Annotated in this window: 55 protein-coding genes, 1 tRNA gene and 1 pseudogene (2 of these 57 running past the window's edge); 43 read left to right on the forward strand and 14 right to left on the reverse strand. The window is 71.8% G+C overall.

Features of this window, described 5'->3' with window-relative positions:
• Positions 1-265, reverse strand: partial view of a TetR/AcrR family transcriptional regulator gene (locus HG542_RS04295; RefSeq protein ID WP_171078655.1) — the 5' portion only. It extends 356 nt beyond the left edge of the window; 265 of the gene's 621 nt are visible here — the first part of the coding sequence; the start codon lies at positions 263-265; the stop codon falls past the left edge of the window.
• 259 nt (positions 266-524) lie between these two features.
• Here HG542_RS04295 and HG542_RS04300 point away from each other — a divergent pair, with 259 nt between their 5' ends.
• The 3 genes and pseudogenes from HG542_RS04300 to HG542_RS04310 all read left to right on the forward strand — a co-directional run.
• Positions 525-836: a helix-turn-helix domain-containing protein gene (locus HG542_RS04300; RefSeq protein ID WP_171078656.1), complete on the forward strand. Its 312-nt coding sequence runs from the start codon at positions 525-527 to the stop codon at positions 834-836.
• A 146-nt stretch (positions 837-982) separates the two neighbouring features.
• A complete protein-coding gene (locus HG542_RS04305) occupies positions 983-1,378 on the forward strand; it encodes a rodlin (protein ID WP_171078657.1) in 396 nt (131 codons plus the stop codon).
• 208 nt (positions 1,379-1,586) lie between these two features.
• Positions 1,587-1,973, forward strand: a pseudogene (locus HG542_RS04310) (rodlin); the annotation flags it as partial.
• 150 nt (positions 1,974-2,123) lie between these two features.
• Here HG542_RS04310 and HG542_RS04315 read toward each other — a convergent pair.
• Positions 2,124-2,402, reverse strand: a complete 279-nt coding sequence (locus HG542_RS04315) for a hypothetical protein (RefSeq protein WP_229922645.1) — start codon at positions 2,400-2,402, stop codon at positions 2,124-2,126.
• Positions 2,403-2,604: 202 nt separating this feature from the next.
• Positions 2,605-2,991: a helix-turn-helix domain-containing protein gene (locus tag HG542_RS04320; RefSeq protein ID WP_171078658.1), complete on the reverse strand. Its 387-nt coding sequence runs from the start codon at positions 2,989-2,991 to the stop codon at positions 2,605-2,607.
• 237 nt (positions 2,992-3,228) lie between these two features.
• On the opposite strand from HG542_RS04320, the gene HG542_RS04325 reads away from it, so the two are divergent.
• From HG542_RS04325 to HG542_RS04360, 8 genes are all read left to right on the forward strand, one after another.
• Positions 3,229-3,444, forward strand: a complete 216-nt coding sequence (locus tag HG542_RS04325; RefSeq protein WP_171078659.1) for a hypothetical protein — start codon at positions 3,229-3,231, stop codon at positions 3,442-3,444.
• Between the two features lie 78 nt (positions 3,445-3,522).
• Positions 3,523-3,741 (forward strand): hypothetical protein, encoded by a 219-nt coding sequence (locus HG542_RS04330; RefSeq protein ID WP_171078660.1) that lies wholly within the window; start codon positions 3,523-3,525, stop codon positions 3,739-3,741.
• A gap of 96 nt (positions 3,742-3,837) precedes the next feature.
• Complete coding sequence (locus tag HG542_RS04335; RefSeq protein ID WP_229922644.1) at positions 3,838-5,907, forward strand: zinc metalloprotease; 2,070 nt, start codon at positions 3,838-3,840, stop codon at positions 5,905-5,907.
• A gap of 75 nt (positions 5,908-5,982) precedes the next feature.
• Positions 5,983-6,615 (forward strand): hypothetical protein, encoded by a 633-nt coding sequence (locus HG542_RS04340; RefSeq protein ID WP_171078661.1) that lies wholly within the window; start codon positions 5,983-5,985, stop codon positions 6,613-6,615.
• Between the two features lie 44 nt (positions 6,616-6,659).
• Positions 6,660-7,358 (forward strand): nucleotidyl transferase AbiEii/AbiGii toxin family protein, encoded by a 699-nt coding sequence (locus tag HG542_RS04345; protein WP_171078662.1) that lies wholly within the window; start codon positions 6,660-6,662, stop codon positions 7,356-7,358.
• 148 nt (positions 7,359-7,506) lie between these two features.
• Complete coding sequence (gene qcrB, locus HG542_RS04350; RefSeq protein WP_171078663.1) at positions 7,507-9,165, forward strand: cytochrome bc1 complex cytochrome b subunit; 1,659 nt, start codon at positions 7,507-7,509, stop codon at positions 9,163-9,165.
• A gap of 21 nt (positions 9,166-9,186) precedes the next feature.
• Positions 9,187-9,435, forward strand: coding sequence for a hypothetical protein (locus HG542_RS04355; RefSeq protein WP_171078664.1), 249 nt, complete (start codon positions 9,187-9,189; stop codon positions 9,433-9,435).
• Between the two features lie 140 nt (positions 9,436-9,575).
• On the forward strand, positions 9,576-10,217 hold the full coding sequence (locus tag HG542_RS04360) for a CatB-related O-acetyltransferase (RefSeq protein WP_373313154.1): 642 nt from the start codon (positions 9,576-9,578) through the stop codon (positions 10,215-10,217).
• An 18-nt stretch (positions 10,218-10,235) separates the two neighbouring features.
• On the opposite strand, the gene HG542_RS04365 is transcribed toward HG542_RS04360, so the two are convergent.
• Positions 10,236-10,457 carry a hypothetical protein gene (locus HG542_RS04365; protein ID WP_171078665.1) on the reverse strand — a complete coding sequence of 74 codons (222 nt, stop codon included), beginning with the start codon at positions 10,455-10,457 and terminating at the stop codon, positions 10,236-10,238.
• A gap of 141 nt (positions 10,458-10,598) precedes the next feature.
• Positions 10,599-10,672: transfer RNA gene (locus HG542_RS04370), tRNA-Gly, on the reverse strand.
• 259 nt (positions 10,673-10,931) lie between these two features.
• Between HG542_RS04370 and HG542_RS04375 the strand changes: the two genes are divergently transcribed.
• The 3 genes from HG542_RS04375 to HG542_RS04385 all read left to right on the forward strand — a co-directional run bounded on the left by HG542_RS04375 (position 10,932) and on the right by HG542_RS04385 (position 12,265).
• Positions 10,932-11,096 (forward strand): hypothetical protein, encoded by a 165-nt coding sequence (locus HG542_RS04375; RefSeq protein WP_171078666.1) that lies wholly within the window; start codon positions 10,932-10,934, stop codon positions 11,094-11,096.
• Positions 11,097-11,177: 81 nt separating this feature from the next.
• Positions 11,178-11,753 carry a dCTP deaminase gene (gene dcd, locus HG542_RS04380; protein ID WP_171078667.1) on the forward strand — a complete coding sequence of 192 codons (576 nt, stop codon included), beginning with the start codon at positions 11,178-11,180 and terminating at the stop codon, positions 11,751-11,753.
• Between the two features lie 14 nt (positions 11,754-11,767).
• Positions 11,768-12,265, forward strand: coding sequence for a phosphoribosyltransferase (locus HG542_RS04385; protein WP_171078668.1), 498 nt, complete (start codon positions 11,768-11,770; stop codon positions 12,263-12,265).
• Positions 12,266-12,353: 88 nt separating this feature from the next.
• Here the strand turns inward: HG542_RS04385 and HG542_RS04390 are convergent, their stop codons facing one another.
• Both HG542_RS04390 and HG542_RS04395 read right to left on the reverse strand, forming a co-directional pair.
• The gene (locus tag HG542_RS04390; RefSeq protein ID WP_171078727.1) at positions 12,354-13,271 is read right to left on the reverse strand and encodes a Yip1 family protein; all 918 of its coding nucleotides are present in this window, start codon (positions 13,269-13,271) and stop codon (positions 12,354-12,356) included.
• Positions 13,272-13,488: 217 nt separating this feature from the next.
• On the reverse strand, positions 13,489-15,753 hold the full coding sequence (locus HG542_RS04395; RefSeq protein ID WP_171078669.1) for a (Fe-S)-binding protein: 2,265 nt from the start codon (positions 15,751-15,753) through the stop codon (positions 13,489-13,491).
• A gap of 276 nt (positions 15,754-16,029) precedes the next feature.
• Between HG542_RS04395 and dnaK the strand changes: the two genes are divergently transcribed.
• The 4 genes from dnaK to HG542_RS04415 are packed head-to-tail and all read left to right on the forward strand — an operon-like array spanning position 16,030 to position 20,215.
• Complete coding sequence (dnaK, locus tag HG542_RS04400; protein WP_171078670.1) at positions 16,030-17,886, forward strand: molecular chaperone DnaK; 1,857 nt, start codon at positions 16,030-16,032, stop codon at positions 17,884-17,886.
• Entirely contained in the window at positions 17,883-18,557 is a 675-nt protein-coding gene (gene grpE / locus HG542_RS04405; RefSeq protein ID WP_171078671.1) for a nucleotide exchange factor GrpE, read from the forward strand. Before dnaK ends, grpE begins: the two co-directional genes overlap by 4 nt.
• Before the next feature lie 36 nt (positions 18,558-18,593).
• Complete coding sequence (gene dnaJ, locus HG542_RS04410; RefSeq protein WP_171078672.1) at positions 18,594-19,766, forward strand: molecular chaperone DnaJ; 1,173 nt, start codon at positions 18,594-18,596, stop codon at positions 19,764-19,766.
• A 2-nt stretch (positions 19,767-19,768) separates the two neighbouring features.
• Positions 19,769-20,215 (forward strand): heat shock protein transcriptional repressor HspR, encoded by a 447-nt coding sequence (locus tag HG542_RS04415; protein WP_171078673.1) that lies wholly within the window; start codon positions 19,769-19,771, stop codon positions 20,213-20,215.
• 61 nt (positions 20,216-20,276) lie between these two features.
• Here HG542_RS04415 and HG542_RS04420 read toward each other — a convergent pair whose 3' ends face one another.
• The gene (locus tag HG542_RS04420; RefSeq protein WP_171078674.1) at positions 20,277-20,681 is read right to left on the reverse strand and encodes a pyridoxamine 5'-phosphate oxidase family protein; all 405 of its coding nucleotides are present in this window, start codon (positions 20,679-20,681) and stop codon (positions 20,277-20,279) included.
• A gap of 166 nt (positions 20,682-20,847) precedes the next feature.
• Here HG542_RS04420 and clpB point away from each other — a divergent pair, with 166 nt between their 5' ends.
• Both clpB and HG542_RS04430 read left to right on the forward strand, forming a co-directional pair.
• Entirely contained in the window at positions 20,848-23,505 is a 2,658-nt protein-coding gene (gene clpB / locus HG542_RS04425) for an ATP-dependent chaperone ClpB (protein ID WP_171078675.1), read from the forward strand.
• A gap of 84 nt (positions 23,506-23,589) precedes the next feature.
• Complete coding sequence (locus tag HG542_RS04430; protein ID WP_171078676.1) at positions 23,590-24,120, forward strand: YbjN domain-containing protein; 531 nt, start codon at positions 23,590-23,592, stop codon at positions 24,118-24,120.
• 29 nt (positions 24,121-24,149) lie between these two features.
• Here HG542_RS04430 and HG542_RS04435 read toward each other — a convergent pair whose 3' ends face one another.
• A complete protein-coding gene (locus HG542_RS04435) occupies positions 24,150-25,358 on the reverse strand; it encodes a putative hexosyltransferase (RefSeq protein WP_171078677.1) in 1,209 nt (402 codons plus the stop codon).
• 230 nt (positions 25,359-25,588) lie between these two features.
• Here HG542_RS04435 and HG542_RS04440 point away from each other — a divergent pair, with 230 nt between their 5' ends.
• The 3 genes from HG542_RS04440 to HG542_RS04450 all read left to right on the forward strand — a co-directional run bounded on the left by HG542_RS04440 (position 25,589) and on the right by HG542_RS04450 (position 29,301).
• Complete coding sequence (locus HG542_RS04440; RefSeq protein WP_171078678.1) at positions 25,589-26,758, forward strand: aminotransferase class I/II-fold pyridoxal phosphate-dependent enzyme; 1,170 nt, start codon at positions 25,589-25,591, stop codon at positions 26,756-26,758.
• Between the two features lie 341 nt (positions 26,759-27,099).
• Entirely contained in the window at positions 27,100-27,618 is a 519-nt protein-coding gene (locus tag HG542_RS04445) for a DUF2617 family protein (protein WP_171078679.1), read from the forward strand.
• 159 nt (positions 27,619-27,777) lie between these two features.
• The gene (locus HG542_RS04450) at positions 27,778-29,301 is read left to right on the forward strand and encodes a polyamine aminopropyltransferase (protein ID WP_171078680.1); all 1,524 of its coding nucleotides are present in this window, start codon (positions 27,778-27,780) and stop codon (positions 29,299-29,301) included.
• On the opposite strand, the gene HG542_RS04455 is transcribed toward HG542_RS04450, so the two are convergent.
• Complete coding sequence (locus HG542_RS04455) at positions 29,213-30,184, reverse strand: helix-turn-helix domain-containing protein (RefSeq protein ID WP_171078681.1); 972 nt, start codon at positions 30,182-30,184, stop codon at positions 29,213-29,215. The two genes, HG542_RS04450 and HG542_RS04455, sit on opposite strands and share 89 nt — an antisense overlap.
• Before the next feature lie 91 nt (positions 30,185-30,275).
• Here HG542_RS04455 and HG542_RS04460 point away from each other — a divergent pair, with 91 nt between their 5' ends.
• From HG542_RS04460 to HG542_RS04515, 12 genes are all read left to right on the forward strand, one after another.
• Positions 30,276-30,926 (forward strand): NAD(P)-dependent oxidoreductase, encoded by a 651-nt coding sequence (locus HG542_RS04460; RefSeq protein WP_171078682.1) that lies wholly within the window; start codon positions 30,276-30,278, stop codon positions 30,924-30,926.
• Between the two features lie 99 nt (positions 30,927-31,025).
• Entirely contained in the window at positions 31,026-31,814 is a 789-nt protein-coding gene (locus HG542_RS04465; RefSeq protein ID WP_171078683.1) for an SRPBCC domain-containing protein, read from the forward strand.
• Between the two features lie 218 nt (positions 31,815-32,032).
• The gene (locus HG542_RS04470; RefSeq protein ID WP_171078684.1) at positions 32,033-32,833 is read left to right on the forward strand and encodes an aldose epimerase family protein; all 801 of its coding nucleotides are present in this window, start codon (positions 32,033-32,035) and stop codon (positions 32,831-32,833) included.
• A gap of 4 nt (positions 32,834-32,837) precedes the next feature.
• Positions 32,838-33,383, forward strand: a complete 546-nt coding sequence (gene pyrE / locus HG542_RS04475; protein ID WP_171078685.1) for an orotate phosphoribosyltransferase — start codon at positions 32,838-32,840, stop codon at positions 33,381-33,383.
• 105 nt (positions 33,384-33,488) lie between these two features.
• Entirely contained in the window at positions 33,489-34,511 is a 1,023-nt protein-coding gene (gene fbaA, locus HG542_RS04480; RefSeq protein WP_171078686.1) for a class II fructose-bisphosphate aldolase, read from the forward strand.
• A gap of 92 nt (positions 34,512-34,603) precedes the next feature.
• Positions 34,604-36,091: an MFS transporter gene (locus HG542_RS04485; protein ID WP_171078687.1), complete on the forward strand. Its 1,488-nt coding sequence runs from the start codon at positions 34,604-34,606 to the stop codon at positions 36,089-36,091.
• A 108-nt stretch (positions 36,092-36,199) separates the two neighbouring features.
• Complete coding sequence (locus HG542_RS04490) at positions 36,200-36,613, forward strand: DUF3151 domain-containing protein (RefSeq protein ID WP_171078688.1); 414 nt, start codon at positions 36,200-36,202, stop codon at positions 36,611-36,613.
• Between the two features lie 109 nt (positions 36,614-36,722).
• Positions 36,723-37,541, forward strand: a complete 819-nt coding sequence (locus tag HG542_RS04495) for a tryptophan 2,3-dioxygenase family protein (RefSeq protein ID WP_171078689.1) — start codon at positions 36,723-36,725, stop codon at positions 37,539-37,541.
• Entirely contained in the window at positions 37,534-38,727 is a 1,194-nt protein-coding gene (gene kynU / locus HG542_RS04500; RefSeq protein WP_171078690.1) for a kynureninase, read from the forward strand. The genes HG542_RS04495 and kynU overlap by 8 nt, the downstream gene beginning before the upstream one ends.
• Entirely contained in the window at positions 38,724-39,377 is a 654-nt protein-coding gene (locus tag HG542_RS04505) for an alpha/beta fold hydrolase (RefSeq protein WP_171078691.1), read from the forward strand. Before kynU ends, HG542_RS04505 begins: the two co-directional genes overlap by 4 nt.
• Before the next feature lie 87 nt (positions 39,378-39,464).
• Positions 39,465-40,772, forward strand: a complete 1,308-nt coding sequence (locus HG542_RS04510) for a sensor histidine kinase (RefSeq protein ID WP_171078692.1) — start codon at positions 39,465-39,467, stop codon at positions 40,770-40,772.
• Positions 40,769-41,431 (forward strand): response regulator, encoded by a 663-nt coding sequence (locus HG542_RS04515; RefSeq protein WP_171078693.1) that lies wholly within the window; start codon positions 40,769-40,771, stop codon positions 41,429-41,431. Before HG542_RS04510 ends, HG542_RS04515 begins: the two co-directional genes overlap by 4 nt.
• 81 nt (positions 41,432-41,512) lie before the next feature.
• Here HG542_RS04515 and HG542_RS04520 read toward each other — a convergent pair whose 3' ends face one another.
• The gene (locus tag HG542_RS04520) at positions 41,513-42,346 is read right to left on the reverse strand and encodes a diacylglycerol kinase (protein WP_171078694.1); all 834 of its coding nucleotides are present in this window, start codon (positions 42,344-42,346) and stop codon (positions 41,513-41,515) included.
• A gap of 178 nt (positions 42,347-42,524) precedes the next feature.
• Here HG542_RS04520 and HG542_RS04525 point away from each other — a divergent pair, with 178 nt between their 5' ends.
• Complete coding sequence (locus HG542_RS04525; protein WP_171078695.1) at positions 42,525-43,811, forward strand: adenylosuccinate synthase; 1,287 nt, start codon at positions 42,525-42,527, stop codon at positions 43,809-43,811.
• Positions 43,812-43,879: 68 nt separating this feature from the next.
• Here HG542_RS04525 and HG542_RS04530 read toward each other — a convergent pair whose 3' ends face one another.
• Positions 43,880-45,532: a serine/threonine-protein kinase gene (locus HG542_RS04530; RefSeq protein ID WP_171078696.1), complete on the reverse strand. Its 1,653-nt coding sequence runs from the start codon at positions 45,530-45,532 to the stop codon at positions 43,880-43,882.
• A gap of 117 nt (positions 45,533-45,649) precedes the next feature.
• The gene (locus HG542_RS04535; RefSeq protein WP_171078697.1) at positions 45,650-45,853 is read right to left on the reverse strand and encodes a cold-shock protein; all 204 of its coding nucleotides are present in this window, start codon (positions 45,851-45,853) and stop codon (positions 45,650-45,652) included.
• Positions 45,854-46,071: 218 nt separating this feature from the next.
• On the opposite strand from HG542_RS04535, the gene HG542_RS04540 reads away from it, so the two are divergent.
• From HG542_RS04540 to HG542_RS04555, 4 genes are all read left to right on the forward strand, one after another.
• Positions 46,072-47,433: an aspartate aminotransferase family protein gene (locus tag HG542_RS04540; protein ID WP_171078698.1), complete on the forward strand. Its 1,362-nt coding sequence runs from the start codon at positions 46,072-46,074 to the stop codon at positions 47,431-47,433.
• 93 nt (positions 47,434-47,526) lie between these two features.
• A complete protein-coding gene (locus HG542_RS04545) occupies positions 47,527-48,222 on the forward strand; it encodes a GntR family transcriptional regulator (RefSeq protein ID WP_171078699.1) in 696 nt (231 codons plus the stop codon).
• Positions 48,223-48,279: 57 nt separating this feature from the next.
• Positions 48,280-50,784 (forward strand): dolichyl-phosphate beta-glucosyltransferase, encoded by a 2,505-nt coding sequence (locus HG542_RS04550; protein ID WP_171078700.1) that lies wholly within the window; start codon positions 48,280-48,282, stop codon positions 50,782-50,784.
• 49 nt (positions 50,785-50,833) lie between these two features.
• Entirely contained in the window at positions 50,834-51,484 is a 651-nt protein-coding gene (locus HG542_RS04555; RefSeq protein WP_171078701.1) for a putative DNA-mimic protein, read from the forward strand.
• 84 nt (positions 51,485-51,568) lie between these two features.
• On the opposite strand, the gene HG542_RS04560 is transcribed toward HG542_RS04555, so the two are convergent.
• Complete coding sequence (locus HG542_RS04560; RefSeq protein WP_227723442.1) at positions 51,569-52,309, reverse strand: SLATT domain-containing protein; 741 nt, start codon at positions 52,307-52,309, stop codon at positions 51,569-51,571.
• A gap of 299 nt (positions 52,310-52,608) precedes the next feature.
• On the opposite strand from HG542_RS04560, the gene purD reads away from it, so the two are divergent.
• From purD to HG542_RS04575, 3 genes are all read left to right on the forward strand, one after another.
• The gene (gene purD / locus HG542_RS04565) at positions 52,609-53,856 is read left to right on the forward strand and encodes a phosphoribosylamine--glycine ligase (protein WP_171078702.1); all 1,248 of its coding nucleotides are present in this window, start codon (positions 52,609-52,611) and stop codon (positions 53,854-53,856) included.
• Positions 53,857-54,150: 294 nt separating this feature from the next.
• A complete protein-coding gene (locus HG542_RS04570) occupies positions 54,151-55,806 on the forward strand; it encodes a hypothetical protein (protein ID WP_171078703.1) in 1,656 nt (551 codons plus the stop codon).
• A 175-nt stretch (positions 55,807-55,981) separates the two neighbouring features.
• On the forward strand, positions 55,982-56,636 hold the beginning of the coding sequence (locus HG542_RS04575) for a N,N-dimethylformamidase beta subunit family domain-containing protein (protein ID WP_171078704.1). The gene runs 824 nt beyond the window's last position; only the first 655 of its 1,479 coding nucleotides appear in the window; the start codon lies at positions 55,982-55,984; its stop codon lies off the right edge, out of view.

A 56,636-nucleotide genomic window follows, 5' to 3' on the forward strand; every position in this document is an offset into this window, starting at 1 on the left:
CCTGTTTGACGGCCAGTTCGCGCGGCTGCCGTTTTCCCCAGGCGATGAGTTCGTCCATGTGCCTCCCGAGATCCCGGAAGAGGCTGACGAGGATGTCCTCCTTGGTCTTGAAGTGGTAGTAGAGCGCGGCCTTGGTGACGCCGAGCTCGTCCGAGATCTCCCGGAGGGCGGTCTTCTCGTAGCCCTGCTCGAGGAATAACTTCAGTGCGACGTCCTGAATGCGCTGCCGGGTGTTGCTACGGCGGGGTGTCGTTGTACTCCCCATCGGCTGTTCCCTTCGCTCGGGAGGGCCGGGGACCGGCCGCTCTTGCCGCTCAGCAGGCAGGCAGCCTAGCCTACTTGACGACCGGCAAGTCGGTTTCTAGTCTTTCGGTGGACGCTAGCCCGACGGCAGGTAAGGAAGTTGAACGGCCGTCAGAAGCAGCCGGTGAGCTGACCGGAATGCCTGGTTCCGTTTTGCTGGGCACAGCACCCGCACAACATCTGAGAACAACACTCCGGACCGAGGGGACGGTGCGCGTCACATGGGACGACACCTTGCTGCCGCAGCCGCACACGACATGTATGCGACGGGCCACTACGTGATGGACCCCGGCGTGGTGGCCCCGCAGGTGACGGACGAGGCCCTTCCGGGCGGCTCCTTCCCGGAAGGCCCCCTCCCCGCCGTCTTCGAGGGGCTGAGCGTCCCCATCCGCACGGCCGCCTCGCTGCTGGGCCTCTCCCCCTGGACGGTGGCCCACCTGATAGAGCGCGGCGAACTCGTCAGCGAGCGCGGCGGGCAATACCGCTACGTCACCCTGACCAGCATTTTTTCCTATCGACGACGCACCCGATAAAAGCCGTCGAACGCCTTCCGCCGACAACTCCCCTATTTCTTGGGCGCGCTGGCTCGAATGAGTGAAAGCCCGGAACTTCTCAATTGGGCCGGAGTTAGGCAGAGCGCTTTCTCAATGGGGGCGCTACTCGATCGAAAGGCATAGACGTGCTCAAGAAGGTTCTCGCGACGGCCGCTCTGACGGCGACCGCGGTCGGTACCATGGCCGGCCCCGCCATGGCCGTCGGCAACGACACCGACGTCGCCAACGCGAACGGTGCCAAGACCGGTTACGGCAACACTGCCACGGGCGGCAAGGAAAGCCCGCAGATGAGCCTGATCCAGGGCACGCTGAACAAGCTGTGCATCGGTATCGGCAAGGCGGAGATCCAGTCGCTCATCGGCCTGCTCAACATCGGCGTCCAGGACGTTCCGATCCTCACGTCGCAGCAGCAGCAGCAGTGCACCGACAACTCCACGATCAACGACGGGGACGACGCGCTGTCGCACCTGGTCGACGAGATCCCGGTTCTCTCGGGCAACGGCTCGGCGAACGGGCACTGACCTTCCGGTCAACGGAACAGTCCCCCTGCGGCAGGTGTGCGGGACCTGCCACAGGGGGATTTCCGTGTGCCCGTTCCCATGAATTCCGCCGAATTGATGCTCATCGTGCCGCGGCCTGGGCCGAACGACTGATGCGGGATAACCTCCGCTGCCGCCGCAAGTTAGGCAAGGAGTCACAGGATTTCGTCGACGGAGCGAAGGTAATTACGTGATCAAGAAGGTTGTGGCCACGGCCGCTCTGGCGGCATCCGCAGTCGGCGTCGGGGCGGCTCCTGCGCTGGCGATCGGCAACGACAGCGATGTCGCCAACGCCAACGGCGCGTACCAGTCCTACGGGAACACCTACACGGGCGGCTATATGAGCCCGCAGATGGGCCTCATCAACGGCTCGTTCAACAAGCCCTGCATCGCCATCGGCAAGCTGGGCGCCCAGTCGGTCCTCGGACTCGTCAACATCGGCCTCCAGGACATTCCGATCCTGTCGTCGCAGCAGCAGCAGATGTGCACCGAGAACTCGACGATCAACGACGGCGACGACCCGCTGTCGCACATCCTGGACGACATCCCGATCCTGTCCGGCAACGGTTCCGCCAACGAGGAGGACCACGAGTTCGGGCACGACTTCGGAGGCGGTCGCCGCCACCACGAAGGACGGCACGGCCACTAGCCGGCCGACGCGCTGCCGCAGTGCAGCACGGAAGCCGCCCCCGGGGACCCCGGGGGCGGCTTTGTGCGGTACGCGCGATCAGACCTCGTGCGGGCTCTCGTGATAGACGGTGAGCACCGCGCCGCCCACCTCGATGCGCCGGCGGTCGCCGACCTCGCCCTTGCGCAGGGCGTCGAGGCACTTGCGGAACATCTCCATCTCCTCGCCGGTCAGCACCGCGGCCGCCAGGTCCAGGAGTTCGGCGATGCTGCGATCGGTGAGCACATCGGGCAGTTCGCCGGAGAGCAGCACCACGGATTCCCCGGAGCGGCCCCGGACGACGGCATGGGACGTCGAACCACCACTGACAACGAGCACACGTTCCCCCATCCACCAGAGGGCTCGTGCCACTCACTCGCCTCGGGCAGGTGGAGACGATATCCGGGCGGCCGCTTGATCCTCGGGCGCTCCGGAATATTCACCGGATTCAGTCGTACCGGGAACCGGAACGGACGCCCCGGGCGTCCGGAACGTCAAGTGCCGCGCGGATATGCGCTGTTGCGCGAATGCGCCCGTACGGCTATTCGTCCTTGGGCTCGCGTTCGAGGAGGGATTCGACGAGCGCGGTCACATGCCGGCGGTCGTCGGCGGAGAGCCGCTGGACACTGGCGATCAGCAGGTCCACCTCGGGGTCGGGCCGGGACGCGGGGGCCTGCTCCTCCTCGGAGGTGTACAGGTGGATGCCGCAGGCCTCGGCGGCCGCACGGCGCAGCGTCTCCAGGGGGAGTTCGAGTCCGCGGGCGAGGCCTTCGAGGGTGGCCGGCTGCGGCATGCGCGCCAGGCGCTCGGCCGTGGCCAGATGGTGCACCGTCGAGCGGGGGATCCCGCCCCGCCGTGCGACCTCCCCGTAGGACCAGCTCTGCCGGTCGAGTCGCTGTCGGATCATCTGCTGCAGTGCGTTGGCCACTGACGGTCGCTTCCTGCTCTCGGCTGGCTCTGGCCCGCTCGGGTGGAACCGATTCTACGGGCGGGGGCCGGCCGCGCCATGGGGGAGGTCTGCCGAACCGCTTGCGCGGAGCCGTGCCGCGCCACTAGTGTCCAATCTCGTTGGACAGCTCGTCCGATCACATCGGACGCAGGCTGGGGGGTCCTGCCTGCGTCCCGGTCGTAACGCCGTGCACCACCATCCCGGAGGGGGACAACCATGCTGGATGTCAACGAGCTCGAGGCCGAGTCCGCCGAACTGCTTCCCGGCCGCGAGGCCCTGGGCAAGCTGAAGTTCGACTTTTTCCGCCAGGACAACTTCACCACGCACATGGCCAACGTCGACGCGCACAACCAGTCGGACGCGGTCAACATCTGCTCGCCGGACGCGATCGCCCAGTCCGAGGCGATGCAGGGCATCTCCATCTCGCAGTAGCAACACCCCCAGCCGCACCGGCAGTTCGTTCCGCCACACCAGTTGTAGCACTTCGCACCGACAGAGAGAGGCAAGACCATGAGCATGAACCCGCAGGAGCTCGAGGCCGAGTCCGCCGAACTGCTTCCCGGCCGCGAGGCCCTGGGCAAGCTGAAGTTCAGCTTCCACCGCACCACGCACGTCACCAAGCACATCGCGAACGTCCACGCGCACAACGAGTCGCTCGCGCTCAACAACGACTCCCCGTTCGCCACGGCCCAGTCCGAGGCGGCGCAGTCGATCAACATCCACCAGTAGTTCCACCCGCAGCACACCCACGCAGGCGGACCGCGTCCGGGGGAGGGCGCGGTCCGCGAGGGGGGAACAGCGGTTTCGCCGAGGGGGAGAACACAGATGACGGTGGTCGGAGACCACGACGCCGGCCGCAGCCGCCATCGCACGGGCGACACCGCGACCTTGGGGTTCGGCACCAGATGGCCGGACGTCCTGACAGGGGACGAATCCGGGGCCCCGGTGCCGGGGCCCGGCGGCTTTCCGTACTCCCGGTTGTGGGAGGACGGGGCGGGGGAGACCGCCACCGCGCCGCTGCCCGTACCGCAGCGGCCGCCGCAGACGCAGTCCGCCGGCCCGCCGCCCGGAACACGGGCCGTCGTCCCGCGGCTCAGCGCGGGGCTGCGTCTGCACGGTGAGTACCAGGGGTCGGGGTTCACCGAGCCCAAGTACATCGCCCGCCGCGGCGACGGCCAGGTCGTGCAGCTGACCAGGCTGCTGCACCTGACCGCGTCCGCCGTCGACGGCGAACGGGACGTCCACGCCATCGCCCGGCTGGTCAGCGCGGAGTTCGGGCGGGAGGTCAGCGCCGAGAACATCGCCTACCTGGTGGAGAACAAGCTCGACCCGATGGGCATCACCGTGCCCGAGGGACAGGAGGACGACCGGGCCGGCGGCCCGCGTTCGGACCTGCTGCTCAGTCTCAAGGGCCACACGGTCCTCTTCACCGAACGCCGGGTCGCCGCGATCTCCCGCGCCCTGGCCTGGCTGCACCGGCCGCCCGTGGTGGTGCTGGTGCTGCTGGCCGCCGTCGCCATGGACACCTGGCTGTTCGGCTTCTACGGCGCCATGACGCCCGTGCTGCACGTCCTGGACCAACCGCTGCTGCTGCTCGCCGTGTTCGGGCTGATCGTGGCGTCGCTCGTGTTCCACGAGTTCGGCCACGCGTCGGCGTGCAGATACGGAGGCGCGGACCCCGGCTGCATCGGCTGCGGGCTCTTCCTGATCTGGCCGTCGATGTACACCGACGTCACCGACGTCTACCGGATCGGCCGAGCCGGGCGGATCCGCACCGACCTCGGCGGCGTCTACTTCAACGTCGTCTTCATGCTGGGCCTGACGGTCCTCTACTTCCTGACCGGACAGCCCTTCCTGCTGAGCGCCGTCTACCTCGGCCACTTCGAGGTGCTGGAGCAACTCATGCCCGCCGTCCGGCTGGACGGCTACTTCATCCTCGGCGACCTCGCCGGAGTGCCCGACCTCTACGGCAAGATCAAGCCGATCCTGCTGAGCATGGTGCCGGGCCGTCCGGTCGAGCCGGCCGTGGCCGACCTCAAGCGCAGCACCCGCGTCATCGTGACCGCATGGGTCGTCACGATGGTGCCGCTGCTGCTGGGCGACCTCTGCTACGCGCTGTGGAACCTGCCCCGCCTCATCGACACCGGAATCCGCTCGCTCACACAGCAACTCACCGGCACCTACGAAGCGTTCGCCGACGGGCAGGTGGCGAGCGGGCTGGCCGGTGTGCTCGGCAGCCTCATGCTGATCTGTCCGCTGGCCGGCATGACGTACCTGTCCGTCCGGCTCACCGGGCGGCTGGCACGCAACGCCCTGCGCGCCACCGCCGAGCGGCTGTGGCTGCGCTTCGTCCTCGCGGCGGCCGTCGCCGGGGTGGCCACGTCGCTGGGGTTCGCGTGGTTCAGCGGCGTCACGCCCAAGCCGCTGCCGCCCGCGCCGCCCATCGCCCCCATCCTCCAGCCCCATGTGCCCACCGCTCCGGCGGCCGTGGGGACCCTCCCGTCCGGCCACACCCCCGCCAAGGGGCACACCGGCCCCGGCGCGGCAGGCGGCCAGGGCGGTACGGGACCGGCGGTCATGCCGCTGCCGTGGCGCACGCCGCAGCCGAGCAACCCGGCGGTCGTGCTGCCGCCCCCGAACCCGGGGACGACGCCCGCGCCCCCCGCCGCGAAGCCGGCCCCGACCGGCCCGGCACCGCGGCCGCCCGTTCCCTCGCCCGCCGCCCCGTCGAAGCCGGCCCCCGCGGTCGGACCGAGCGTTGCCCCGTCGCCCGTGCCGCACCCCGGCGCCTCCGCGTCCCCGTCGGCCGGCGCGACCCCGTCGCCCGTGGCCTCGAAGCCGCAGGCGAGCCCGCCGGCAGTGTCGCCGCCCGCGTCACCGAAGCCCGGCCACTGAGCGCCCGTCACACGGGTCACCGAAACAGTTCACGAAACAGCTCACCCGGACAGCTTGCTGCAAAGGAACACGCCCATGTCCCAGTCCACACCCCTGTCCCGTTCCGTCCTCCGCCTCGGCCTGCTGGCGGCAGGCGTCGCGGCCGCCGCCACCGCCGTGCCCGCCCAGGCGGCCGAGATCACCCTGGACAACGTCCGCACCACGGCGAACCACCACCACCATGTGCAGTTCCGCGACAGCTTCGCGGTCCACCAGCTCGGCCGGGTGGACACCGCGGCCGTCCGCAACCAGGCCACCGCCACCGGCGCCGGCTGCACCGCCGACGACGCCTGCCGCTCGGTGGCGCTGTCCTTCCAGATCGTCACCCTCGCAGGGCAGCACGTCCACCTCAACGCCGTGAACGACGGCACGGCGGTCAACGACCACTGCACCGGCTGCCAGACCTTGGCGGGCGCCTACCAGTTCGTCGTCTCCACGCCCTCGCCGCTCCGCCTGAGCACCGCCACCCGCGCCCGCCTGGCCGACGTCCACCGCAGGCTCGACGCCCTCGGCCGCTCCCGGCTGCCGGCCACCGAGCTGAAGCAGCAGACCGACGCCCTGGCCGCCGAGGTCACCGGGATCCTCAAGGACGCCGTCGCCGCGGCGGACCACCCGGCCGAGCGGGCCGTCACCGTGCACCGCCACCTGGAGGGCTGGCCCGGCCACTGAGCGGTTGCGGGCCCGGCCGGGGACCGTGCGCCATAATCCCGGCCATGGAAGCGGACCGCCGAGTGCAGCTCCCTCCCGAGCTGCACCGGCGGTTGCTCGCCGATGCGGTCGCCGTGGGGGCGTCCTTCCCGCTGGTGCTCACCGGCGGCTACGCGCTGCGCGCCCACGGCCTGGTGGAACGGCCGGTCCACGGCCCGGCCCTGGCCACGGGGTCCCCGGAGCCGATGCAGCAGATCGCCGCCGTGCTGCGCGGCGGGCTGCTGGAACGCGGCTGGCGGGTGCGGGACGTGGAGTCCGACCCGCTCTCGGCACGCTTCACCGCGGGGGACCCGGTGACGGGCGCGGAGTGCCAGGTGCACGTCCTCAAGGAGACGATGTGGCGCCCGCCGGTCCCCACCGGCCTGGGCCTGGCCCTCGCCGTCGAGGACGCCGTCGGCACCAAGGTGCGCGCCCTCGCCGACCGGGGCTTCGCGCGGGACCTCGTCGACGTGCACGCCGCCGCGGCCCGCTGGTCCCGGACCGAGCTGGAGGAGTTCGGCCGGCGGCACGCGCGGGACGCCTTCGACCTCGCCGATCTGCGGGACCGGCTCGACCGGGCCGACTGGTACGGGGATGCCGAGTTCGCCGCGTACGGACTGGACGGCGAGGAGAGCGCGGCGCTGCGGCGCTGGGCGCAGGAGTGGTCCGACGACATCGGCGAACGCCTCGTCGAGGAGGCCCCCTTCGAGGACCCGGAAGGGTGACATCAGGCCGCCGACCTGGGGGTTCGGCAGGTCCGCCCGACACTCCAGGGCAAATCCCGTCTTCCTCGGCAAATGCATGGAAGATGGACGGAACTGTGGTCACAGGTGTGGCGAAGACGACCACCACCAGGTTCCGGGAGCGCGGCGCATGGCCAATACGCAACAGACCCCTGCCCAGGCATCGAAGGGGGAGCGGTTCGCGGACTGGTTCGACGGCCGCGTCGGGCTGTATTCCCTCGCCAAGGCCAATCTGCGGAAGATCTTCCCGGACCACTGGTCGTTCATGCTGGGCGAGGTCGCGCTCTACTCGTTCGTCATCATCATCGTCACCGGCGTCTACCTGACGATGTTCTTCAAACCCAGCATGACCGAGGTCGTCTACCACGGCCGGTACGCGCCGCTGAACGGCATTCTGATGTCGGACGCGTACAAGTCGACGCTCGACATCAGCTTCGACGTCCGCGGCGGACTGCTGCTCCGTCAGCTGCACCACTGGGCCGCGCTGGTGTTCATCATGGCGATGCTCGTCCACATGATGCGCGTCTTCTTCACCGGCGCGTTCCGCAAGCCCCGCGAGCTCAACTGGCTTTTCGGGGCGAGCCTGTTGATCCTCGGCATGTTCGACGGCTTCATGGGCTATTCGCTGCCGGACGACCTGCTCTCCGGCACGGGTGTCCGGTTCATGGAGGGCGCGATTCTCTCCCTGCCGATCGTCGGCACCTATCTGGTGTTCTTCATCTTCGGCGGGCAGTACCCGGGCCACATCTGGGTGCCGCGGATGTACACCGTCCACGTGCTGCTGATCCCCGGCATCATGGCGGCCGCCCTGGCGGCCCACCTGATCCTGGTCTTCTACCACAAGCACACGCAGGGAATTCATGCCGGACGGAAGAACGACAACGTCGTGGGCATGCCGCTGATGCCGGTCTACATGGCCAAGGCGGGCGGCTTCTTCTTCCTGGTCAGCGGCATCATCTCGGTCTTCGCGGGCTTCGCGCAGATCAACCCGATCTGGGCGTACGGGCCGTACCGGCCGGACATGGTGACCACCGACGCCCAGCCCGACTGGTACATGGGCTTCTCCGAGGGCCTGATCCGCGTCATGCCCGGCTGGGAAATCAATTTCCTGGGCCACACGCTCGTCCTCGGCGTCTTCATCCCGCTGGTCGTCTTCCCGCTGGTCTTCCTCGCGATCTGGTGCTACCCCTTCTTCGAGGCCTGGGTCACCGGGGACCGGCGCGAGCACCACATCGCCGAACGGCCCCGCAACAACCCGGTGCGCACCGCATTCGGCGCGGCCTGGATCGCCGAATACGTCATCCTGCTGGTGGGCGGCGGCAACGACATCATCGCGGTGCATTTCCACCTGTCGATCAACGCCATCACCTGGCTCGTCCGCGTCGGTTTCTTCGTGATTCCGGCCCTGGTCTTCGTCGTCACCCACCGGTGGTGCCTCGGCCTGCAGCGCCGCGACCGCGAAAAGGTGCTGCACGGAAGGGAGTCGGGCGTCATCGCGCGCTACCCGCACGGTGAATACGTCGAGATCCACGAGCCGTTGTCGCAGGAAGCGCTCTACACGCTCACCGCCCACGAGCAGTACACGCCCTGGCAACTGCCGCCGGCGGTCGACGAGAACGGCAACCCGCGCAAGATCTCCTGGCTCCAGCGCGTGCGAGCCCGGCTGTCCGAGGCCTACTTCGGCGAGGGGGCCCAGATCCCCAAGGCGACGGTGGAGGAGTTCCGGGAGATCCAGGCGGCCCACCACGAGCACCACGAGGTCGCCAGGGTCGGCGAGGGCAGTCACTGACCCGGCGCCCGCGACCCTCCCGTGAGACGCCCGGTCCGCCGCGGCTCCTACCCCTACGGCCTGTTGGTCCCCGTGGCGCGCGTCGCCACGGGGACGGCGGCCGAGGAGGTCCGCTCCTTCCTCGACCTGTGCGGGATCCGCTCCACCACGGCCCCCTGCCCCCGCCGCCGGCGCTCCCCCTGGCGGCTGCAGGTGCTGGTCTTCGCCAAGGACGCGGGCCGGGCCCGTCGGCTCGTCAACGAGTGGACGCTGCCGGCCGGGCCGGGGTGACGGGGCGCGGCGAAAACCGGTGTCTTCGGATGCCCGGCGCAGCGATCATGGACTGACCCATGGACTGACCGCGGAGCCGCCACCGAGGAGGAACCCCCTTGCCCCTGCCTGTGCCCGCCGACCCCACGGCCCTCCATCCGATGCCCGGGCAGCCGCGGGTGGTGCTGCTCAAGCCGCTGGTCACGTCCCCGCTGATCGAGGTCGGGGAGTACTCCTACTACGACGACCCGGACGACCCGACGGCGTTCGAGACACGCAACGTGCTCTACCACTACGGGCCGGAGAAGCTGGTCATCGGCAAGTTCTGCGCGCTGGGCACGGGCGTGCGCTTCCTCATGAACGGCGCCAACCACCGCATGGACGGCCCCTCGACGTTCCCCTTCCCGACCATGGGCGGCTCCTGGGCCGAGCACTTCGACCTGCTCACCGGCCTGCCCAACCGGGGGGACACGGTCGTCGGCAACGACGTCTGGTTCGGCCACGGCACGACGGTCATGCCCGGCGTACGCATCGGGCACGGGGCGATCATCGCCTCCGGCGCCGTGGTGACGGGCGACGTGCCCGACTACGGCATCGTCGGCGGCAACCCGGCCCGCCTCATCCGCACCCGCTACGACGCCGGGGACGTCGCCCGGCTGCTGGCGGTGGCCTGGTGGGACTGGCCCGCGGAGCACATCACGCAGCACGTGCGGACGATCATGTCGGGCAGCATCGCCGACCTGGAGGCCGCGGCGCCGTCGGACGGGACGCCCACCGGGACAGGGCCGGGCCACTCACTGTGACGACCGGGCGCAGCGGTCCTACAGCTTGGTCATCTTGGTGTACGGGCTCAGGATGCGCATTTGCGCGGAGCCGAAGTCCACGAGCGCCGCGATTCCGTCCTCGATGCCGATTATCCGGCCGAGGCCGTACACGTCGTGTGTGACCTGGTCGCCCACGGCGAAGTGCTTGGGAGCCGGTGTGACCGGGGCCTTGAAGGGGCTGGTGGGCAAATGGCGCTTCGGTGCAGCAGGCTTTGTCATTGAGCCCAGTATGCGCCCTGCGAGCTGCGCTGGTGGCCGACTCTCAGGCAGGAGTTGTTGATTGCTGGATCCAGGGTGCGCGACGCCTGGCGCGGCCCGGACAACAAACAACCCCCAGGTTGATCACCTGGGGGTTTGTCGTGGAGCGGGCGACGAGAATCGAACTCGCGCTCTGAGCTTGGGAAGCTCATGTTCTACCATTAAACTACGCCCGCGTGAGGACGCCTTCAGGGCGTCGCATCGTCGCACACTCTACCCCATCGAAGGCCCCCGGTGCACTGGTCCGGGTGGCCTTCTTGTCGTGTGAGGGGGCTGTGCGGGGAGTGGGGACGCGGGCGTGGGGTGCGGGAGTTGGGGCGTACCGTGGGGGCGCGGAAGCCGGTCGGGGGGTGCCGGGAGTGCCGTATGCAGGCGCGTCGGAGAGATCCCCTAATGTGGCTTTTGTCTTTCACAACATTGGGGAAAGGGAGCTCGATGGAGCGCACCATCGTCCGTTGTGCCGAAGGGCACGTTTTCAGCACCGCTTCGTTCCCGATGCAGAACCTCGGAGCCGGCCGGATCGGCCCGGGACGGCTGCTGCGCTGTCCCCGCTGCGCCCGGCTGCGGCACTCCGTACCGGTGGCGCCCGAGAAGGGCTGAGGGGAACGAGGGCCCGGTCCGATCGAGGACCGGGCCCTCTCGCATTCTCCGGTTGTCCGGCTTCTTGCGTATCCTCGACCCGTGCTTCTCTCAGACAAGGACATCCGGACCGAGATCGACGCTGGCCGGGTGCGGATCGACCCGTACGACGAATCGATGGTGCAGCCGTCGAGCATCGACGTGCGCCTCGACCGCTACTTCCGGGTGTTCGAGAACCACCGGTACCCCCACATCGACCCCGCCGTCGAGCAGGCGGACCTCACCCGCGAGGTCGTGCCAGACGGTGACGAGGCCTTCATCCTGCACCCCGGTGAGTTCGTGCTCGCCTCGACGTACGAGGTCATCACGCTCCCCGGCGACATCGCCTCCCGCCTGGAGGGCAAGTCCAGCCTCGGCCGGCTCGGCCTGCTGACCCACTCCACGGCCGGCTTCATCGACCCGGGCTTCTCCGGGCACGTGACGCTGGAGCTGTCGAACATGGCCACCCTGCCGATCAAGCTGTGGCCGGGGATGAAGATCGGGCAGCTGTGCATGTTCCGGCTGAGCTCCCCCGTCGAGCACCCGTACGGGTCCGCGAAGCACGGTTCCCGCTACCAGGGTCAGCGCGGGCCGACGCCCTCGCGCTCCTTCCAGAATTTCCACCGCACGCAGGTCTGAGAGCAGCAACAACAGTGAGTGACAACCGCGAAAACCTGACCTACCCGCTCTTCGGGCAGGCCATCCGTGAACTGGCCCAGACGATCGCGGACGACGGCTACGAGCCGGACATCGTCCTCTCCATCGCGCGCGGCGGCGTCTTCGTCGCCGGTGGCCTGGCCTACGCCCTGGACTGCAAGAACATCCACCTGGTCAACGTGGAGTTCTACACCGGCGTCGGCTCGACGCTGGAGATGCCGGTCATGCTGGCGCCCGTGCCGAACGCGATCGACTTCTCCAACAAGAAGGTCCTGATCGCGGACGATGTCGCCGACACCGGCAAGACGCTCAAGCTCGTGCACGACTTCTGCCTCGACCATGTCGCCGAGGTGCGCAGCGCGGTCATCTACGAGAAGCCGCAGTCGCTGGTGAAGTGCGAGTACGTGTGGAAGCGCACGGACGACTGGATCAACTTCCCGTGGAGCGTCGAGCCGCCGGTCGTGCGGCGCGAGGGCCAGGTCCTCGACGCGTGAGCGCGTAGCGCAGTGAACGGCCGGAAGCCCGGGCCCCGCAGCGGCGGGGACCCGGGCTTCCGTGTGGCCGGGGTGCGGTTCCGGCGGACTACAGCGTACCCAGCTTGATCAGGGACAGCAGGGCCACCAGCTGGATCGCCGAGGCCCCGAGCGCCTTGGGCCAGGGCAGGTCGTGGGACTTGCTCACCATCGACGTCAGCAGCACACCGCCGGCCAGCCAGGTCGCCCAGCCGAGGACCTGGACGAGGGGGCTGTCGCCGCCGAGGAACATCGCGAACAGCAGCCGCGGGGCGTCCGTGACCGACATGATCAGCATCGACAGGCCGACCGTCGGCTGCCACATGCCGTCGCCGCCGAGCTGGCGGGCGAGGGTGTGCGTGACGGCACCGAGTATCAGCCCGGCCAGCAGCACGATGACACCGGCGGCCAGCACCCACGGGATGCTGTCGGCGAGGGTGGCGTGCAGCACGTCCTGGCGGGCCTTGTCGAAGCCGAAGACCGCCAGCAGGCCGTAGACGAACGTCACGATCAGGGCCGGGCCCCACATCGCGTGGTCGCGCATCTGCCAGAAGGTGGCCGACGGGCGCAGCACGATGCCCCTCAGCAGATCCTTCCAGTGCAGCCGCGGCCCGGGGGGCGGGGCGGGGGCCGCGGACTGCCCGGGGCCGTAGGTGCTGCCGGCACCGTAATCCGCGTACGGGTCCGGTCCGCCCGGGCCGGGGCCCTGAGGGGCGTAGGCGTCAGGGGCCTCGCCGAAGGCGAACTGCTGGGTGCGCCCGGGGTCGCCGGCGGGCGGGCCGCCGTAGTACGGGTCCTGGTACGGACCGCCGCCCTGCGCGCCCCGGGCATAGCCGTGCTGCACCGGGGGCTGTTGCTGCCCGTAGCCCGGCTGCGGCGCCGTCGTACCGCCGAAGTACTCCGGCTCGTCGTACCCGGCGGGCTGCTGCCACTGCTGTTGTCCTTGCGGTGCGGGGTTCGGGTGCCGGTCGTCCCGTCCGCGTCCCATCCTGAATCCAGCCACGCCTTCGAACGTACCCGGTCCGGAGAGCCCCCGGACCCGGGCAAAGGGGAACGGGCCCGGCTTTGCGGCCGAGCTGTGACATCCCCTAGGGGAAAGCTCCGGGAACCGGCCATGCCATGTGAGGTTTCGCGCCGGAAACGGCAACGGCCGGTGCCTCGCGACGGATCGCGGGGCACCGGCCGCAGGAGGCCGTTCCGAGCGGCTACTTCACCGGCTCGGGCTGGGGTTCGTCCGCCGTCTCGCCGTCGCCCTCAGGCTCGGCGGGCGTCTTGACGGACTCCAGCAGCAACTGGGCCACGTCCACGACCTGGATGGACTCCTTCGCCTGGCCGTCGTTCTTCTTGCCGTTGACCGAGTCCGTCAGCATGACGAGGCAGAACGGGCAGGCCGTCGAGACGATGTCGGGGTTGAGCGACAGGGCCTCGTCCACGCGCTCGTTGTTGATGCGCTTGCCGATGCGCTCCTCCATCCACATGCGCGCACCGCCGGCGCCGCAGCAGAAGCCGCGCTCCTTGTGCCGGTGCATCTCCTCGTTGCGCAGGCCCGGCACCTTGGCGATGATCTCGCGCGGCGGCGTGTAGACCTTGTTGTGGCGGCCGAGGTAGCAGGGGTCGTGATAGGTGATCAGACCCTCGACGGGGGTGACCGGGACCAGCTTCCCCTCGTCGATCAGATGCTGCAGCAACTGCGTGTGGTGGATGACCTCGTACTCGCCGCCGAGCTGCGGGTACTCGTTGGCGATGGTGTTGAAGCAGTGCGGGCAGGTCGCGACGATCTTCTTCTTCGCCTTCTCGACCTTGACGCCTTCCTCCGCATCCTCACCGAACGCCATGTTGAGCATCTCGACGTTCTGCTGGCCCAGTTGCTGGAAGAGGAACTCGTTGCCCAGCCGGCGGGCCGAGTCGCCGGTGCAGTTCTCCTCGCCGCCCATGATGGCGAACTTGACGCCCGCGATGTGCAGCAGCTCCGCGAAGGCCTTGGTGGTCTTCTTGGCCCGGTCCTCCAACGCGCCTGCGCAGCCGACCCAGTAGAGGTAGTCGACCTCGGTCAGGTCCTCGACGTCCTTGCCGACGACCGGGACCTCGAAGTCGACCTCCTTGGTCCACTGCAGACGCTGCTTCTTGGCGAGCCCCCAGGGATTGCCCTTCTTCTCCAGGTTCTTGAGCATCGTGCCCGCCTCGGACGGGAAGGAGCTCTCGATCATCACCTGGTAGCGGCGCATGTCGACGATGTGGTCGACGTGCTCGATGTCGACCGGGCACTGCTCGACGCAGGCACCGCAGGTGGTGCAGGACCAGAGGACGTCCGGGTCGATGACGCCGTTCTCCTCCAGGGTGCCGATCAGCGGGCGCTCGGCCTCCGCCAGGGCGGCCGCGGGGACGTCCTTCAGCTGCTCCTCGGTCGCCTTCTCCTCGCCCTCCATGTCCTTGCCGCCGCCTGCGAGCAGGTACGGGGCCTTGGCGTGCGAGTGGTCGCGCAGTGCCAGGATCAGCATCTTCGGCGACAGCGGCTTGCCGGTGTTCCAGGCGGGGCACTGCGACTGGCAGCGGCCGCACTCGGTGCAGGTGGAGAAGTCGAGCAGGCCCTTCCAGGAGAAGTGCTCGATCTGCGAGACGCCGAACTGGGCGTCCTCCGCCGGGTCCTCGAAGTCGATCGGCTCGCCGCCGCTCGTCATCGGCTGCAGCGCGCCGAGCGCCACGTCACCGCTGGACTCGCGCTTGAACCAGATGTTGGGGAAGGCGAGGAAGCGGTGCCAGGCGACGCTCATGTCGATGTTCAGGCTGACCGTGATCATCCAGATCATGGTGACGCCGAGCTTGATCATCGCGACCAGGTAGACCAGGTTCTGCAGCGCCCCGAGGCTCAGCCCCTTGAAGGCGGCGACCAGGGGGTACGAGACGAAGTAGGCGGCCTCGTAGTGGTCGGCGCCGTGCATCGCGCCCTCGAGCCCGCGCAGGACCATGATGGCCAGGCCGATCACCAGGATCACGTACTCGACGAAGTACGCCTGCCAGGCGGTCGAGCCCGCGAAGCGGGACTTGCGGCCGGCCCGGGAGGGCAGGTTCATCAGCCGGATCACGATGAGCACGAGGATGCCCAGCGTGGTCGTGGTGCCGATGAACTCGATGTAGAGCTCGTACGGCAGCCAGCCGCCGATGATCGGCAGCTTCCAGTCGGCCTTGAACAGCTGGCCGTAGGCGTTGAGGATCGTCGTCCCGAGCGTGAGGAAGCCGACGGCCACGAACCAGTGGGCGACGCCGATGACGCCCCACTTGTTCATGCGGGTGTGGCCGACGAACTCCTTGGCCAGGGTGACCGTGCGTTGTGTCGGGTCGTCGGTACGGGTACCGGCCGGCACGGGTGCGCCGAGCCGGAAGAAGCGGACGAACTGCGCGATGGCGCGGCCGAGCAGCGCAACACCGACCGCGCTGAGAACCAGCACCACGATGATCGCGGCGAGTTGCATGGGGAGGCTCCTCGAACCTGCGAGAGCGGGACGGAACTGGATGACCAACTGGATTACCAATCAGTAACTTATCCAGTCCGTACGAGACTACTCACTCACGCGCGCGTGCCATACCCGCGGAGCCGGTGATCTGCGTCGCCCGGACGGCCCTGCGGGCCGTGGATGATCGTAAGACCGATATAAAAGTTGAGCCCACCCGACTCAGCTCCGTTGACACCGGCGCTTCCGTGTTGCACTCTTGAGCCTGTTCCACTCAAGTCAGCTGGAGGAATCGACATGGCACGTGCGGTCGGCATCGACCTGGGTACGACGAACTCCGTCGTCAGTGTTCTCGAAGGCGGTGAGCCCACCGTCATCACCAACGCCGAGGGCGCCAGGACCACGCCGTCCGTTGTCGCCTTCGCGAAGAACGGTGAGGTGCTGGTCGGCGAGGTCGCCAAGCGCCAGGCCGTCACCAACGTCGACAGGACCATCCGGTCGGTCAAGCGCCACATGGGCACCGACTGGAAGATCAACCTGGACGGCAAGGACTTCAACCCCCAGCAGATCAGCGCCTTCATCCTGCAGAAGCTGAAGCGGGACGCGGAGGCCTACCTGGGCGAGAAGGTCACCGACGCGGTCATCACCGTGCCGGCGTACTTCAACGACTCCGAGCGCCAGGCCACCAAGGAGGCCGGTGAGATCGCGGGTCTGAACGTCCTGCGCATCGTCAACGAGCCCACCGCGGCCGCCCTGGCCTACGGTCTCGACAAGGACGACCAGACCATTCTCGTCTTCGACCTCGGTGGCGGCACCTTCGACGTCTCGCTGCTCGAGATCGGCGACGGCGTCGTCGAGGTCAAGGCCACCAACGGCGACAACCACCTCGGTGGTGACGACTGGGACCAGCGCGTCGTCGACTACCTGGTCAAGCAGTTCCAGAACGGCCACGGCGTCGACCTGTCCAAGGACAAGATGGCGCTGCAGCGCCTGCGCGAGGCCGCCGAGAAGGCGAAGATCGAGCTCTCCTCGTCCACCGAGACCACGATCAACCTGCCCTACATCACGGCGTCCGCCGAGGGCCCGCTGCACCTGGACGAGAAGCTCACCCGCGCCCAGTTCCAGCAGCTGACCGCGGACCTGCTGGAGCGCTGCAAGACCCCGTTCCACAACGTCATCAAGGACGCGGGCATCGCCCTGTCCGAGATCGACCACGTGGTCCTGGTCGGCGGTTCCACCCGCATGCCCGCCGTCGCCGAGCTCGTCAAGGAGCTGACCGGCGGCCAGGAGGCCAACAAGGGCGTCAACCCGGACGAGGTCGTCGCCATCGGCGCCGCCCTGCAGGCCGGTGTGCTCAAGGGCGAGGTCAAGGACGTCCTGCTCCTCGACGTCACCCCGCTGTCCCTCGGCATCGAGACCAAGGGCGGCATCATGACCAAGCTGATCGAGCGCAACACCACGATCCCCACCAAGCGCTCCGAGATCTTCACGACGGCCGAGGACAACCAGCCGTCCGTGCAGATCCAGGTCTACCAGGGCGAGCGCGAGATCGCGGCGTACAACAAGAAGCTCGGCATGTTCGAGCTGACGGGCCTGCCGCCGGCCCCGCGCGGCGTCCCGCAGATCGAGGTCGCCTTCGACATCGACGCCAACGGCATCATGCACGTGACCGCCAAGGACCTGGGCACGGGCAAGGAGCAGAAGATGACCGTCACCGGCGGCTCCTCGCTGCCGAAGGACGAGGTCGACCGCATGCGCGAGGAGGCCGAGAAGTACGCGGAGGAGGACCACCGCCGCCGCGAGGCCGCCGAGTCCCGCAACCAGGGCGAGCAGCTCGTCTACCAGACGGAGAAGTTCCTCAAGGACAACGAGGACAAGGTTCCCGCCGAGGTGAAGACCGAGGTCGAGACCGCCGTCGCCGAGCTGAAGGAGAAGCTCAAGGGCGAGGACACGGCCGAGATCCGCACCGCGACCGAGAAGGTCGCCGCGGTCAGCCAGAAGCTCGGCCAGGCCATGTACGCCGACGCCCAGGCCGCTCAGGGCGCCGCCGGCGCCGGTGCCGCGGGTGCGGGCCAGCAGGCCAAGGCCGAGGACGACGTGGTCGACGCCGAGATCGTGGACGACGAGAAGCCGAAGGGCGGTGCGTCGGCGTGACGGAGGAGACCCCGGGCTTCGACAACGAGAAGCCTGAAGGCACCTCCGACGCCACCGCACCCGACGACGCGGCGAAGGCCGCCGGGTCCGCCGACAAGGCGGCCCCGGCCGGCCCGGCCACGGGCGAGGACCTCGTCGAGGTTGGCCTCCAGGCACAGCTGGACCAGGCCCAGGCTGCGCTCGGCGAGCGCACCGCGGACCTCCAGCGGCTCCAGGCCGAGTACCAGAACTACCGTCGCCGGGTGGAGCGGGACCGCGTCGCGGTCAAGGAGGTCGCCGTGGCGAACCTCCTGTCCGAGCTGCTCCCCACGCTCGACGACATCGGCCGCGCCCGTGACCACGGCGAGCTGGTCGGCGGCTTCAAGTCCGTCGCCGAGTCGCTGGAGACGGTCGTCGCCAAGATGGGTCTGCAGCAGTTCGGCAAGGAGGGCGAGCCCTTCGACCCGCTGGTGCACGAGGCCCTGATGCACAGCTACGCGCCGGACGTCGCCGAGACCACGTGCGTGCAGATCCTGCAGCCGGGGTACCGGCTCGGCGAGCGGACGATCCGCCCCGCGCGGGTCGCCGTGGCCGAGCCGCAGCCGGGCGCACAGCCGGCCGGCAAGGACGGCGAGGCACCGAATGCAGCGGACGCACCGGACGAGGCGAGCGGTGGCCCGGACGAGGGCTGAGGCTGACGCACACATGAGGAAGGAGGGACGTCGGGGATGAGCCTGAGCAGGGATCTGCTGGAAAAGGATCTGTACAAGGTCCTCGGCGTCCCCAAGGACGCCACCGAGGCGGAGATCAAGAAGGCGTACCGGAAGCTCGCCCGCGAGTTCCACCCGGACGCCAACAAGGGCGACGCCTCGGCCGAGGAGCGCTTCAAGGAGATCTCCGAGGCGAACGACGTCCTGGCCGACGCCAAGCGCCGCAAGGAGTACGACGAGGCGCGCGCCCTGTTCGGGAACGGCGGATTCCGTCCCGGGCCGGGCGGCGCCGGCGGCTCCTTCAACTTCGACCTGGGCGACCTCTTCGGGGGCGCCCAGGGCGGGGGCGGCGGCTTCGGGGGCGGTCTGGGCGATGTCTTCGGCGGCCTCTTCAACCGCGGCGGCGGTGCCGGTGCGCGCACCCAGCCCCGCCGCGGCCAGGACATCGAGTCCGAGGTGACGCTCAGCTTCACCGAGGCGGTGGAGGGGGCCACGGTCCCGCTGCGGATGTCCTCCGCGGCGGCCTGCAAGGCCTGCTCCGGCACGGGCGACAAAAACGGTACGCCCAGGGTCTGCCCGACCTGCGTGGGCACCGGCCAGGTCTCGCGCGGCTCGGGCGGCGGCTTCTCGCTGACCGACCCCTGCCCCGACTGCAAGGGCCGCGGGCTGATCCCCGAGAACCCCTGCGACGTCTGCCACGGCAGCGGGCGCGCGAAGTCCTCCCGCACCATGCAGGTGCGGATCCCGGCGGGCGTCTCCGACGGCCAGCGGATCCGGCTGCGCGGCAAGGGCGCTCCGGGCGAGCGCGGCGGCCCCAACGGCGATCTCTACGTCGTGGTGCACGTCGGTGACCACCCGGTCTTCGGGCGCAAGGACGACAACCTGACCGTCACCGTGCCGGTCTCCTTCGTGGAGGCGGCGCTCGGCGGCGAGGTGAAGGTGCCGACGCTGGGCGGCCCGCCGGTCACCCTCAAGCTGCCCCCCGGTACGCCCAACGGCCGCACGATGCGCGCCCGCGGCAAGGGCGCGGTGCGCAAGGACGGTACCCGCGGCGACCTCCTGGTCACCGTCGAGGTGTCCGTGCCGACCGCGCTCGACGACAAGGCCCGCGAGGCGCTGGAGCAGTACCGCCAGGCCACCGCGGGGGAGGACCCCAGGGCCGAGCTCTTCCAGGCAGCGAAGGGAGCTTGAGGATGGACGGCCGTCGACGGAATCTCCACTACGAGCTGACCGACGAGTCGCCGGTCTACGTCATCTCGGTCGCGGCTCAGCTGTCGGGTCTGCACCCGCAGACCCTGCGCCAGTACGACCGTCTCGGCCTGGTCTCGCCCGACCGCACGGCCGGACGCGGCCGCCGCTACTCGGCGCGGGACATCGAGCTGCTCCGGCAGGTGCAGCAGCTCAGCCAGGACGAGGGCATCAACCTGGCCGGCATCAAGCGCATCATCGAGCTGGAGAACCAGGTCGCCGCGCTGAGCGCCCGGGTGGCGGAGCTGCAGGCCGTCGTCGACGGGGCCGCTGCCGCGATGCAGCAGCGGGAGGCGCAGGTGCACGCCTCGTACCGGCGGGATCTGGTGCCGTATGCGGACGCGCAGCAGACGAGTGCGCTGGTCGTCTGGCGGCCCAAGCGGAAGGACTGACCCTGCGGGTCGGTTCTGCGCAGTTCCCCGCGCCCCTTCCGGGGTGCGGGGAACTTGTGTTTCAGCCCCTGCCCAGGGCCTTCGTCACCGCGATTTCGATCACCACGCGGTCCGGGTTGGGGCGCGGGTCGCGGCCGTAGCGCACCGCGTAGCGGGCGACCGCGTCGGCCACGGCGTCGGTCTCGGCGCGGACGACGGCGCGGCCCTCCAGGGTGGCCCAGCGCCGGCCCTCCATCTGGCAGACGGCGACCCGGGCGCCCGCGGGGCCCGCGGCCTGGACGTTGGCGACCTTGCGGCTGTTCTTGTCCGCGATCACGCGGGCCGTCAGCGTCTCCGGATCGAACGTGACCCCGACGGGCACCACATGCGGGGAGCCGTCCGGGCGGGGCGTGGTGAGGGTGCAGACGTGCCGCTCGCGCCAGAAGTCGAGGTAGGCGGGGTCGGGGTTCCGGAGGTCCTGGGCCATGGGAGCAGCGTAGTGGGCGGGGGCCGCCCCAAGTGGCGGGCGTTTCCTCGTACCGCTTCACTCGCAAGGGGGATCAAACGGACCGGTCCGGCCCTCCCCGATTGGAGTTGAGTCGACTACACTCAAGTTACTGCACGCAGGTACGAGCAAGGAGGGTTCCGACACCGTGGATGCCGAGCTGACCAACAAGAGTCGTGAAGCACTGAGCGCCGCCCAGGAGCGGGCCGTGTCGGCCGGGCATGCCGATCTGACGCCCGCGCACCTGCTGCTGGCCCTGCTCGCCGGGCGGGACAACGAGAATCTGCTCGACCTGCTGGCCGCCGTCGACGCGGACGCGGCCGCGCTGCGCGGCGGTGCCGAGCGGCTGCTCGCCGCGCTGCCCAGCGTGCAGGGGTCCACCGTCTCGCCGCCGCAGCCCAACCGTGAGCTGCTGGCCGTGATCGCGGACGCCGCCGAGCGCGCGCGGGACCTGGGGGACGAGTACATCTCCACCGAGCACCTGCTGACCGGCCTCGCCGCCAAGGGCGGACGCACCGGTGAACTGCTCGACCAGCAGGGCGCCTCCGCCAAGAAGCTGCTCGACGCCTTCGGGAAGGCGCGCGGCGGGCAGCGCGTCACGTCGCCGGACCCGGAAGGCACGTACAAGGCGCTGGAGAAGTTCGGCACGGACTTCACGGCCGCCGCGCGGGAGGGCAGGCTCGACCCCGTCATCGGCCGGGACCATGAGATCCGGCGTGTGGTGCAGGTGCTCTCGCGGCGCACCAAGAACAACCCCGTGCTCATCGGCGAGCCCGGCGTCGGCAAGACGGCCGTCGTCGAGGGGCTCGCGCAGCGGATAGTGAAGGGCGACGTCCCCGAGTCGCTGAAGAACAAGCGGCTGGTCGCGCTCGACCTGGGCGCGATGGTCGCGGGCGCGAAGTACCGCGGTGAGTTCGAGGAGCGGCTGAAGACGGTCCTGGCCGAGATCAAGTCCAGCGAGGGCCAGATCATCACCTTCATCGACGAGCTGCACACCGTCGTCGGCGCCGGTGCCGGCGGGGACTCGGCGATGGACGCCGGGAACATGCTCAAGCCGATGCTGGCGCGCGGCGAGCTGCGCATGGTCGGTGCGACGACGCTCGACGAGTACCGCGAGCGGATCGAGAAGGACCCGGCGCTGGAGCGCCGCTTCCAGCAGGTGCTGGTGGCCGAGCCGTCGGTGGAGGACTCCATCGCCATCCTGCGCGGGCTCAAGGGGCGCTACGAGGCCCACCACAAGGTGCAGATCGCCGACTCGGCGCTGGTCGCCGCCGCGACCCTGTCCGACCGCTACATCACCTCCCGCTTCCTGCCCGACAAGGCCATCGACCTCGTCGACGAGGCCGCCTCCCGGCTCCGGATGGAGATCGACTCCTCGCCCGTCGAGATCGACGAGCTCCAACGCGCCGTCGACCGCCTGAAGATGGAGGAGCTGGCCCTCAAGAACGAGACGGACGAGGCCAGCAAGGAGCGCCTGGCGAAGCTGCGCCGCGATCTGGCCGACAAGGAGGAGGAGTTGCGCGGGCTCACCGCCCGCTGGGAGAAGGAGAAGCAGTCCCTCAACCGGGTCGGCGAGCTCAAGGAGAAGCTGGACGAGCTGCGCGTCCAGGCCGAACGGGCCCAGCGCGACGGCGACTTCGACGCCGCCTCCAAGCTGCTGTACGGCGAGATCCCCGCCGTCGAGCGGGAGCTGGAGGAGGCCGCGCAGGCCGAGGCCCAGGCCGAGCAGGAGGCCGCCGCCAAGGACCTCATGGTCAAGGAGGAGGTCGGCCCGGACGACATCGCCGACGTCGTCGCCTCCTGGACCGGCATCCCCGCCGGCCGCCTGCTGGAGGGCGAGACGCAGAAGCTGCTGCGCATGGAGGAGGAGCTCGGCAAGCGGCTCATCGGGCAGACCGAGGCCGTGCGCTCCGTCTCCGACGCCGTGCGCCGCTCCCGCGCCGGCATCGCCGACCCCGACCGGCCCACCGGCTCCTTCCTCTTCCTCGGCCCGACCGGCGTCGGCAAGACCGAACTGGCCAAGGCCCTGGCGGACTTCCTCTTCGACGACGAGCGGGCGATGGTCCGCATCGACATGTCGGAGTACAGCGAGAAGCACTCCGTCGCCCGCCTCGTCGGCGCGCCCCCCGGCTACGTCGGCTACGAGGAGGGCGGCCAGCTCACCGAGGCCGTGCGCCGGCGCCCGTACACCGTGGTGCTGCTGGACGAGGTGGAGAAGGCCCACCACGAGGTCTTCGACATCCTGCTGCAGGTCCTGGACGACGGGCGGCTCACCGACGGCCAGGGACGGACGGTGGACTTCCGCAACACCATCCTCATCCTGACCTCCAACCTCGGCTCCACCTTCCTCGTCGATCCCCTGCTGAAGGAGGAGCAGAAGAAGGAGAAGGTCCTGGAGACGGTCCGCGCCTCCTTCCGGCCCGAGTTCCTCAACCGGCTCGACGACATCGTCGTCTTCCACCCGCTGGGCACCGACCAGCTGGAGCGCATCGCGCAGATCCAGATCGCACACCTGCAGCGCCGCCTCGCCGACCGCCGGCTCACCCTGGACGTCACGGACGCGGCCCTGCACTGGCTGGCCACCCTGGGCAAGGGCGACGAGGCCGAGGGCGTCGGGGCGCCCGACCTCAGCTACGGCGCCCGGCCGCTGCGCCGTCTGGTCCAGACCGCCATCGGCGACCAGCTCGCGCGCGCGATCCTGGGAGGTGAGGTCCGCGACGGCGAGACCGTCGTCGTCGACCGCGTGCCCGGCCGGCCCGAGGGCCTGTCGGTGACGGCCGCCGAGCGGGTGCCCCAGGAGGCGTGAGCCCCCGGCGGCGCCCCCAGGGGTTGCCAGCGACCGCCGGGCATGGGGGAGGATGACTCTTATCCGCATGAAGGGAAATACACGGTGAGCATCGACCCGTCCTCGATTCCGAACTTCGGGGGCCAGCCCGAACCGCACGAGACGGGCCCGGCAGGCCCCGTCATCCCCGACCAGGACCTGGTCAAGCAGCTCCTGGAGCAGATGGAGCTGAAGTACGTGGTCGACGACGAGGGCGACCTCGCCGCGCCGTGGGAGCTCTTCCGCACGTACTTCATGTTCCGCGGCGAGGAGGAGCAGCAGGTCTTCTCCGTGCGGACGTTCTACGACCGGCCGCACGGCATCGACGAGAAGGGCCGCCTTCTCGAGGTCATCGACGACTGGAACCGCCGCACCCTGTGGCCGAAGATCTACACCCACACCAATGACGACGGCACCGTCCGTCTCATCGGCGAGGCGCAGATGCTGATCGGCGTCGGTGTCTCGCTGGAGCACTTCGTCTCCAGCACGGTCAGCTGGGTGCGGGCCTCGATCGAGTTCGACCGCTGGCTCGTCGAGCAGCTCGGTCTGGAGGCCGACGCCGAGTCCGGCGACGAGAAGCCCGACGACGAGGCCTGACAGCCGTTCCCGCGGCCTGCCGTCCCCGCTCACATGGGGATGCGGGCCACGGTGAGCAGATAGGTCCCGTAGAAGAACGAGAGCCCGGCCAGCGCGGCCGTCGTCACGACGACGGTGCGCCGCCGGGCTCTCGTCATGGCCAGGGCCGCCGGGAGCAGCAGCGGGAAGGCCGGCAGCAGGAAGCGCGGCTTGGAGGCGAAGTAGCTGGAGCCGCCGACCGCGATCACGCCGAGCACGAGGACGTAGACCAGCAGAGCGGCCGGCGGGCGGTCGACGATCAGATACACCAGCGCCGCCAGCGCCACCACCAGGGTGCCCAGGGCCATGTAGTAGGCCAGGCAGTCGCGGCCGACGATCAGGTGGCGGACGAATCCCAGTGCGTTGCGGCCGAAGTCGAAACGCGAGCCCCACAGCCGCTGCACCTCGAAGTAGCCGAACGGCCCGCCGCCCGAGTGCACCCCCGCCCACAGCACATACCCCGCCCAGCCCAGCGGGGCGAGCGCGGCGCCGGCCCAGATGCGCCAGTCGGTACGGGCCCGGCGGTCCCGGTACAGGGCGACGGCCGCCGAGCAGCAGACGGCGGCGGCGACCGCGACGGCATTGGGCCGGGACAGGCCGGCGAGCAGGGCCAGCGCCCCGGCCCACACCCGGCGCCCGGTGAGCAGGGCGTAGAGGGACCAGGCGCACAGCGCGGTCATCAGCGACTCGGTGTAGGCCATGGTCTGCACGATCGCGTGCGGCTGCAGGCCCCACAGGAGCACCAGCAAGGTGGCGGTGCGGCGCCCGTGCAGCCGCTCGCCGACCGCATAGATGCCCCAGGCCGCGGCGCCCGCGGAGGCCCAGGCGACCAGCAGCCCGGCGGTGACGACGGTGAGCGGCAGGACGGTGGTGAGGGCCTTGACCAGACCGGGGAAGAGCGGGAAGAACGCCAGGTCGTTGAAGATCACGCCGGGTGAGGTGGGGGACGGCACGACCCTCCCGTAGCCGTCGTGGGCGATGCCCGCGTACCAGATGCCGTCCCACAGGTGCCCGAGCAGCGTGCGCGGGTGCTTGCCGATCCACCAGGCCCAGGCGGCCATCACCGTCATCCCGGTCAGCCGGGCGGCCGCGTAGCACCCGAGCGCGGGCAGGGCCCGGTGCAGTGCCTCGCGCACCCGGTCCACCCGCCGGCCGGGCCGGGCCCCGGGGGCGCGGCGCGGCTCGGGGGCGCGGACGGGAACGGCGGTGTCGGCGAACACGGGCACACCTCCGGTGGGGTGCGGGGCATACGGGCTACCGAACCATCCCCGGCGTGGCGGGGTGCGCTTCGCGCGGAGGGGCAGGAACGCCCGGAAGCCGTGCGCTTCCACCCGCTCGGGTGCACGAGTGCGGTGGTCTTCGGGTGCGGGCCGGTGGGGGTGATCGCGCACTTCCCCGCGCCCCTTCGGGGCGCCGCCTATGGTGGGCTGATCACGTCGAGGGAGGGCTCATGGACAACTGGAATCCGGCAGCTCGGGTGCGGGGGCTGGGAACCTCCGTTTTCACCGAGATGACAGAGCTGGCCCGGAGCACCGGGGCGGTCAACCTGGGCCAGGGGGTGCCCGAGCTGGCCGGGCCGCAGGGGCTGCTGGACGAGGTGGCGGCGGCGGTGCTCGCGGGCCGCAACCAGTACCCGCCCGCGCACGGTTTCCCCGCCCTGCGCGAGGCGGTGGCCGCGCACCGGCTGCAGCGCCACGGGGTCGCGTACGACCCGCAGGACGAGGTGCTGGTGACCACCGGGGCCACCGAGGCGATCGCGGCGGCGCTGCTGGCGCTGTGCGACCCCGGTGACGAGGTGCTGGCCTTCGACCCCTGCTACGACGCCTACCCGGCGGTCGTCCGGTTCGCGGGGGCGACGCTGGTGGGCGTTCCGCTCGCCGAGGACGGCAACTCCTTTGTCCTGGACGCGGATGCGCTGCGCGCCGCCGTCACCCCGCGTACCCGGGTGCTCGTCCTCAACAGCCCGCACAACCCCACCGGCAAGGTGTTCACGGACGAGGAGCTGGCGGCCGTCGCCCAGGTGTGCCGGGAGCACGACCTGACGGTGGTGACGGACGAGGTCTACGAGCACCTGGTGTACGACGAGGCGCTCGGGCACCGGACGATCGCCGCGCTGCCGGACATGCGCGAGCGGACGCTGGTCATCTCCTCGGCGGGCAAGACCTTCAATGTCACGGGCTGGAAGGTCGGCTGGGTCTGCGGCCCGGCCCCGCTGGTGGCGGCAGTCGCCGCGGCGAAGCAGTTCCTCACGTACGCCTCCGGCACGCCCTATCAGGAGGCGCTCGCGCGGGCACTGGGGGACGTGGAGGCGTGGGCGGCCGGGCTGAGGCTCACGCTGCGGCGCAACCGGGACCTGCTGAGCGAGGGGCTCGAACGCGCCGGGCTGCGCCCTTATCGCGCGGACGCCGGATATTTCGTGCAGGCGGACATCCGCGCATGGGGGCACTCGGACGGCGTGCGTTTCTGCCGTGAACTCCCCTCGCGCGCCGGGGTGGTGGCCATTCCCACCTCCGCCTTCTATGTGCGCCCCGACGCCCCGTCCTATCTGGTGCGTTTCTCCTTCTGCAAGCTGGAGAACTCGGTGCGGGATGCGGTGGAGAAGCTGGTGCGCGCCGTCTGATTCGTGGAAGTGCAGTGGAAGTGCAGTGGATGTGCAAGCGGCCCATGACTGCCCGCATATGCGCCCGGCGGAACTCGAACATCCGCCGGGCGCCGTGCTGTTGAACAAGTGAACTATCCGGCCCTCCCGGGTATGGAAAGATGCAGATGATGGGTAAAAAGGCTGTGAGCGCCGGTCATTCATGATTGCCTCTCCTCCCGGCCCGGATTCACTGCTCCACCGGAATCGAAGGCCCGGGCCAAGGACCCCCTGTGGGCATGAGCCGGTGCACCGAAAAGGAATCTGGTCCTCCTCGGGGCGGGCCGGCCCACCCTTCACTGCTCGCTCGCGGAGCCGACCCGATGCTCACCACGCTCAAGACCGCCTATACCGACACCCGAGCCGCCGATCTCGCCTGGTGCCTGGGGAAGGATCCCCTTCCGGCGCTGGCGGTGCTCGATCTCCAACTCGAAGCGTCCTCCGTGCAGTTGCGTCTCCTCGGCGCCTCCCACCAGGTCCTGCTGGAGGAGGCGGGCGGCGTCTGCTCGGAGACGGTGGCCTGCATAGCCGGCAGCAGCACCCCGCTGCCGCTCGGCGTCGCCAAGCGGGTGGGGGCGTGGGAGTACGAATTCGCGGCGCGCGTCGAGACGCTCTCGCGCTGTTCCTTCGCGGGGCGCGCGCAGGAGTTGCTGGCGCTGGTCGCCGAGCATCCCCAGGGGCTGGCGGGAACGTTTCCCGGCAGCCCCCACGCCTTCACGGCGCTGCTCGCCCAGCGCCGCGACGGCCAGGTCAGCTGGCGCACCTGGCACGCCTATCCGCAGGAGGGGCGGCTGGTGGCCACCCGCACCCGGGTGGGCGTGCGGCTGCCCGCCCCGCTGTGACGGCGGCGGACGCCGCCGCTGCCGGTGCTTTGCCCCTCAATGCCCCCTGAGTGTGGCTCCGTTGCCCCCTGGGTGTGGTTCCAGGGGAAACCCGGCATCCTGCGATTGAACCCGTGTGGGTGACAAGGAGTCGCCATCCCGTGACGTAGCGTTCCCCGCATGATCTACCGCCCGGTACCAGCGCGGCTGCCCGTACCGGCCGGGCTCGGCCGTTTCCTCGTCCTGTCCACGGTCTTCGTCTGCGCGGCCTGCGGGCTGGTGTACGAGCTGGAACTGGTCGCCCTGGCCTCGTACTTGACCGGCGACACCGTCACCCAGGCCTCCGTCGTGCTGTCGGTGATGGTCTTCGCCATGGGCGTCGGTTCCCTGCTCGCCAAACGCCTGCGCGGGCGCGCGGCCTTCGGCTTCGGCGTCGTGGAGGCGGTGCTCGCCCTGACGGGCGGCCTCTCGGCGATGGCCCTGCACGCCTGTTTCGCCTGGTACGGGCAGGCGAAACCCGCCCTGGTGGGCTTCTCGCTGGCCATCGGGGTGCTGATCGGCGCCGAGGTGCCGCTGCTGATGACGCTCATCCAGCGGATCCGCCGGCAGGACGCGGGCGGTGCGGTCGCCGACCTGTTCGCCGCGGACTACGTGGGCGCGCTCGTCGGCGGCCTCGCCTTCCCCTTCCTGCTGCTGCCCGTGCTCGGCCAGCTGTCGGGCGCGCTGCTGACCGGCGCGATCAACGCGGTGGCCGGCGGGGCACTGGTGCTGTGGCTCTTCCGCGGCGACCTCACCGCGCGGGCGCGCGGGGCGCTCATCGCCGCCAACGTCGTGGTCCTGCTGCTGCTCGCGGCCGGCTCGGCGCTGACCGGCCCGTTCGAGAAGGCCGCCCTGCAGGCCATGTACGGCGCCGACGTCCGGGTCGCCGTGCACACCGGCGTCCAGGACGTGGTGCTCACCGGCGGCGGGCCCGGCGGGCAGCCCGCGCTCTTCCTGGACGGGCGGCTGCGGGCCGGCGGCGGTGACGCCTCCCGCTACCAGGAGGCCCTCGTCCAGCCCGCGATGGACGGGCCGCACCGCCGCGTCCTCGTCCTCGGCGGGGGCGACGGGCTCGCCCTGCGCGAGGTGCTGAGCCACCCGGACGTGGCGGAGGCGACGGTCGTCGAGCCCGACACGGCCGAACTCCGGCTGGCCCGCACCGATCCCGGCCTCGTCGCCCTCAACCAGGGCGCCTACCGCGACCCACGGGTCCGCGTCGAGACCGCCGACGCCTTCGACTGGCTGCGCGCCCGGCACGACGCCGACGGGCCGTACGACGTCGTCGTCTCCGACCTGCCGGATCCCGACGTCACGACCGACGCCAAGCTGTACTCCCAGGAGTTCTACGGGCTCGTGGCGCGCGCCCTCGCGCCCGACGGGCGGCTCGCGGTCCACGCGGGCGCCCCCGAGGAGCGCCCGCACACCTTCTGGACCGTGGACGCCACGGTCCGGTCCGTTGGTCTGCGCACCGTGCCCTACCGGGTGACGGCCGGCTCCCCGCACGGCGGCGGCCGCGGCGAGGGCTGGGGCTTCGTGCTCGCCTCCCGCTTCCCGGTGCAACTGCGGCCGGCCCGGCTCACCGTGGCGGTCGGGCCCGACGAGGTGCGCAGGAGGGAGGCGGGGCTGCTGCCGTCGACCCTGATGCACCCGCGGTACGGGCAGTGACGGGCGCGGGGTCGCGCAGCGCCGCGCGGAAGGCGCCGGGGGCCACGCCTTCGCGGTGCTGGAAGAACTTGGCGAAGTTGGCGGCGTCGTCGAAGCCGAGCCGTTCGGCGATCCGCGCGGCGGGCAGTCCGCTGTGCGCGAGCAGCCGCTTGGCCTCCAGCATCACGCGTCGGTCGACGAACTCCTTGGCCCCCACCCCGGCCGCGGCCAGCGTCGCCCGGGCGAGGGTGCGGGGGGAATAGCCGAGCGCCTGCGCGTAGTCGGCGACGCGGTGACTGCGTGCGAAGTCGCGCTCGACGGCCGCCCGGAAGCGCACGAACGCATCGGCGGGCGCGGCGCTCCTCTCCGCCGCGTCGATCCGGTCCAGCCGCAGCACCAGGGCGGACAGCAGATGCCGCAGGATCTCGCGGTGGACGTCGGCGGGCAGCCCCGCCCCGGTGCGGAAGTCGGCGGCGAGGTGCCGCACCGCGCAGAAGATCGCCTCGCGGTCCTCACCCGCCGGGCGGAGCAGCACCGGGCGGAAGGGGTCGTCGGCGACCGCCGCGACCGCCGTGCCGGGCGGCAGGAAGCCGGGCTGTACGAGGATCACCGTGCCCTCGATGGCCGATACGTCGCCGTGCTGCTGCACCTGACCCGGACGTACCCACAGCACCGAGCCCGCCTCCAGCCGGTGGCCGGTGAAGTCCACGGTGTGCACGGTGGTCCCGGAGTCGACGGCGATGATCTGGTGGAAGTCCAGCCGCTGGGGTGCGGGCAGCATGCCCTCCGGCGCCCGGGTGCGGAGGCCCGCGAGCGTGAGGACCTCGACGCCGGCCGGAGTGCCCGGCGGGGCCTGGTAGGCGAGGTCCAGGATCGTCGGCATGTCGTGTCGCTTTTTCACCATGGCGGGGCGCGACCTTACCTGGCCGGGGCGTTGCCCCGCTCGTAGCGTGGTTCTCACGTACAACTCCCGTCCCCCTGTGAGGAGACCCACCATGGCCAAGATCGCACTCTTCGGCGCCACCGGCACGATCGGCAGCCGTGTGCTGCGCGAGGCCCTGGACCGTGGCCATCACGTCACGGCCGTGGTCCGTGACCCCAAGAAGCTCACCGAGCAGCACCCGAACCTCACGGTCGCCACCGGCGACGTCCTCGACCCGGAGTCCGTGGCGGCCGTCTCCGAGGGCCAGGACGTCGTCGTCAGCGCCGTCGGCGGCGGTGACGGGCCCGGTCACGTCGCCACCATCGAGCCGGCCGCCAAGTCCCTGGTGGCGGGCCTGCGCTCGCTCGGCGAGAAGGCCCCGCGGCTGATCGCCGTCGGCGGTGCGGGGTCGCTGCGCACGCCCGACGGGAAGCAGGTGTGGGACGCCGAGGGGCTGCCCGAGTTCCTGCTGCAGATCATGCACGCGCACGGCGACGCGCTGGACTTCTACCGGTCCGTCGACGACGTCCGCTGGACCAACGTCAGCCCCGCCGCGCAGATCGCGCCCGGCGAGCGCACCGGCACCTACCGCACCGCCCTCGACGACCTCGTCGTGGACGAGAACGGCACGAGCCGGATCTCCGCCGAGGACTACGCGGTGGCCCTCGTCGACGAGGTCGAGGAGGCGAACCACATCGGTGAGCGCTTCACGGTCGGAGCGTGAGATTCCAGAGTCGGAGGTTGGTCGGTTCCTGACGGAAAGTTCGACAGGATTCGACCGGGGAGGCACCACTGCGGGGTCCGGTGGGTAGGCTCGCTGGTTATGGAGCACGAGGTGTTCGTTCCGTTTCCCGTCGCTGCGGTCCGGCGGGCCCTCTCCGACCCCGCGCGCGTGGCCCGCTGCATCCCCGGGCTGCAGCAGGACGCGGCGGACGCCTCCGGAACACCTCTCGCCGGGCGGCTGCGGCTGCGCATCGGCGGCTCCACCATCACCTACCGGGGAGCGCTGCGGCTCACCGAGCACGACGGCGCCTACGAGCTGTCGGGCGAGGGCACGGAGGCGCGCGGCTCGGGGACGGTGACGCTCGCGCTGAGCGCGGTGCCCGAGGAGATGCCCGGCGGTACCCGGCTGACGTGCACCGGCACCGTCGGCGGTGCCGGGCGGCTGGCCGACTTCGACCCGAGGACCGCGGAGTCCGCGGGGCGGCGGCTGCTGGACCGGTTCGCCGCCGCGCTGGCGGAGGAGCTCCGCGAGGAGGGCCGGGTGTTCGAGGCGGAGGTCCCGCCGCCCTCGCTGGACCCGGCGACGGACGTGGACGTGGACGTCGACGGGCTCGACGGCGAAGAGCTGGAGGGCGTGGCCCTGGAGGCGGTCATCGAGGACGCGCTGGAGGGCGGCGAGCCGCCGGCCGAGGCGGCGCACGCGCGCCGCACGATGATCGGCCGCAGCGCGGAGGAGGTCGACCACGCGCCGCCGCGGGGCCGCTATGCGCCGGTCCCGGCCCCCGAGACCACCACGGGCACGGCAGCCCTCCGCTGGGCCGTCCCCGCGGCTGCGGTGGCCCTCGCCTCGGCGGTGGCGGTGGGCCGGGTGCTGCGGCGCAGGCGCTGACGCCGACTGCTCCGCAGGGGTACGGGGCTGTGTTTGATATGCGGCTCCGCCGCGTGGGCGTGACCGGGGCGCCCCGTCAGGGGCGCTGGGGGCACCTCTGGGGGTCCCCCCAGCGGTAGCTGGGGGAGATAGCTGGGGGAGGAACTGCGCGATCAGCCACGACGAGCCCGCAGTTGACGCACTGCACTGCCCGCGGAGCGCCCCGTATCGTCGAAGTCGTGACAAGCAACGAGCAGACCGTGCGACTCGCACACGGCAACGCCGAGGTCGCCGTCGACCCCGGCAACGGATGCCGGATCAGCAGCATCACCGTCAACGGCATCGAACTGCTCCGCCAAGGAGCGAAGTACGGCGCCTTCCCGATGGTCCCCTGGTGCGGCCGCATCGCGGAAGGCCGCTTCCGCAACGGCGGTGACCTCCACCAGATGCCGGTCAACTCCCCACCGCACGCCATCCACGGCACCGGACGGGACACCGCCTGGACGACCGCGCGCGCGGACGACACGTCCGCCGCGTTCACCTACGAGCTGACCGACCCCTGGCCGTACCCCGGCCGCGTCACCCAGCTGGTCGAACTGGGCGAGGATTCCCTGACCCTCACGATGGGCGTCGAGGCCGCCGCCGACTCGTTCCCGGCGCAGGCCGGCTGGCACCCCTGGTTCCTGCGCAACCTCGGCGCCGGCAAGGACGTCGAGATCGGCTTCCGGCCCTCCTGGCAGGAGCGGCGCGGCGCGGACCACCTGCCCACCGGCGAGCGCATCGACCCGCTCCCCGGCCCCTGGGACGACTGCTTCGGGATGCCGGACGGCGTCGATGTCACCCTCACCTGGCCCGGCGCCCTGGAGCTGAAGGTCACCAGCCGCGCCGAGTGGGTCGTGGTCTACGACGAGCAGCCCGAGGCCGTCTGCGTGGAGCCGCAGAGCGGGCCGCCGAACGGGCTCAACACCCTGCCGCGCCTGGTCACGCCCATCGACCCCCTCGAGGTCTCCACCACATGGACCTGGCGGAGCCTGGCCTAAGCTCATGGCCATGACCAACGCGCGTGACGCCCTGCTGCAGCAGATCAAGGACAAGGCCGTCGTCCACGGCAAGGTGACCCTCTCCTCCGGCAAGGAGGCCGACTACTACATCGACCTGCGCCGGATCACCCTGGACGCCGAGGCCGCGCCCCTGGTCGGCCAGGTGATGCTGGACGCCACCGCCGATCTGGAGTTCGACGCGGTGGGCGGTCTCACGCTCGGCGCCGACCCGGTCGCCTCCGCGATGCTGCACGCCGCCGCCGCCCGCGGCCGCCGGCTGGACGCGTTCGTCGTGCGCAAGGCCCAGAAGACGCACGGCATGCAGCGCCGCATCGAGGGCCCGGACATCAAGGGCCGCCGCGTCCTGGTGGTCGAGGACACCTCGACCACCGGCGGTTCCCCGCTGACCGCCGTCGAGGCGGCCCGCGAGGCCGGTGCCGAGGTCGTGGCCGTGGCGACGATCGTCGACCGCGGTGCCGAGTCCGCGATCGAGGGCGCCGGGCTGCGCTACATCACCGGTTACACGCTGGGTGACCTGGACCTCGCCTGACGTCGAACGTCACGCCCTGACGTCCCGCCCCGACGTTTCACGTGAAACCATGGGGGCGACGATGACCGTCGCCCCCTTAACCGCAACACCCCAAGGAGCGGACAGATGCCCATCGCAACCCCCGAGGTCTACAACGAGATGCTCGACCGGGCGAAGGCAGGCAAGTTCGCCTACCCGGCCATCAACGTGACCTCGACCCAGACTCTGCACGCCGCCCTGCGCGGTTTCGCCGAGGCGGAGAGCGACGGCATCATCCAGATGTCCACCGGCGGCGCCGAGTTCCTGGGCGGCCAGTACAACAAGGACATGGTCTCGGGTGCCGTGGCGCTCGCCGAGTTCGCGCACGTCGTCGCCAAGAAGTACCCGGTGAACATCGCGCTGCACACCGACCACTGCCCCAAGGACAAGCTGGACGGCTACGTCCGCCCGCTGATCGACCTCTCCGCGGAGCGCGTCGCCCGCGGCGAGAACCCGCTCTTCCAGTCCCACATGTGGGACGGCTCGGCCGAGACCCTCGCCGACAACCTGGCCATCGGCCAGGAGCTGCTCGCCAAGGCCGCCGCCGCCAAGATCATCCTCGAGGTCGAGATCACCCCGACCGGTGGCGAGGAGGACGGCGTCAGCCACGAGATCAACGACGAGCTCTACACCTCCGTCGAGGACGCCATCCGCACCGCCGAGGCCCTGGGCCTGGGCGAGAAGGGCCGTTACCTGCTGGCCGCCTCCTTCGGCAACGTCCACGGCGTCTACAAGCCGGGCAACGTCGTCCTCCGCCCCGAGCTGCTGAAGGACCTGCAGCAGGGTGTCGCCGAGCGCTTCGGCAAGCAGGACCCGTTCGACTTCGTCTTCCACGGCGGCTCCGGCTCCACCGAGGAGGAGATCCGCACCGCGCTGGAGAACGGCGTCGTGAAGATGAACCTCGACACCGACACCCAGTACGCCTTCACCCGCCCGGTCGCGGCCCACATGTTCGCCAACTACGACGGCGTCCTGAAGGTCGACGGCGAGGTCGGCAACAAGAAGGCCTACGACCCGCGCACCTGGGGCAAGCTGGCCGAGGCGGGCATGGCCGCGCGCGTCACCGAGGCCTGCGCCAACCTGCGTTCGACCGGCACCAAGCTGAAGTAACCCACAGCGGTTCCGGAAGGGGCCCGGTACGCGTACGGCGTACCGGGCCCCTTCGCGTGGCCGGCCGGGCCGGGGCGCGGGATGATCCGGACATGGGCGAACCGCTCCCCGCAGTCCGGCTCGGCACCCGCGTGGGGCGCGCCGTCGTGCTGACCACCGTGCTCGGCTCCGGCATGGCCATGCTCGACAGCACCGTGGTCAACGTGGCGCTGCCGCACATCGGGCGGGACCTGCACGCGAGCCTCGCCGTGCTGCAGTGGACCGTCAACGCCTACATGCTCACCCTCGCCGGGCTGATCCTGCTGGGCGGGGCGCTGGGGGACCGGTTCGGGCGGCGCCGGGTGTTCGTCGTCGGAGTGGTGTGGTTCGCGCTCGCCTCGCTGCTGTGCGGGGTCGCCCCGGACGCCGGGGTGCTGATCGCGGCCCGTGCCCTGCAGGGCATCGGCGGGGCGCTGCTCACGCCGGGGTCGCTGGCGCTGATCCAGGCGGTCTTCCGGGAGGAGGACCGGGCCGCGGCCGTGGGCGCCTGGTCCGGGCTGGGCGGGGTGGCCGCGGCGGTCGGCCCGTTCGTGGGCGGCTGGCTGGTGGACGGGCCGGGCTGGCGCTGGGTCTTCCTGATCAACCTGCCGGTGGCGGCCGTGTGCGTGCCGGTCGCGCTGCGGTACGTGCCCGAGACGCGGGCTCCCGGGGCCCGCGGCCGGTTCGACGTGCTCGGGGCGGCGCTGGGGGCGCTCGCGCTGGCCGGGGTGACGTACGCGCTGATCGCGGCGCCGGAGAAGGGCGCGTCGGTGCAGGTCGTCGTGCCAGCCGTCGCCGGGCTGCTGCTGGGCGTCGCGTTCGTGTACGTGGAGTCGCGGCGGGCCGATCCGATGCTGCCGCCGGCCATCTTCTCGGTGCGGATGTTCTCGGCCGTCAACGGCGTCACCGTGTTCGTCTACGCGGCCTTCAGCGGCTTCTTCTTCCTCGCCGTGCTCCAGCTCCAGGTGGTCGCCGGCTGGTCCGCCCTGGAGGCGGGCACGGCGCTGCTGCCCACGACCGTGCTGATGCTGCTGCTGTCCGCCCGGTCCGGGAAGCTCGCGCAGGACATCGGCCCGCGCATCCCGCTGACCGTGGGGCCGCTGCTGTGCGCGGCGGGGATGCTGCTGATGACGCGGGCCGGGGCGGGGGCCGTGTACTGGCGGGACGTGCTGCCGGCGCTGGTGGTGCTCGGGCTGGGCATGGTGGTGCTGGTCGCACCGCTGACGTCCACCGTGCTGGCCTCGGTGGACGTGGGGCGGGCCGGACTGGCCAGCGGCATCAACAATGCGGCGGCGCGGGCCGCGGGGCTGATCGCGGTGGCGGCCCTTCCACTTGCCGCGGGCATGGGGGCGGACACGTATCGGAACCCCGCGGCGTTCTCCAGCGCGTTCGGTACCGCGATGGTGTGGTGCGCCGGGGCGCTCGTGCTGGGCGCCGTGCTGGCGTGGGCCACCGTGCGGCCTGCGGCCGCGCCGGTTGCGGGGCCGGGGGAGCCGTGTCACCCCGAGTGCACGTATCACTGCGGGGTGGCCTCGCCGCCGTTGGACCCCGGGGACGTATGAGCCTGCGGGCCGGCTGTGGTTGCTCGCGCAGTTCCCCGCGCCCCTTCGGGGCGCGGCATACGGGCGCGGGGATACGGGGTGCGTACCCACTGCGGCAGACTGGAGGTCATGGCCATTCACGAGAACCTGCTCGGGGGACCGCCCCCGACTCATCTGCCCGACGACCCCGAGCCGCGTGAGCTGCTCGCCTCCGGGGCCGCGCCTGCCGAGGTCGCCGCCAAGTACCCGGCGTCCTCGCTCGCCTGGGCGCAGCTCGCGGACGACGCGTTCGAGGCCGGCCGCACCGTCGAGTCGTACGCCTACGCCCGCACCGGCTACCACCGCGGCCTCGACGCGCTGCGCCGCAGCGGCTGGAAGGGCCACGGCCCGGTGCCGTTCGAGCACGAGCCCAACCGCGGCTTCCTGCGCGCCCTGCACGCCCTCGCGCGGGCCGCGCAGGCGATCGGCGAGCAGGAGGAGTACGAGCGCTGCTCGACGTTCCTGCGGGACAGCTCCCCGACGGCCGCCGACACCCTCGGCTGAGCCGCCCTCCGCCGGCAAGGGGCCGCGTACGGCCCCTTGCCGCAGGGCTTCACCGGCACGGATGATCCCGGCGTGACCACCCGGTGAACCCCCGCCAGTGGAGGGCGTCATGACCCAGAACCGCACCCCAAATCTCGACTTCGCCGGCACCACCCCCTACGAGGACTACGTACGGGCCTCCGTGCTCAGCCGGCTCCAGGAACCCCTCTCCGACGACCCTGGGGAAATGGTCTTCCTCGTGACCACCCAGGTCATGGAGCTGTGGTTCACCGTCCTCGTGCACGAGTGGGAGACCGCCTCGCGCGCGCTGCGCCACGACGACCTGCCCGTGGCGATGGCGGCGCTCAAGCGCTCCACCTACGAACTCGCCTCCCTCAACGCGTCCTGGGAACCGGTGGCGCATCTGACGCCGGCCCAGTTCAACTCCTACCGCTCCGCCCTGGGCGAGGCCTCCGGGTTCCAGTCGGCGATGCACCGGCGCATGGAGTTCCTGCTCGGCGACAAGTCGGCCTCCCTGCTCCTCCCGCACCGCGGCGCCCCGCACGTCCACGCCGAGCTGGAACGGGCGTTGCACGCGCCGAGCCTCTACGACGAGGTGCTGCGGTACCTGGCCCGCCGGGGGCACGCGATACCCGTGTCCGTGCTCGGCCGGGACGTCTCCGAACGGTATGCGGGCGATCCCGCGGTGGAGCGGGTCTGGCAGCGCATCTATGCCGGTGACCAGGGCAGCGACGAGTGCCGCCTGGGCGAGGCGTTGACGGAGGTCGCGGAGCTGGTATGGCGCTGGCGCAACGACCATCTCGTCGCCACGAGAAGAGCGATGGGGGCGAAGAAGGGCACCGGGGGTTCGCCGGGGGTGGCCTGGCTGGAGAAGCGGGCCGCGAAGAGCGTCTTCCCCGAGCTGTGGACGGCGCGCAGCCGTGTCTGACCTGACGAGCGAGGCGGCTGCTCGCGACGCCGCGGACGAACTGCGCGCCAAGCGCGCCGAGTTCGTGCTGGACGACGGCACGGTCTACCTCGACGGCAACTCGCTGGGCGCGCTGCCCAGGGCCGTCCCCGCGCGCCTGGCGGACGTCGTCGAGCGGGAGTGGGGGCGGCTGCGCATCCGTTCCTGGGACGAGTCCGCCTGGTGGACCGCGCCCGAGCGGGTCGGCGACCGGATCGGCCGGCTGGTCGGGGCCGCGCCCGGACAGGTGGTGGCGGGCGACTCGACAAGCGTCAACGTCTTCAAGGCGGTTGTGGCGGCGGTGCGCTGCGCGGCCGACGGGCGTGACGAAGTGCTCGTCGACGCGGCGACGTTCCCGACGGACGGGTACATCGCGGAGTCCGCGGCCCGGATGACGGGCTGCCGGATCCGGGCCGTGCCCGCCGCGGACCTGGCGGACGCCGCCGGGCCGCGCACGGCCGTCGTGCTGGTCAACCATGTCGACTACCGCACCGGGCGGCTGCACGACCTGCCCGGCACGACGGCCGCGGTCCGGGCCGCCGGGGCCCGCGTGGTGTGGGACCTGTGCCACAGCGCGGGCGCGCTGCCCGTCGAACTCGACGCGCACGGCGTGGACTTCGCGGTCGGCTGCACGTACAAGTACCTCAACGGCGGCCCCGGCGCGCCCGCCTTCCTCTACGTGCGCTGGGACCTCCAGCCCCGCTTCGACTCGCCGCTGCCCGGCTGGAACTCCCACGCCGACCCCTTCGGCATGACCGCCGCCTACCGTCCTGCGGACGGCGCGGTCCGGGGCCGGGTCGGCACCCCGGAGATCCTCTCGCTGCTGGCGCTCGACGCGGCGCTGGACGTCTGGGACGGCGTGGACCTCGCCGCGGTCCGGGCGAAGAGCCTGGACCTGACGGACTTCTTCCTGCGCTGCGTGGCGGCGTACGCACCCGGTGCGGTGACGCCCGTGACGCCGGCGGCACATGGGGAGCGGGGCAGCCAGGTGTCCTTGCGGACGGCTTCGGGGGAGGGGCGGGGGCTCATGGCGGAGCTCGTGCGCCGGGGCGTGGTGGGCGACGTCCGCCCGCCCGACATCCTGCGCTTCGGCTTCGCGCCGCTGTACGTCGGCTTCGCCGACGCGGAGCGCGCGGCGCGGGTGCTGGGCGAGGTGGTGGGCGCGTGACCGCGTACGGGCCGCACCCCAGCCAGGTGGTCGACTTCCACGGGCCCGCGGACGCGCCGGTCCGGGTGACGCTGCTGCACGGCGGCTACTGGCGCGAGCGCTACGACCGCACATACCTGGTCCCGCTGGCCCGGGCGCTCGCCGGGCCCGGTGCGAGGGTGGCGCTCGCGGAGTACCGCCGGGTGGGCGGGGGCGGGGGCTGGCCGGCGACGTTCGACGACGTCGCGCAGGTGGTGCGCTCCGCTTCGGGGGGCCGCCACGTCCTGCTCGGGCACTCCGCGGGCGGCCACCTCGCGCTGTGGGCGGCGGCGCGGCTGCCGGGGATCGACCACGTGGTGGCCGTGGCGCCGGTGGCGGACCTGGCCCGGGCGCGGGAGCTGGCGCTGAGCGACGGGGCCGTGGACGAACTGCTGGGCGGCCGCTACCGCCCGGAGGCGGATCCGATGCGGTTGCCGGCGCCGGAGTGCACCGTGACGCTGGTGCACGGCACGGCGGATACGGACGTTCCGGTGGAGCTGTCCCGGCGGTACGCACGCGCCGTACCGCACGCGGTGCTGCGGGAGCTGGACGGGGTCGACCACTTCGCCCCCGTGACCCCGGGAACGGAGGCGTGCGAGACGGTCCTGAAGACGGTGCGGGGCGCCCCGTAAGGGGCGCGTGTAGTACTTGAGGCGGACCCCCGGAAATCCCCACTCGTACGGACGCCCAGCGCAGCGCACCCGCTTAGCGTTGAACGTGTGACCGACACATTCCAGCCGAGCACCCGGAGCGAGGAGCTGCGCGTGGCGAAGACGCTCCTCCACCGTCTCCGGGAGGATCTCTTCACCGACGCCTTCGCCTTCCGTCCGCTCCCGCCGCTCCCCGCCGACCACCGGCTGGTGCGGACGCTGCCGCGCCGGGCCGCCCGGTACACGCGGTGGCTGCCGCACGCCGTCGTCGTGGGCTTCGCCCTCATGGTCATGCTGGCCACCACCGAGCACGCGGGCCTCGTCCCGGCGCTGTTCGTCGGTGTGCCGATCATGACGACCCTGGTCCGGCCGGTCGGCGCGTGGTGGCTGTCGTTCGGCGTGATGTTCCTCACCGGCATGGTGCTGCCGTTCGGTTCCAGCGTCTCGCCGTGGTCACCGGGCGGCTTCCTGCCGCACCTGGCGGTGATGGTGCTGGTGGCGCTGCGCACCCGGCCGCGCGTCGCGGCCGGGATGTGGCTGCTGACCGGGGCGCTGGCGGTGTTCCTCGGGGTGTTCCGGTCGTACGGGGCGCCCTACGGCGGCGAGCTGTTCCAGATGATGGCCTTCTCCGGCTTCGTGCTCTTCGCCGTGGTCGCCATACGGGGCCTGCGCGAGGGCAAGCAGCAGGTCGAGGCCCAGGCGGCCGTCACGGAGGCCGAGCGGTCGCGGCGGACGCTGCTGGAGGAGCGCACCACGATCGCCCGGGAGCTGCACGACGTGGTGGCCCACCACATGTCCGTGGTCGCCATCCAGGCCGAGGCCGCGCCGTACCGGGTGCAGGACACCCCGCCCGAGCTGGCGGCCGCGTTCCAGACCATCCGGGAGAACGCCGTGGCGGCCCTCACCGAGCTGCGCCGGGTGCTCGGCGTCGTCCGGTCCGAGGAGGGCCCGGACACCGCGCCCGAGGCGCCGCAGCCCACGCTGGCCGACCTCGGCCTGCTGCTGGCCAATGTGCGGTCGGCCGGGCTGGAGGTCGAGCACGTGATCACGGGCGCGGTGCGGCCGCTGCCGCAGGGCGTGGAGCTGTCGGCGTACAGGATCGTGCAGGAGGCGCTCAGCAACGTCCTGCGCCATGCGCCGGGCGCGGCGGCGCGCGTGGAGGTCTCGTACGTCCTCGGCGGGCTCGGCCTGCGCATCGTCAACGGCCCGGCCGACCGCCTGGCCAAGCCCTCGCCGGGTGCGGGGCACGGGGTGCTGGGCATGCGCGAGCGGGTGGGCATGCTCGGCGGCGGGATGACGGCGGGGGCGACGGGGGACGGCGGCTACGAGGTCGCCGCGTTCATCCCGGTCGCGGTGCACGGTGAGGATGCGGCATGACCATCCGGGTACTGATCGTCGACGACCAGATGATGGTCCGCGAGGGCTTCTCCGTGCTGCTGAACGCGCAACCCGACATCGAGGTGGTCGGGGAGGCCGTCGACGGGCGGGAGGCGGTCGCGAAGGTGGCCGAACTGGGGCCGGACGTCGTGCTGATGGACATCCGCATGCCCGGCATGAACGGGCTGGAGGCCACCCGCGAGATCGTCGCGGCGGACGGGGACGCGAAGGTGCTCGTGCTGACGACGTTCGACCTGGACGAGTACGTCTACCAGGCGCTGCGCGCCGGGGCGAGCGGCTTCCTGCTCAAGGACGCGTCGGCGCGGCAGCTGGCGGACGGGGTGCGGGTGGTCGCCGACGGGGAGGCGCTGCTCGCGCCGACGGTCACGAAGCGGCTGATCCAGGAGTTCTCGCGGCTGGGCGCCCCGAAGACGGCGCCCGCGCAGGAGCGCATCGGGGACCTCACGGAGCGGGAGACGGAGGTCCTGGTCCTGGTCGCCCAGGGGCGCTCGAACTCGGAGATCGCCGGGCATCTGGTCGTGGCGGAGTCGACCGTGAAGACGCACGTCAGCCGGATCCTGGTGAAACTGGGGCTGCGGGACCGCACGCAGGCGGCGGTTTTCGCGTACGAGACGGGACTGGTGACGCCGGGGGGCTGACCGCCGGTTCGGCCGTTCTCCGGGTGCGGGTTCGTTGTGGTTGCTCGCGCAGTTCCTCCCCCAGCGCCCCTTACGGGGCCCTCAAGCGCGCGGCACCGTCAGCCGCCACCCCTCGCCCAGTGCCGTCCATGTCCGGGCCCGGACCGGGCCGCGGACCCGGTTGTCGGCGCGGTAGCGGAAGTCCGGCCCGGACACGGTGATGGTGCGGGCCGCCGCCCGCACCGGGTGGTGCCCCGCCCTCGGGTGGACGATGACCTCCGCCAGCCCGCCCCCCGCGGGAGCGGACACCGCGACGCGCCCGACCGGCCGGTCCCCGGTGGCCAGCAGGACCCCGTCCGCCTCGACCCGCAGCCGCGCCCCGGGCCGCGGCCCCCGCCGGGGCCCGGTCCGGGTCAGCAGGGCCAGGGCGCTGCGCGCCGACACCGCCGCCCCCGGCACCCCCCGCACCGCCGCGCAGCGGCGCCCGGCCTCGGACGCCGGTACCCAGAGGCCCCCCAGGACGATGCCGTCGCTGTCGTCGGCCAGCAGGCCGAACCGCCGCTCCACGCCGTCCAGGACGGCCCGTGCGGCCGCCACGGCCCCCAGCGGGACGCCGAGCACCCGCGCCACCGACACGGACGGCAGCGAGCCGACAGGGACCCACGCCAGCGGTGCCGCGGCCAGCTCGCGCTGCCGGTGCAGCAGGGCGACGACCCGGAGCAGCGCACGGTCGTCGCCGATCACCACCGTGCGCCGGCGGCCGCGCCGTCCGACGGCCCGCGCCACCTCCTCGGGGCTCTCCGGGAGACAGATTTTCGCCATCGATCCGGCGCACAGCACATCCCTTGCGATCCGCACGGACTCGCCGTCCACACGGCGGGCGACGGGGTCGACGACGACGAGCAGCCGCTGTCCGGCCGGGTCTGCAGCCGACACGTTCGTCCTTCCTCAGGTAACCTCTCGGTGCAAGAGCCCCTGTCGCTGTTGCGCCAGGGGCTTCGTCTATCCGGGGCACCGGTTCGACGGCTCTAGCGGTGGTGTACGCCCTGACCAAGGCGGGCGTGGGGCCACCCGTGCACGTTGGACATGCCCCGCCCGGAAGGGGTGTACGCCTGTGCCCGCACTTGTGCTGCTCGGTGCTCAGTGGGGTGACGAGGGCAAGGGGAAGGCCACCGACCTGCTCGGCGGCTCCGTGGACTACGTGGTGCGCTACCAAGGTGGCAACAACGCCGGCCACACGGTCGTCGTCGGTGACCAGAAATATGCGCTCCACCTCCTCCCCTCCGGGATCCTCTCGCCGGGGTGCACCCCGGTCATCGGCAACGGTGTCGTCGTCGACCCGGCGGTCCTGCTCTCCGAGCTGAGCGGGCTGAACGAGCGCGGCGTCGACACGTCGAAGCTGCTGGTCAGCGGTAACGCGCACCTGATCACGCCGTACCACACGACGGTCGACAAGGTGACGGAACGCTTCCTCGGCAAGCGGAAGATCGGCACCACCGGCCGCGGCATCGGCCCGACCTACGCGGACAAGATCAACCGCGTGGGCATCCGGGTCCAGGACCTCTACGACGAGTCGATCCTGACCCAGAAGGTCGAGGCGGCCCTCGACTTCAAGAACCAGATCCTCGCGAAGCTCTACAACCGCCGCGCGATCGACTCGGCGAAGATCGTCGACGAGCTGCTGGGCTACGCGGAGCAGATCCGGCCGTTCGTCGCCGACACCACGCTGATCCTCAACAACGCCATCGACGACGGCAAGGTCGTCCTCTTCGAGGGCGGCCAGGGCACGCTGCTGGACGTCGACCACGGCACGTACCCCTTCGTGACCTCCTCCAACCCGACCGCGGGCGGCGCCTGCACGGGTGCGGGCGTGGGCCCCACGAAGATCAACCGGGTCATCGGCATCCTCAAGGCGTACACCACCCGCGTCGGCGCCGGTCCGTTCCCGACCGAGCTGTTCGACAAGGACGGCGAGGCGCTGCGCACCATCGGCGGCGAGCGCGGTGTGACCACCGGCCGCGACCGCCGCTGCGGCTGGTTCGACGCCGTCATCGCCCGCTACGCGACCCGCGTCAACGGCCTGACGGACTTCTTCCTCACCAAGCTCGACGTGCTCACCGGCTGGGAGCAGATCCCGGTCTGCGTCGCGTACGAGATCGACGGCAAGCGCGTCGAGGAACTGCCCTACAGCCAGACCGACTTCCACCACGCGAAGCCGATCTACGAGATGCTGCCGGGCTGGACCGAGGACATCTCCAAGGCCAAGACGTTCTCCGAACTGCCGAAGAACGCCCAGGCGTACGTGAAGGCGCTGGAGGAGATGTCGGGCGCCCCGATCTCCGCCATCGGCGTCGGCCCCGGCCGTGACGAGACGATCGAGATCAACTCCTTCCTTTCGTAAGGCTTTTAAGGCTCGTTGCACGCAGAAGCGCCCCGACCGCCCGGCGGTCGGGGCGCTTCTGCGTGCTGTCACCCCGTTTTGCTGTAGACCAGCGACGCGTCCTTGGTGCCCGAGTCGGTGAAGTCGCGGCGCATCCGCCCGTCCGGGAGCAGCACCAGATCGGAGGCCGAGCCCGGCTGGCAGGCCGCGGCCGGCTGGGCCTGGACGACGGCGGAGGGGCCGAGGTGCAGCGGGGCACCGCCGTCGCCGCCGCCGGTGACGGCCGCGGTCCAGGCGCAGGTGTAGGCGGTGCCGTCGTCGAGGTAGCCGCCGCCGCGGATCCCGACGGTGCCGCCGCTGCCGCCGGCTCCCGGGCTGACGGTGAGGACGCGGGTGCTGCGGCCGCCGCCGGAGTCGAAGCCCGACTGCCAGGTCCCGGCGTAGGCCTGCGCCCCGCCGCCGTTCGCCGGGGAGGCGGGGGGCGGCGGTGCCGGGGACGATCCGACGGTGCCGGGGACCGCCGGGGGAGTCGTGGCCGGCGCCGTGGCCGGGGGAGCGGTGGAGGACGTCGCCGGGCCGGAACCGTTCCCGGTCTGCTGGTGCTGCCGGAGCAGGTAGACGGTCCCGCCGCCCGCGAGCAGTCCGGCGACCACGATCGCGGCCAGCAGGTACGGCGTCTTCGAGCGGGGCGGGGGAGGAGGCGCCGGGTATCCGTATCCGTATCCGTACCCGGGAGCGGGCGGGGCGGTGGCGGTCGGCGGGTCCGCCGGGGGTGCGGCCGGGGTCACCACCTGGGTGGGCGGTTCCTCGGATCTGGACGCCGACGGGTCCTCCACGTCGAGCAGCTGCACCGCGTGCCGTCCGAGCTGGGCGACCAGGCCCCCGGGCAGCCAGGGCTCGCCCGACCGCAGGTCCGTCAGCCGGCCGGCTGCGCCCGTGCGCTCCAGGGCCTCCTCGGGAGTGGGCCGGGCGGCGGGGTCCTTGGCGAGGAACGCGGCGATCAGCGGGCGCAGGGTCTCCGGCACGGCCGCGAGGTCCGGTTCCTCCTCGGCGATGCGGTACATCAGCGCGTGGACGCCGCTGTCCGCGGTGCCGAAGGGCATCCGGCCGGTGGCCGCGTAGGCCAGCACCGAGCCGAGGCAGAAGACGTCGCTGGCGGGCGTCACATGGGCGCCGCGCACCTGCTCGGGGGACATGAACCCGGGCGAGCCGACGGCCGCGCCGGTACGGGTGAGGCCACCGTCGGTGACGGTCTCCAGGGCGCGGGCGATGCCGAAGTCGATGACGCGCGGACCGTCGAGCGTGATCAGCACGTTGGACGGCTTGAGGTCCCGGTGGACGATGCCCGCGGCGTGGACGGCCTGCAGGGCGCGGGCGAGGCCGGCGCCGAGGATGCGGACGGAACGTTCGGGCAGCGGCCCGAAGTCCTGGCCGACCACCTGGCGCAGCGAGGGGCCGGCGATGTACCCGGTCGCGACCCAGGGGACGGCGGCCTCGGTGTCGGCGTCGAGGACGGGCGCGGTCCACTCGCCGCCGACCCGCAGGGCCGACCGGACCTCCTGCCGGAAGCGGCTGCGGAACTCCTCCTGCGTCGCCAGCTCCGGGTGGACCAGCTTCACCGCGACCGTCCGGCCGCGGTCGGAGCGCGCGAGATAGACCCGCCCCATGCCGCCCGAGCCGAGCCGGGCGAGCAGTCGGTAGGCACCGAGTGCGCGCGGGTCCTCCGGCGTCAGAGCTTCCATGCCGGGTACTCCTTCCCCCCAGTTTCCCCTTGTTCTCCCGCGGAGAATAGCGGCACGGCAAAGGGCCGGGATCCCGCACGGTGAAAGTGCGGGTTCCCGGCCCTGCCCCGGGGCCGCTCAGCCCGGGACGATGTTCTCCGCCTGGGGTCCCTTGTGGCTCTGCGCGATGTCGAAGGTGACCTTCTGACCCTCGTTCAGTTCGCGGTAGCCGGTGGCGGAGATGTTCGAGTAGTGGGCGAAGACGTCCGGGCCGCCGCCGTCCTGCTGGATGAAGCCGAAGCCCTTTTCGGAGTTGAACCACTTCACGGTGCCGGTGGCCAAGACGATCTCCTGGAGAGAGAGTTGAGACGGAATTCCGTAGGGGGAAATACAAGAGCGCGAGGGAACCTAGCATGCAAAAGGGTGGCGAATCGGTATTTCCGGTACGGCGATTCTCGAAGGGACCGGTCCCCTTGGGCCCGGCAGGGTGTCCGCACCCGGGACAACTGGCGTACACAGTGCCGGTGCCCCGTCCCCTCCGTGTTCCCTAGGCTCGGACCATGAGCCTGCACCAGCCCACCACGCCCGAAGCCGGCGCAGCCGTCAAGGCGGCGGACCGCGCCCACGTCTTCCACTCCTGGTCCGCGCAGGGCCTGATCGATCCGCTCGCCGTCGCCGGGGCCCGGGGCTCGTACTTCTGGGACTACGACGGCAACCGCTATCTCGACTTCTCCTCCCAGCTGGTCAACACCAACATCGGCCACCAGCACCCCAAGGTCGTGGCCGCGGTCCAGGAGCAGGCCGGCCGGCTGTGCACGATCGCGCCGGGCTTCGCCGTGGACGTGCGGTCCGAGGCGGCGCGGCTGATCGCCGAGCGGACGCCCGGCGACCTCGACAAGATCTTCTTCACCAACGGCGGCGCGGAGGCGGTGGAGAACGCCGTGCGCATGGCCCGGCTGCACACCGGCCGGCCCAAGGTGCTCAGTGCGTACCGCTCGTACCACGGCGCGACCGCCGCGGCGATCAACCTGACCGGGGATCCGCGCCGTTGGCCGTCCGACAGCGGCGCCGCCGGCGTCGTGCACTTCTGGGCGCCGTTCCTCTACCGCTCGCCCTTCCACGCGGAGGACGAGCAGCAGGAGTGCGAGCGCGCGCTGCAGCACCTCCACGACACGATCGTCTTCGAGGGGCCGCGGACGATCGCCGCGATCGTCCTGGAGACCGTCCCCGGCACCGCCGGGATCATGGTCCCTCCGCCCGGCTACCTCGCGGGCGTCCGGGAGCTGTGCGACCGGTACGGGATCGTGTTCGTCCTGGACGAGGTCATGGCCGGCTTCGGCCGGACCGGCCGCTGGTTCGCCGCCGACCACTTCGGCGTCACGCCCGACCTGCTGACCTTCGCCAAGGGCGTCAACTCCGGCTATGTGCCGCTCGGCGGCGTGGCCATCTCCGCGGAGATCGCCGCGACCTTCGACGAGCGCCCGTACCCCGGCGGGCTCACCTACTCCGGCCACCCGCTGGCCTGTGCCTCCGCGGTCGCGACGATCAATGCGATGGCCGAGGAGGGCATCGTGGAGAACGCCGCGCACATCGGCGAGACCGTCCTCGGCCCGGGGCTGCGCGAGCTGGCGGAGCGGCACCCCTCGGTGGGCGAGGTGCGCGGGCTCGGTGTGTTCTGGGCCGTCGAGCTCGTCCGCGACCGCGCCACCCGCGAGCCGCTGGTGCCGTACAACGCGGCGGGCGAGGACAACGCCCCGATGGCCGCCTTCGCCGCCGCGTGCCGGAGGGCCGGGCTGTGGCCGTTCGTCAACATGAACCGCACCCACGTGGTCCCGCCGTGCACCGTCACCGAGGCCGAGGCGAAGGAGGGCCTGGCCGCCCTGGACGAGGCGCTGGGCGTGGCGGACGCGCACACGGTCTGACCCCGGACTGCCCCCGCCGGCCCCCCGGCGTGTAGCGTCGCTTCCCGTCGTGCGATGCCAGCGCGCGGCCACGGAAGGGGAGAGACGCACACCATGCCCGGCAGCGACGCTGTCAAGCGCACGACGCTGCGCTCGCAGATCGCCGACGCCCTGCGCGACGAGGTCATCGCGGGGCGCCTTCCGGCGGGGCGGCAGTTCACCGTCAAGGAGATCGCCGAGAGCTACGGCGTCTCGGCGACCCCGGTCCGTGAGGCGCTGCTCGACCTGTGCGCGCAGGGGCTGCTCGACGTGGAGCTGCACAAGGGCTACCGGGTGCGGGAGTTCTCGTACGCCGACTTCCTCGACATGGTCGAGGCGCGCACGCTGATCGTCGAGGGCGTCTTCCGGCGGTCCGCGCAGCGGGCCCTGCAGGCGGCCACCCCGGAGGCGCTGGCCTCGGTGCGGCGGCGGGCCGAGGAGGCGGGGCGCGCGGCGGTCGCGGGGGACCTGGACATCCTCATCGGCTACGACCTGCGCTTCTGGCGGGAGTTGGCCGGCCTCGTCGGCAATCCGTATATATCGGACTTCCTCGACCGGGTCCGCATCCAGAGCTGGGCCTTCACCGTGCCCCTGCTGCGTCGCCTCGGCGATCTGCGCGGGCGCTTGTGGCACGGCCACGCCGAGCTGGTCGAGGCGGTGGCCTGCCGGGACGGGGACCGGGCGCAGCAGCTCGTCGCCGCGTACAACGACCACGCGCTCGACCTGATCAGATCGCTCGCGACGGGCTTCGACAGATCTCCGATCGAATAGGGTCGAATGCGCCCATGGTCGTCGAGATGCCGAATGTGATGCCGAGTGACAGTGCCCATGACGCCCGCGACGCCGGCGGCCATGACGCCCGGAGGAGCGGCTGTCGGCCTGACGGTGGTCGTCCCCGCCTACAACGAGGAGCAGCGGCTCGCCCCCAGTCTCGACGCCATCCGCGCCCACCTCGACTCCCTTGACGCGGGCGCTGCGGACGACTGGGAACTGATCGTCGTCGACGACGGATCGGCCGACGGCACCGTCGCCGTCATCGAGGCCGCCGCCGCCGAGGAACCCCGCATCCGGCTGCTCCGCACCCCCGCCAACCGCGGCAAGGGCCACGCCGTACGCACCGGCGTCCTCGCCTCGCGCGGCCGCCGGGTCCTGGTCACCGACGCCGATCTGGCCACGCCCATCGAGGAACTGGCCCTGCTGCAGCGCCGCCTCGACGAGGGCGCCGCGGCCGCCGTGGGCTCCCGCGCCCTGCCCGGCTCCCGCATCTCCGTACGCCAGAACCCGCTGCGCGTCGCCCTCGGCCGGCTCGGCTCCGGGCTGATACGCGCGGCGGCCGTGCCCGGCATACGGGACACCCAGTGCGGGTTCAAGCTCTTCGACGGCGACAAGGTGCGTGCCGCCTTCGCCGACTCCCGCCTGGACGGCTGGAGTTACGACGTGGAGATACTGCGCCACTTCCACCAGCAGGACTGGGAGGTCGCCGAAGTGCCCGTGCGCTGGGCCCACCAACCCGGCTCCAAGGTCCGGCCGCTGGCCTACCCGGCCGTCCTCGCCGACCTCGTACGCCTGCGGGCCCGCTCCGTCCGCCCGGCCGGCCTGCTCGTCGGACTCCTCTACCTCGGCTTCGCGTTCTTGCTCTACCGCGGGCTGTGGGGGGACGCCGACGGCGGCGGCTATCTCACCGACTCGGGCTCCGACCAGCGGCAGTGGGAGTGGTTCTTCGCCGTCACCGCCGACAACGTCGCCCACCTCCGCGACCCGCTCTTCACCGACCTGCAGAACTTCCCGCTCGGCGTGAACCTCATGGCCAACACCGCCATGCTGGGCCTCTCCGTGCCCCTCGCCCCGGTCACGCTCGCCTTCGGGCCGCAGGTCACCTGGTCGGTCGTGCTCACCGGCGGCCTGGCCGCCACCGCGCTGTCCTGGTACTGGCTGCTGGCCAGGCGGTTCGTCCGGTCCCGCTGGGCGGCCGCCCTGGGCGGCGCCTTCTGCGCCTTCGCCCCGCCGATGGTCTCCCACGGCACCGCGCACCCCAACTTCACGGTGCTGTTCATGATGCCGCTCATCGTCGACCGGATGCTGCGGCTCTGCGAGGGCCGCCGCACCGGACGGGACGGCGCCGTCCTCGGCCTCTTCCTCGCCTACCAGATCTTCCTCGGCGAGGAGGTCCTGCTGCTGGCCATGACCGGCTGCGGCCTCTTCGCCCTCGGCTACGCCCTGGCCGCCCCCGACGTCGCCCGGGCCGTGGCCCGGCCGCTGCTGCGCGGGCTCGGCGTCGCCGCCCTGGTCTGCGTGCCGCTCGTGGCCTACCCGCTGCTCTGGCAGTTCCACGGCGCGCAGAGCTACCGCAGCGTGCTGCACGGGCAGGTGGGCAACAACCCCATGGCGCTGCTGGAGTTCGCCACCCGCTCGCTCGCCGGCGACCCGAAGGTGGCCGCCTCCCTGTCGCTCAACCGGACCGAGGAGAACGCCTTCTTCGGCTGGCCGCTCGTCGTCGTCGCCGTCGCGATCGTCGTCCGCCTGCGCGACCAGCCGCGCGTCCGCGCCCTGGGCTTCACCGCACTCGCGGCCGCCGTGCTCTCGCTCGGCCAGAACATCCCCCTGCTCGGCACCGACAAGACGCTGCCCGGCCCGTGGCGCCTGCTGGCCAAGATGCCGTTCTACGAATCGGTCATCGAGTCCCGCGTCGCCATGGTCTGCGTGCCCGCCCTCGGTATCCTGCTCGCCCTCGCCTGCGACCGGCTCGCCGTCAAGCGCCTGCGCAACGAACGCGAGTCCTCGCGCAGGCTGCTCGGCTGGGCGGGCCTCGCCGCGGCCCTCGTCCCGCTCGTCCCCACCCCGTACCCGACGGCCGGCCACGCCCCGGCGCCCGCCTTCGTCGCGGACGGCACCTGGCGCCAGTACGTACGCCCCGGCCACTCCCTGGTGCCCGTCCCCGTGCCCAGCCCGGAGGACACCACCGCACTGGGCTGGCAGGTGCAGGCCGACCTCGGATTCGCCTTCCCCGGCGGCTACTTCAACGGCCCGTGGGGTCCGGAACGCATCGGCATCTACGGGCCCGAGCAGCGCCCCACCGCCGAACTGCTGCGCAAGGTACGGGAGACGGGCAAGGCCCCGGCCATCGGCGACCGGGAGCGCAGCGCCTTCCGCAAGGACCTCGCCTTCTGGCGCGCGGACGCCCTCGTCCTCGCGCACCAGGACCACGAACTGCCGCTGCGCGAGACCGTCACCCGGCTGACGGGACGGCAACCGCAGTGGACGGGTGACACGTGGGTGTGGGACGTCCACGCGATGGCCGAGGATGGTCCCCGGGACGGTATGACAACCGGCTGAGCGGCACTACTCTGGCCCGACGCCCGACCACCTACGAGAGCGAGCTCGCGTGGCCTGTGACCTCTGGCTAGTGCCCCTCGTCGACGTGCTCTGCCACAGCCCCGACAACCCGTTCGCGGAGGAGATCGCCGCGTACGACAAGGCCCTGGGCGAGGCGGGCCTGCCGCCCGTGCCGGTCTTCGGCTACATGCCGGGCCTGTCGGGGGACGTGGCACCGGTCGCCGGCTTCGACTACGACGCCCTGCACTTCCTGCGCCGCGCCCATCTGCTCAACCTGTGCGGCCTGGAGGTCACTCCGGTGGATGAACTGGGCGGCGACTACGAGCAGTTGCTGGAGATCTTCGAGACCACGGCCCAGCAGTCGCACCTGGTCTGGCACTACGACCACGCCGGGGCGTACGTCCCCGTGGACTTCGCGCACCCGCTGTCCACCGACGAACTCCTCGAAGGCGGCGGCCCGCTGGGCTCCAGCCACGGCCTGCTGCGCGAACTCCGCACGGTGGCACCGGCGCTGGGCATCGACCCCGACAACCCCCCGCCCACCCCGGCGGCCCCCGGCCGCCCCACCCGCCTGGACGAACGCGTGGCACCGGCCACGGAGGACGACAGCCCGTTCGCGAGGGAACGCCACGTATGGCTGGGGCTGCACGCGGCGGCGACGCGAAGCCTGGGGCAGGGCTCGATGATCGTGTTCAGCTGAGGGGCGCCCATGTCGACGCTGCGGTGGCTTGCGCCCCGAAGGGGCGCGGGGAACCGCGGACCCGCGGACGAACGGACCCCGGCCCTAGCGGGGCGACTCCGGCGGCCGCTGCCGCGGCATGTTGGGCCGCGTCCCCGGAGGCAACGGGAACCGCCCAATTGCCCCACCGGCATCGCCGCGAGGCGACCAGGCGACGAGCGACTGCGTCAGCAACGGCGCCGGCCCGGCCCGGAACTCCACCATCCAGTCCGCCGTTTCGGCCCGCACCAGCTCGGACACGTCCTCCGAGAAGCGCCGCAGCACCGTCAGGCACCGCTCGGCGGCCTCGCTGGCCGTGCCCTCCGTCGGGCCGAGGACCTCGCGCACGCACTCCGACGCCCAGTCGAACTGCAGCGCCTCCAGCCGCCGTTGGACCGCCTGCGCCGTCGCGACGGCCCGCATCCAGCCCGTCGTCAGCCCGAAGTAGCGGTCGCAGGCCACGCACGCCACCGCGCCCAGCAGGAAGAGGAACGCCCAGGCCGTACCCCCGCGCAGCGCCTTCGTCAGCTCCAGCAGCGGCAACGCGGCACCGATCACCGCGCACACGGCCGCCGCGAGCCGCAGGGCGCGGGCCCACCGGCGTTTCCAGGCCCGGTCGGCGAGATACCAGTCGGCCAGATACAGCGCGCCGCTCTCCACCCACCGGTAGAGCTCGTCGAGCCGCACGGCGGGCTCGCCCCAGTCCCCCTGGGGGAAGGTCCGGCCGCGCAGGTCGCCCCGGTGCTGCCCTCCCTGGCCTCCCTGCTCCCGCGGGGGCCCCTCGGGCTGCATCTCAGGCTGGCTCACCCCTGCTCTCCCTTGATCTGTCGAGTGATCTGTCGAGCTCGATTTGTCGTCATGCCGTCATGGCGTCATGGCAGTGCGCAGCCTCCTTCCTACCGCCGAACGGTTGGCGTTGGAGGCAAGATCCGGCCTTTTCCGTCCGTAAGTGCAGGGGAATCGGGTATAGGGCGCTCGCACCCTCACCCGAAAGAGTGGGGCGAAGAGTGGACGACGGGTCCACGGAGGTTTCACGGAGGTTCCTACGATCCCGGCCCGGGGCCCGCGTCGTAGTGATCCACAGGGCAGGCCGTAGGGTGGCCCCTGTGAAGGTCCTCGTCATCGGCGGCGGCGCCCGCGAACATGCCCTGTGCCGCGCTCTCTCCCTCGATCCCGACGTCAGCGCGCTGCACTGCGCCCCCGGCAACGCCGGGATCGCCGACGTCGCCGAGCTGCACCCGGTGGACGCCCTCGACGGCGCCGCCGTGGCGGAGCTCGCCGCGGCGCTGGGCGCGGACCTCGTGGTGGTCGGCCCGGAGGCCCCCCTGGTGGCGGGCGTGGCCGACGCCCTCCGGGAGCGCGGCTTCCCCGTCTTCGGCCCCTCGGCCGAGGCGGCGCGGCTGGAGGGCTCGAAGGCCTTCGCCAAGGACGTCATGGCCGCTGCGAACGTCCCCACGGCCCGCAGCTATGTGTGCACCACCCCGGAGGAGGTCGACGAGGCCCTGGACGCCTTCGGCGCCCCGTACGTCGTCAAGGACGACGGCCTGGCGGCGGGCAAGGGCGTCGTGGTCACGGCCGACCTGAAGACCGCGCGCGAGCATGCGCTGGCCTGCGACAGGGTGGTGATCGAGGAGTTCCTGGACGGGCCCGAGGTCTCCCTCTTCGCGCTCACGGACGGCGAGACGGTCGTCCCGCTGCAGCCCGCGCAGGACTTCAAGCGCGCCCTCGACGGCGACGAGGGCCCCAACACCGGTGGCATGGGCGCCTATTCGCCGCTGCCGTGGGCGTCGCCGAAGCTCGTCGACGAGGTGCTGGAGAGCGTGCTGCAGCCCACCGTGGACGAACTGCGCCGCCGGGGCACGCCGTTCTCCGGGCTGCTCTACGCGGGGCTGGCGCTCACCTCGCGCGGGGTGCGGGTGATCGAGTTCAACGCGCGCTTCGGCGACCCCGAGACCCAGGTCGTGCTGGCCCGCCTGAAGACCCCGTTGGCCGGGCTGCTGCTGGCCGCCGCGACGGGCCGCCTGGCCGAGGTGCCGCCGCTGCGCTGGAGCGACGGCGCGGCCGTCACCGTCGTGATCGCCTCGCACAACTACCCGGGCACGCCGCGCACCGGCGACGTGATCGAGGGCCTGCCGGAGGCCGCCGCGGCGGAGGAGGCGTACGTGCTCCACGCGGGCACCGCCCGGGACGCCGAGGGCCGTGTCGTCAGCGCGGGCGGCCGGGTGCTGTCCGTGACCGCCACCGGGGACGACCTGGCCACGGCCCGGGAGCGGGCGTACGCGGCGGTGTCCCGGATCCGCCTGGACGGCTCGCACCACCGCACGGACATCGCGGAACAGGCCGCACGGGGCTGAACGGGGCCGAACGGGACGCCGCCGCACATCCTTTGGCCAAGGCCATTCGATCGGGTGACCGATCCCCCAACCGGCTGACGGATGCCGTGCCCGCAATCTAGGGTCGGCGCAGGCCGCCTGCCGTACGACTGACGTCCGGCTGCGAGGGCGGCCCAACTGGCCCACCGGCATTGCGATGTCGGAGGCCGGTGCCACAGTGGGGGAGACAGGCAAAGGACTGCGGCACGGGCCCCTCCGGGCCCGCGCCGCACACCTCGGCGGAGCACTACCGGCAACTGGGGGTGATCAGGTCCCGTGGCAGTTCCCGAACCCGGCGCGCACGCCGCGCGCACCCGAGCCCTCGCCGTGCTGCGTGTGCGCAGTGCAGCGCTGGCCGTCGCCCTGCTGCCCGCGGCGGCAGCGGTCGTGCTGCTCACGGGCCGGCTCACCGGCCGCATCCCGGACGGCTCCGGCTGGGAGACGGCCCGCGGTGCGGTGGGCGCCCTCGCCGTCGTCGTGCTGCTGCTGGCGGCCGCCGTGGCCGCCGTGGTCGCGCGGGCGAGACCGGCCCTCAGCCCCACCGTCCCGATCCCGGAGGAGACCGCCCCCGACCTCTACCGCCTGGTCCGCGACCTCGCCGACCGGCTGGACGTCCCGGCGCCCTCCGCCATAGCCCTCACCCCGGACTGCGACAGCTGGCTGGAGGACCGCACGCATCCGGCGCACGCCTCCGCGCGCGGCGTGCTGCCGGCCCGCGGGCGGGCCTGCGCGGCCCCGGTGCTGGTGATCGGCTCCCCGTTCCTGTGGTGGATGCGCGTGGCCGAGCTGCGCGCCCTGCTCGCGCCCGTGGTGGCGGGCACGGGCCCCTCCGCCCACCCCGACATAGCGGCCGCCCGCCGTTTCGTCCGGGGGCTGGACGCCGCCGTGGCGGTCGCGGCCGGGCGGCCCGCCCTCGCCTTCGTGGGCTGGGCCGCCCGGCTGCTGCTGCGCTCATGCCGCGGTCATGCGGCCGAGATGGAGCGCGGGGTGGCCGCAGCCGCCTCCGAGCGCGCGCAGACGGTGGACTACGGGCTGCGCATCGTCGCCCAGGAGCAGGTCGGCCTCGCCTACGCCGGCTGGGACCGGCTGCTGAACCGGGTCGCCCTGCCCGCCTGGCGGATGGGCCGCTGGCCCTCCCGGCTGGACGCGGGCGTGGTCTCCGCGCTCACCGAGCTCTCCCGCCGCGACCGGCTGGCGGAGGGCTTCGCCTCCCGGCTGGGCGAGCGGCCCGCGTGCGACCTGCTGGAGGAGCCGGGCGTCATCGACGAGGCCGCCTCGCTGCTGGCCGCCCGGCTCTTCCACGGCGGCCCGCAGGAGCCCGGCGCCGGCTGGTCGCCGGTCGCCTGGAGCCAGTACCCGGAGGAGGTCGTGGACCGCAAGTGGCGGCTGGAGGCCGCCCGGCTGCACCGCGTCCTCGATGTCCTCGACGACCTGGCCTCCTACGGCGCCGCCGACGCCCTGCCCGGCCCGGACGGCACCCCGGCGGCGCCGACCGTGGCCAGGGTCCTGGAGCGCCTCAGCGGACCCGCGGGCAGCGGCCTGGGGGAGGAGCTGGGGGTGCGGCTGAGCGCCGAAGTGGCCCGCGAGGCCGCCCTGGAGGAGCGCCCGGAGCACTCCGGCGCGGCCGTCCCTGCGGCCGACCCCCGGTGCGACGGCCTGGCCCCGCTCTTCCCGCTGCAGCCGCCGCGCAGCGGCCGCGAGCTGCTCACGGACCATGTGACGGCCATGGTGTGCTGCGCCGCCGTGGACACCGCCGGCGCCGCTCCCGGCCTGGACTGGCTGGACGGCCCGGCCCTGCTGGTCGGCGGCGCCCGCCGCGCGGATCTGGCCCGTACGGTCCTGAGCCTGGTCGAGGACGGGGACGGCGAGCCGCTGCGTGCCTGGCTCGGCGAGGTCGGTGTGCGGGCGGAGAAGCCGGTACGGCTGGTCTGACCCCTGGCGAACCGGCCTGGCTGATGTGACGATGTGACGCTGCGTATGGGCTCGGACCATCACTTTCGGGGAATTTCACGACAACCGGTGACGAGCCGGATCGTCCATGTGCTCTGCTGGGACGGCTGAGGCGGGACGGAACCGGCGCCACGGGGGCACAGGGGAGGGAGCGCAGATGGGTACGGACCAGATCCGCCGCTGGGAGTCCGGCGCGCTCGCGCACGCCGTCTCGGATCCCTTCGGCCAGGGCCCGCTGCCCTGGCTCCGCGGCGACGAGTACTACTTCGCCGACACCGGCCAGATCATCCCCTGGTACGTGGACCCGGTGCCGGCCCGCGGCGGCGCGGGGGTGCCCGCACCCCGCCGGCCCGGTCCCCGCACGGCCGACGACGTCCACCGCCAGATCAAGGGCTTCGCCACCGCGAGCACCGTCGCCCCCGGCGAGGCCGTGGACTTCCGCATCACGGTCGACCCGCCGCAGCAGTTCGGCGTGGACGTCTACCGCATCGGCCACTACGGGGGCGACGGCGCCGCGAAGATCAGCAGCAGCCCCCGGCTCTCCGGCATCGTCCAGCCGCCGCCGCTCACCGTGGAGCGCACGGTCTCCTGCCACCACTGGTGGCTCTCCTGGCGGCTGCAGATCCCCGGCTACTGGAGCACCGGTGCCCATGTGGCCGTCCTGACCACCGCCGACGGCTACCGCAGCCACATCCCCTTCCTCATCCGCGACGCCACCCCCGCGGATCTGCTGCTCGTCCTGCCCGACATCACCTGGCAGGCCTACAACCTCTACCCGGAGGACGGCCGCACGGGCGCCAGCCTCTACCACG

Source organism: Streptomyces morookaense (assembly GCF_013030945.1).
In the GTDB taxonomy this organism is placed as follows: domain Bacteria; phylum Actinomycetota; class Actinomycetes; order Streptomycetales; family Streptomycetaceae; genus Streptomyces; species Streptomyces morookaensis.

Excerpts from the sequence above, each read along its gene's own strand:
- HG542_RS04325 (WP_171078659.1), top strand. The coding sequence starts at position 3,229 with ATGCTGGATGTCAACGAGCTCGAGGCCGAGTCCGCCGAACTGCTTCCC.
- HG542_RS04530 (WP_171078696.1), bottom strand. The coding sequence starts at position 45,532 with ATGGAAGCTCTGACGCCGGAGGACCCGCGCGCACTCGGTGCCTACCGA.
- dnaJ (WP_171078672.1), top strand. The coding sequence starts at position 18,594 with ATGAGCCTGAGCAGGGATCTGCTGGAAAAGGATCTGTACAAGGTCCTC.
- HG542_RS04465 (WP_171078683.1), top strand. The coding sequence starts at position 31,026 with ATGGAGCACGAGGTGTTCGTTCCGTTTCCCGTCGCTGCGGTCCGGCGG.
- HG542_RS04365 (WP_171078665.1), bottom strand. The coding sequence starts at position 10,457 with ATGACAAAGCCTGCTGCACCGAAGCGCCATTTGCCCACCAGCCCCTTC.
- fbaA (WP_171078686.1), top strand. The coding sequence starts at position 33,489 with ATGCCCATCGCAACCCCCGAGGTCTACAACGAGATGCTCGACCGGGCG.
- HG542_RS04330 (WP_171078660.1), top strand. The coding sequence starts at position 3,523 with ATGAGCATGAACCCGCAGGAGCTCGAGGCCGAGTCCGCCGAACTGCTT.
- HG542_RS04415 (WP_171078673.1), top strand. The coding sequence starts at position 19,769 with ATGGACGGCCGTCGACGGAATCTCCACTACGAGCTGACCGACGAGTCG.
- HG542_RS04395 (WP_171078669.1), bottom strand. The coding sequence starts at position 15,753 with ATGCAACTCGCCGCGATCATCGTGGTGCTGGTTCTCAGCGCGGTCGGT.
- HG542_RS04390 (WP_171078727.1), bottom strand. The coding sequence starts at position 13,271 with ATGGGACGCGGACGGGACGACCGGCACCCGAACCCCGCACCGCAAGGA.
- qcrB (WP_171078663.1), top strand. The coding sequence starts at position 7,507 with ATGGCCAATACGCAACAGACCCCTGCCCAGGCATCGAAGGGGGAGCGG.
- HG542_RS04490 (WP_171078688.1), top strand. The coding sequence starts at position 36,200 with ATGGCCATTCACGAGAACCTGCTCGGGGGACCGCCCCCGACTCATCTG.
- HG542_RS04360 (WP_373313154.1), top strand. The coding sequence starts at position 9,576 with ATGCCCGGGCAGCCGCGGGTGGTGCTGCTCAAGCCGCTGGTCACGTCC.
- pyrE (WP_171078685.1), top strand. The coding sequence starts at position 32,838 with ATGGCCATGACCAACGCGCGTGACGCCCTGCTGCAGCAGATCAAGGAC.
- HG542_RS04460 (WP_171078682.1), top strand. The coding sequence starts at position 30,276 with ATGGCCAAGATCGCACTCTTCGGCGCCACCGGCACGATCGGCAGCCGT.
- HG542_RS04440 (WP_171078678.1), top strand. The coding sequence starts at position 25,589 with ATGGACAACTGGAATCCGGCAGCTCGGGTGCGGGGGCTGGGAACCTCC.
- HG542_RS04300 (WP_171078656.1), top strand. The coding sequence starts at position 525 with ATGGGACGACACCTTGCTGCCGCAGCCGCACACGACATGTATGCGACG.
- HG542_RS04375 (WP_171078666.1), top strand. The coding sequence starts at position 10,932 with ATGGAGCGCACCATCGTCCGTTGTGCCGAAGGGCACGTTTTCAGCACC.
- HG542_RS04540 (WP_171078698.1), top strand. The coding sequence starts at position 46,072 with ATGAGCCTGCACCAGCCCACCACGCCCGAAGCCGGCGCAGCCGTCAAG.
- HG542_RS04420 (WP_171078674.1), bottom strand. The coding sequence starts at position 20,681 with ATGGCCCAGGACCTCCGGAACCCCGACCCCGCCTACCTCGACTTCTGG.
- HG542_RS04450 (WP_171078680.1), top strand. The coding sequence starts at position 27,778 with ATGATCTACCGCCCGGTACCAGCGCGGCTGCCCGTACCGGCCGGGCTC.
- HG542_RS04495 (WP_171078689.1), top strand. The coding sequence starts at position 36,723 with ATGACCCAGAACCGCACCCCAAATCTCGACTTCGCCGGCACCACCCCC.
- HG542_RS04485 (WP_171078687.1), top strand. The coding sequence starts at position 34,604 with ATGGGCGAACCGCTCCCCGCAGTCCGGCTCGGCACCCGCGTGGGGCGC.
- HG542_RS04545 (WP_171078699.1), top strand. The coding sequence starts at position 47,527 with ATGCCCGGCAGCGACGCTGTCAAGCGCACGACGCTGCGCTCGCAGATC.
- HG542_RS04550 (WP_171078700.1), top strand. The coding sequence starts at position 48,280 with ATGACGCCCGCGACGCCGGCGGCCATGACGCCCGGAGGAGCGGCTGTC.
- HG542_RS04335 (WP_229922644.1), top strand. The coding sequence starts at position 3,838 with ATGACGGTGGTCGGAGACCACGACGCCGGCCGCAGCCGCCATCGCACG.
- HG542_RS04345 (WP_171078662.1), top strand. The coding sequence starts at position 6,660 with ATGGAAGCGGACCGCCGAGTGCAGCTCCCTCCCGAGCTGCACCGGCGG.
- HG542_RS04515 (WP_171078693.1), top strand. The coding sequence starts at position 40,769 with ATGACCATCCGGGTACTGATCGTCGACGACCAGATGATGGTCCGCGAG.
- HG542_RS04445 (WP_171078679.1), top strand. The coding sequence starts at position 27,100 with ATGCTCACCACGCTCAAGACCGCCTATACCGACACCCGAGCCGCCGAT.
- HG542_RS04455 (WP_171078681.1), bottom strand. The coding sequence starts at position 30,184 with ATGGTGAAAAAGCGACACGACATGCCGACGATCCTGGACCTCGCCTAC.
- HG542_RS04340 (WP_171078661.1), top strand. The coding sequence starts at position 5,983 with ATGTCCCAGTCCACACCCCTGTCCCGTTCCGTCCTCCGCCTCGGCCTG.
- dnaK (WP_171078670.1), top strand. The coding sequence starts at position 16,030 with ATGGCACGTGCGGTCGGCATCGACCTGGGTACGACGAACTCCGTCGTC.